At 40.3% G+C, this 57671-nt stretch carries 35 protein-coding genes (1 of these 35 running past the window's edge); 25 read left to right on the top strand and 10 right to left on the bottom strand.

What is annotated here, in order from left to right; translation table 11 throughout:
• The 4 genes from B4N43_RS18695 to B4N43_RS18680 all read left to right on the top strand — a co-directional run.
• On the top strand, positions 1-1711 hold the 3' portion of the coding sequence (locus B4N43_RS18695) for a SusC/RagA family TonB-linked outer membrane protein (RefSeq protein WP_088160521.1). It extends 1490 nt beyond the left edge of the window; only the last 1711 of its 3201 coding nucleotides appear in the window; its start codon lies beyond the left edge, outside the window; its stop codon occupies positions 1709-1711.
• An 11-nt stretch (positions 1712-1722) separates the two neighbouring features.
• Entirely contained in the window at positions 1723-3720 is a 1998-nt protein-coding gene (locus B4N43_RS18690) for a RagB/SusD family nutrient uptake outer membrane protein (protein WP_075991414.1), read from the top strand.
• Between the two features lie 157 nt (positions 3721-3877).
• Complete coding sequence (locus B4N43_RS18685; RefSeq protein ID WP_075991415.1) at positions 3878-5632, top strand: family 43 glycosylhydrolase; 1755 nt, start codon at positions 3878-3880, stop codon at positions 5630-5632.
• A gap of 87 nt (positions 5633-5719) precedes the next feature.
• Complete coding sequence (locus tag B4N43_RS18680; RefSeq protein WP_232475694.1) at positions 5720-8902, top strand: glycoside hydrolase family 2 TIM barrel-domain containing protein; 3183 nt, start codon at positions 5720-5722, stop codon at positions 8900-8902.
• Between the two features lie 73 nt (positions 8903-8975).
• Here B4N43_RS18680 and B4N43_RS18675 read toward each other — a convergent pair whose 3' ends face one another.
• On the bottom strand, positions 8976-13037 hold the full coding sequence (locus B4N43_RS18675; RefSeq protein ID WP_083663508.1) for a hybrid sensor histidine kinase/response regulator transcription factor: 4062 nt from the start codon (positions 13035-13037) through the stop codon (positions 8976-8978).
• Between the two features lie 323 nt (positions 13038-13360).
• Between B4N43_RS18675 and B4N43_RS18670 the strand changes: the two genes are divergently transcribed.
• The 4 genes from B4N43_RS18670 (at position 13361) to B4N43_RS18655 (ending at position 18032) form a co-directional block, all read left to right on the top strand.
• Positions 13361-14476: a glycoside hydrolase family 88 protein gene (locus B4N43_RS18670; RefSeq protein ID WP_075991417.1), complete on the top strand. Its 1116-nt coding sequence runs from the start codon at positions 13361-13363 to the stop codon at positions 14474-14476.
• Positions 14477-14489: 13 nt separating this feature from the next.
• The gene (locus B4N43_RS18665) at positions 14490-15731 is read left to right on the top strand and encodes a DUF2264 domain-containing protein (RefSeq protein WP_286735846.1); all 1242 of its coding nucleotides are present in this window, start codon (positions 14490-14492) and stop codon (positions 15729-15731) included.
• A 69-nt stretch (positions 15732-15800) separates the two neighbouring features.
• On the top strand, positions 15801-17123 hold the full coding sequence (locus B4N43_RS18660) for a BNR repeat-containing protein (protein WP_088160523.1): 1323 nt from the start codon (positions 15801-15803) through the stop codon (positions 17121-17123).
• A gap of 93 nt (positions 17124-17216) precedes the next feature.
• The gene (locus tag B4N43_RS18655; protein WP_088160524.1) at positions 17217-18032 is read left to right on the top strand and encodes a hypothetical protein; all 816 of its coding nucleotides are present in this window, start codon (positions 17217-17219) and stop codon (positions 18030-18032) included.
• 38 nt (positions 18033-18070) lie between these two features.
• Here the strand turns inward: B4N43_RS18655 and B4N43_RS18650 are convergent, their stop codons facing one another.
• Entirely contained in the window at positions 18071-20458 is a 2388-nt protein-coding gene (locus B4N43_RS18650) for an ABC transporter permease (RefSeq protein WP_088160525.1), read from the bottom strand.
• A gap of 336 nt (positions 20459-20794) precedes the next feature.
• Here B4N43_RS18650 and B4N43_RS18645 point away from each other — a divergent pair, with 336 nt between their 5' ends.
• A complete protein-coding gene (locus tag B4N43_RS18645) occupies positions 20795-21862 on the top strand; it encodes a S41 family peptidase (RefSeq protein WP_088160526.1) in 1068 nt (355 codons plus the stop codon).
• 46 nt (positions 21863-21908) lie between these two features.
• On the opposite strand, the gene B4N43_RS18640 is transcribed toward B4N43_RS18645, so the two are convergent.
• The 4 genes from B4N43_RS18640 to B4N43_RS25550 form a co-directional block, all read right to left on the bottom strand.
• Complete coding sequence (locus B4N43_RS18640; RefSeq protein WP_286735845.1) at positions 21909-23720, bottom strand: hypothetical protein; 1812 nt, start codon at positions 23718-23720, stop codon at positions 21909-21911.
• Between the two features lie 5 nt (positions 23721-23725).
• Positions 23726-25051, bottom strand: a complete 1326-nt coding sequence (locus B4N43_RS18635; RefSeq protein ID WP_286735980.1) for a TraB/GumN family protein — start codon at positions 25049-25051, stop codon at positions 23726-23728.
• Positions 25048-25377, bottom strand: a complete 330-nt coding sequence (locus tag B4N43_RS25555) for a TraB/GumN family protein (protein WP_376749020.1) — start codon at positions 25375-25377, stop codon at positions 25048-25050. The genes B4N43_RS18635 and B4N43_RS25555 overlap by 4 nt, the downstream gene beginning before the upstream one ends.
• Positions 25378-25847: 470 nt before the next feature.
• Positions 25848-25964 carry a zinc-finger domain-containing protein gene (locus B4N43_RS25550; protein ID WP_157698377.1) on the bottom strand — a complete coding sequence of 39 codons (117 nt, stop codon included), beginning with the start codon at positions 25962-25964 and terminating at the stop codon, positions 25848-25850.
• Positions 25965-26032: 68 nt separating this feature from the next.
• Between B4N43_RS25550 and B4N43_RS18630 the strand changes: the two genes are divergently transcribed.
• Positions 26033-26479 carry a nuclear transport factor 2 family protein gene (locus B4N43_RS18630; RefSeq protein ID WP_088160528.1) on the top strand — a complete coding sequence of 149 codons (447 nt, stop codon included), beginning with the start codon at positions 26033-26035 and terminating at the stop codon, positions 26477-26479.
• A gap of 253 nt (positions 26480-26732) precedes the next feature.
• Positions 26733-26888 carry a hypothetical protein gene (locus B4N43_RS18625; RefSeq protein ID WP_157698378.1) on the top strand — a complete coding sequence of 52 codons (156 nt, stop codon included), beginning with the start codon at positions 26733-26735 and terminating at the stop codon, positions 26886-26888.
• 63 nt (positions 26889-26951) lie between these two features.
• Here the strand turns inward: B4N43_RS18625 and B4N43_RS18620 are convergent, their stop codons facing one another.
• On the bottom strand, positions 26952-27863 hold the full coding sequence (locus tag B4N43_RS18620; protein WP_088160529.1) for a DUF6624 domain-containing protein: 912 nt from the start codon (positions 27861-27863) through the stop codon (positions 26952-26954).
• Between the two features lie 285 nt (positions 27864-28148).
• On the opposite strand from B4N43_RS18620, the gene B4N43_RS18615 reads away from it, so the two are divergent.
• From B4N43_RS18615 to B4N43_RS18555, 13 genes are all read left to right on the top strand, one after another.
• Positions 28149-28646, top strand: coding sequence for a hypothetical protein (locus B4N43_RS18615; RefSeq protein WP_157698379.1), 498 nt, complete (start codon positions 28149-28151; stop codon positions 28644-28646).
• Positions 28647-28998: 352 nt separating this feature from the next.
• Positions 28999-29448 carry a nuclear transport factor 2 family protein gene (locus B4N43_RS18610; protein WP_088160531.1) on the top strand — a complete coding sequence of 150 codons (450 nt, stop codon included), beginning with the start codon at positions 28999-29001 and terminating at the stop codon, positions 29446-29448.
• A gap of 228 nt (positions 29449-29676) precedes the next feature.
• Positions 29677-32223, top strand: coding sequence for a tetratricopeptide repeat protein (locus B4N43_RS18605; protein ID WP_088160532.1), 2547 nt, complete (start codon positions 29677-29679; stop codon positions 32221-32223).
• 644 nt (positions 32224-32867) lie between these two features.
• The gene (locus tag B4N43_RS18600; RefSeq protein WP_286735844.1) at positions 32868-34256 is read left to right on the top strand and encodes a DUF4832 domain-containing protein; all 1389 of its coding nucleotides are present in this window, start codon (positions 32868-32870) and stop codon (positions 34254-34256) included.
• 28 nt (positions 34257-34284) lie between these two features.
• A complete protein-coding gene (locus tag B4N43_RS18595) occupies positions 34285-36072 on the top strand; it encodes a glycoside hydrolase family 2 protein (RefSeq protein ID WP_088160533.1) in 1788 nt (595 codons plus the stop codon).
• A 155-nt stretch (positions 36073-36227) separates the two neighbouring features.
• Positions 36228-38924: a sugar-binding domain-containing protein gene (locus B4N43_RS18590; protein ID WP_286735843.1), complete on the top strand. Its 2697-nt coding sequence runs from the start codon at positions 36228-36230 to the stop codon at positions 38922-38924.
• A 38-nt stretch (positions 38925-38962) separates the two neighbouring features.
• Positions 38963-39712 carry a hypothetical protein gene (locus tag B4N43_RS18585; protein WP_286735842.1) on the top strand — a complete coding sequence of 250 codons (750 nt, stop codon included), beginning with the start codon at positions 38963-38965 and terminating at the stop codon, positions 39710-39712.
• 200 nt (positions 39713-39912) lie between these two features.
• A complete protein-coding gene (locus B4N43_RS18580) occupies positions 39913-43977 on the top strand; it encodes a hybrid sensor histidine kinase/response regulator transcription factor (RefSeq protein ID WP_286735841.1) in 4065 nt (1354 codons plus the stop codon).
• Between the two features lie 140 nt (positions 43978-44117).
• On the top strand, positions 44118-45284 hold the full coding sequence (locus tag B4N43_RS18575) for a glycosyl hydrolase family 28 protein (protein WP_286735840.1): 1167 nt from the start codon (positions 44118-44120) through the stop codon (positions 45282-45284).
• Between the two features lie 435 nt (positions 45285-45719).
• Positions 45720-48716, top strand: a complete 2997-nt coding sequence (locus tag B4N43_RS18570) for a SusC/RagA family TonB-linked outer membrane protein (RefSeq protein ID WP_286735839.1) — start codon at positions 45720-45722, stop codon at positions 48714-48716.
• A gap of 11 nt (positions 48717-48727) precedes the next feature.
• On the top strand, positions 48728-50374 hold the full coding sequence (locus B4N43_RS18565; protein ID WP_237242021.1) for a RagB/SusD family nutrient uptake outer membrane protein: 1647 nt from the start codon (positions 48728-48730) through the stop codon (positions 50372-50374).
• A gap of 123 nt (positions 50375-50497) precedes the next feature.
• Positions 50498-51712 (top strand): SusE domain-containing protein, encoded by a 1215-nt coding sequence (locus tag B4N43_RS18560; protein ID WP_204990806.1) that lies wholly within the window; start codon positions 50498-50500, stop codon positions 51710-51712.
• Between the two features lie 44 nt (positions 51713-51756).
• Entirely contained in the window at positions 51757-53322 is a 1566-nt protein-coding gene (locus tag B4N43_RS18555) for a DUF4832 domain-containing protein (protein WP_239468733.1), read from the top strand.
• 308 nt (positions 53323-53630) lie between these two features.
• On the opposite strand, the gene B4N43_RS18550 is transcribed toward B4N43_RS18555, so the two are convergent.
• Together B4N43_RS18550 and B4N43_RS18545 are read right to left on the bottom strand one after the other, a co-directional pair.
• Positions 53631-54449, bottom strand: coding sequence for a hypothetical protein (locus tag B4N43_RS18550; protein ID WP_112373557.1), 819 nt, complete (start codon positions 54447-54449; stop codon positions 53631-53633).
• Between the two features lie 277 nt (positions 54450-54726).
• The gene (locus B4N43_RS18545; RefSeq protein WP_112373556.1) at positions 54727-55722 is read right to left on the bottom strand and encodes a hypothetical protein; all 996 of its coding nucleotides are present in this window, start codon (positions 55720-55722) and stop codon (positions 54727-54729) included.
• 378 nt (positions 55723-56100) lie between these two features.
• Here B4N43_RS18545 and B4N43_RS18540 point away from each other — a divergent pair, with 378 nt between their 5' ends.
• On the top strand, positions 56101-56751 hold the full coding sequence (locus B4N43_RS18540) for a hypothetical protein (RefSeq protein WP_112373555.1): 651 nt from the start codon (positions 56101-56103) through the stop codon (positions 56749-56751).
• A 283-nt stretch (positions 56752-57034) separates the two neighbouring features.
• On the opposite strand, the gene B4N43_RS18535 is transcribed toward B4N43_RS18540, so the two are convergent.
• Positions 57035-57376 (bottom strand): hypothetical protein, encoded by a 342-nt coding sequence (locus B4N43_RS18535; RefSeq protein ID WP_112373554.1) that lies wholly within the window; start codon positions 57374-57376, stop codon positions 57035-57037.
• Positions 57377-57671 lie beyond the last annotated feature (295 nt).

The raw sequence follows: 57671 nt of genomic DNA, 5'->3' as shown, positions 1-57671 counted from the left end.
TCTTTACAATCATGACGTGAATGGTGATCCTTATTTGTATAAAAACTCTTCAAACGTCTACGAATTTGGTTTAAAGGAAAACTATTATAACATCAATATCTTTTCTGATTACGATAAAAGCTGGGGCGACCATCATTTTAAAGTTATGGTCGGTGGTCAGATTGAACATACGGCCTATCGCAATCTCGGTGTGCAACGTGACGGAATCATTATCCCGGATCAACCGGTATTGAATCTGACTTCCGGCACAGATATCAATGGAAAAGCAGTAGTACCTTCTGTATCTGGCGAATATCAAAAATGGGCAACAGCGGGTTTCTTCGGCCGATTGAATTACAATTATGCTGAAAAATATCTATTGGAAGCTAATCTGCGTTATGACGGTTCATCACGTTTCCGTAGCGATAGCCGCTGGGGCTGGTTTCCTTCAGTTTCTGCGGGATGGAACATCGCCAAAGAAAACTTCCTTGTAGAGTCGGCACCATTTATTAATATGCTGAAATTAAGAGCTTCCTACGGAGAGCTAGGCAATCAAAATACCGATGTCTGGTATCCGACTTATGTTACGCAACCAACGGGGACAGCCAATGGTGCTTGGCTGATCAATAATGCGCGACCAAATTCTGCATCGGCTCCAGGCCTCGTAAGTGCTTTATTGACCTGGGAATCTATCAATACGAAGAACTTAGGCGTCGATTTCGCCTTTTTAAATAGCCGCCTTTCTGGGTCTTTTGAGGTCTTCGAACGGAAAACATTTAATATGGTCGGCCCAGCTCCACAGTTACCTAATACATTAGGGACGACAGTTCCTCAAACAAACAACACCGACTTAAAAACAAGAGGATTTGAGGCTACCCTGGGCTGGAATGACCGTACTGCCAGTGGTTTTGCATATGGAGCAAAGTTCCTCTTGTCTGATTATACCACAACAGTAACACGCTATCCTAACGCAATAGGGTCATTATCAAACTATCGTGAAGGTCAAAAGCTGGGTGAAATATGGGGGTATCAAACCCTTGGTATTGCCAAGACAGAAGAGCAAATGAGCCAGCATTTGGCGAGCTTGCCCAATGGTGGACAAAATGCATTAGGAACACAATGGGGGGCAGGAGATATCATGTATGCTGATCTTAATGGAGACGGAAAAATAGATGGTGGCAGCAATACAGAGGCCGATCCAGGTGATCGTCGTGTGATTGGAAACAGCACACCGCGTTACTCCTTTGGATTGAATCTGAATGCGGACTACAAAAATTTTGACTTTAGCATTTTCATGCAAGGTGTCATGAAACGCGATTATTGGCAAGGGGGCTACTATTTTTGGGGCGCAACTTCAAAATGGTGGTCAACGGGCTTGGTCGATCATCTTGATTATTTCCGTACTGCAGATAATCCCCTGGGTGAAAATCTTGAAGCATATTACGCACGTCCTGTTTTTGGTACTGCTAAAAACCAGCAGACGCAGACGCGCTTTTTGCAGAACGCAGCCTATATCCGCATAAAAAATATTCAGCTGGGCTATACCTTGCCGAAAGAAACAACAAAACGTTTCGGTGTGGAGCGCTTGCGTGTATACGTTTCCGGAGAAAATATCTGGACCGGCTCAAGTGTAGCGGGAATGTTTGATCCCGAAACTATTGATGGCGGAAGCAACGGAACCGTTTATCCATTGACTAAAGTCTGGTCTGCAGGTTTAAGTGTTACATTTTAAGTCGATTCATTATGAAATTCAATAATACTATTTTTAGATTGATGCAATTAGGCCTTGTCGCTTTGGTAGGTCTAGCTTCCTGCAATAAATATTTGGATATTGCACCCCCTTCGTCCATTATACCTGAAGCTTATCTGGATGAGGAGTCACAACTAGCTGCTTATACCGTAAATCAATATGCGGGCCTATTTCCTTCACACGGCAACTGGTCATTTGGCACTTTCGGCATAGACGGAAATACAGACAATATGGCTATTCCAACACTCGATAACAAGTTTATTCCAGGCCAATGGCGCGTAGGATCGAATGGCGGCGACTGGGATTTTTCAAGTATTTATCAGATGAATTATTTTATAAATACGGTGGTTCCCAAATGGAAAGAAAATCGTATTCTCGGAAATTCAAGTAACATTGCACATTATATCGGTGAAGCCTATTTTTTACGGGCCTACGTTTACTTTGGGAAATTACAGGCCTTAGGTGATTTCCCAATTATTCGCAATGTGATGTCGGATAAGGACAAGAATATTTTGGTAGAAGCAAGTAAGCGTTCGCCAAGAAATGAAGTGGCTCGTTTTATTCTTTCTGACTTGGATTCGGCTATTACCTTGCTGAACCAAAGTTCGCCGGACGGCAAGAAACAGCGGATCTCAAAAAATGTCGCGCAACTGTTCAAATCCCGAGTGGCTTTGTATGAGGGTACATGGCTCAAATACTTCAGCGGAACCGCATTCGTCCCTAAAGGACCAAACTGGCCGGGTGCTGCAAAATCATACAATAGCAATTATGCATTCCCGACTGGAAGTATTACCGGAGAGATCGACTACTTTTTAACGCAGGCCATGGAATCAGCTTCTGCTGTTGCTGACAATATTCAACTGGAAAATAATACCGGAATTATAGAATCTGCCAACAACGAGAATCCTTACTTCAGCATGTTTGGCGCAGTAGATATGTCGAGTTATGGTGAAGTATTGCTGTGGCGTCAATATAATCAAAGCCTGGTGACACATAATGTGCCTGTGTATGCACAACGCGGAAATTATGCGGTTGGTTTGACACGCGGCCTTGTCGAAAGCTTTCTGATGTCCAATGGACTGCCTATTTACGCTTCGGGCAGCGGTTATGCTGGTGATAATTACATAGCAGATGTTCGGAAGAATCGCGATGGCCGTTTACAATTGTTTTTAAAAGAACCTGGCCAAAAGAATGTATTGGTCAATATTGGACAGGGTACTCACTACACGCTCATAGAGCCCACTCCGACTGTATACGATACCGATTGGGAACGACGTTACACAACAGGTTATACAATTCGTAAAGGCATTTCATACGACGGTTTACAAACGCTCAACGGTCAGGGATTTACGGGTAGCATTACCTTCCGAGCCACCGAGGCCTACCTCAATTATATGGAGGCTTGTTATGAAAAGAATCAAAATTTAGATACGAAGGCACAGGCCTATTGGCGCGCACTGCGTACACGGGCTAAAGTCGATCCTGATTTCAATGCGACCATTGCGGCAACGCAAATGGATAAAGAAAAGAAAGATTGGGGCGCGTATTCTGCAGGACAGTTTATATCACCAACATTGTACAATATACGTCGCGAACGCAGAAGTGAGCTTATGGCTGAAGGTCTACGTTGGATGGATCTTAAGCGTTGGCGGGCTATGGATCAACTGATTACAACAGCAGACCATTTTGAAGGTTTTAAACTTTGGGGACCGATGAAAGATTGGTATACACCCGAACAATTGATTTATGGTGCTACCAATGACAAATCTGTCGTTTCAGATCCCGCACGGAGTGAATACCTCAGACCATTGGAGATCCGAAGCAATGCCCTGTCTTATACCGGTGTAAAATTTGCCATGGCGCATTACCTCGCACCCATTGCCACAGAGCATTTCCAGTTGGCTTCGGATGACGGAACAGCAGAAAACTCTGTTATTTATCAAAATCCAGGATGGTCACTTATCAGTGGAACTGCCCCAACCGGACTGTAGAAAATATGAAAATAGATATGTGTCATCTCATTATTACACAAATACGAATATATCCCTCTTTTTGACTCAATATCCCCCTTGATCACGCAGAAAAAGGGGGATATTTTTGTTTACTGATCATCAAGAGCTGTTAGCTCAAAGAAACTTAAACTAAATCATGAAAAAACTTTTATCTGTCTGTCTTAGTTTGCTGTCAAGTTGTTTTGCCGCATATAGTCAAGAGCCCATCCCACCACAGTATAAATTGGTATGGTCGGATGAGTTTGATTATAATGGTGCACCCGACACGGCTAAATGGAGTTACGAAGAAGGTTTCAAACGTAACCGGGAAGAGCAATGGTATCAAAAAGAAAACGCTTCCTGTCGTAATGGCCTGTTGGTTATTGAAGCAAAAAAAGAACAACGTAATCATTCAGGTTTTATTCAGGGCAGTCATGATTGGATTGCCGGCCGTAAAAAAATAACCTATACTTCGGCTTCGATAAATACTTTGGGCAAGCAGAGCTGGAAATACGGGATTTTTGAAATCCGGGCGCGTATCCCAGTTGGTGAGGGCCTTTGGCCTGCATTCTGGACATTAGGCACCACCAAAGAATGGCCATCCAATGGTGAAATAGATATCATGGAATATTACCGTGGCAATATATTGGCTAATATCGCAACCGGTACTGACCAACGCTGGAAAGCACATTGGTTTGGTAAGACGAAAGCCGTCAAAGATCTTGGCGGAAAGGCGTGGGCAGATCAGTTCCATATTTGGCGAATGATTTGGAATGAAGACGCTATTACGCTTTATGTGGACGATATAGAAATGCTTCACGTTCCTATGGATCAATTGGTCAATCGGGATGGTACAGGATTCAATCCGTTTACCCAACCGCATTATCTCCTGTTAAATTTGGCCCTCGGCGGAATAAATGGCGGCACGATAGCTGATAAATTACTTCCTGCAAAATATGAAATTGATTATGTCCGGGTTTATCAAAAAAAGGAACATGCTGAGATGCATAGTTTTACGCCAGGGGAAATATGGAAAGACCAATCCGGTCATGTGATCAATGCGCATGGCGGTGGCGTACTTCATCAAAATGGGAAATATTATTGGTATGGTGAGAAACGTGGCGGAACTACGTCCCAGGGAGTCAATGTGTACTCATCCAATGATTTGTATAACTGGAAGTTTGAAGGATTGGCTCTCACACCTAGCACAGATTCTACAAGCGATATTGCTTGGGGCTGTATTATGGAGCGGCCAAAGGTTATCTATCAAGAACAGCTGAAGAAATATGTGATGTGGTTCCATCTTGAGTTGAAAGGGCAAGGCTATGCAGCAGCCAGGGCCGCCGTTGCTACCAGTGACTCTCCGCTTGGGCCGTTTCAGTTTGTCCATAGCTTCCGGCCAAATAACAATATGTCACGCGATATGGGTTTATTTGTAGACACTGATGGTAAGGCTTACCAAATCTATTCATCGGACGAAAACTATGCCTTACGCCTGGTTCAATTAACCGATGATTACCTGCATGTGACAGCGAAAGATTCCTTACTCTTCCGGAATCATAGGGAAGCCCCGGCTTTATTCAAGTACAAAGATAAGTATTATCTGATCACCAGTGGATGTACTGGCTGGGATCCAAATCGTGCAGAACTCCATGTTGCTACAAATCTTTTTGGCCCTTGGAAATCCCTTGGTGATCCAATGCAAGGACCGAATTCGGCTTTGACTTATGGTGGCCAATCGACATTTATCCTTCCTGTCGCAGGAAAAAAGGATTCCTTTATCTTTATGGCCGACCGCTGGAATCCCAAAGATCTTATGGATAGCAGATATATCTGGCTACCGGTTGATCTCCAGAATGAAAAAGTACAGATAAATTGGAAGGATCAGTGGGATTTAAGTGTATTTCATTAGTTCGATCATATAGCTGTATTTAACCTAGATTCAGTTAAACAAATCAATCTTTTTTGAAATGATTTATTAATCGATAAATAATAAAAAATGCAATCTCTGAATAAATTAGTGCTTATTCTACTCTATAGCTGTGTCTTCACTTTGGGGTATCCGCAATCCAGTATTACCTTGACTTATGAGCGGAATAAAATGCAACAGCAAGATACTGTTGTCCGAAAAGGGATCCCTTGGTTAGATGAAACGATTACCGAAGAAAATCGGCTGCCCATGCATACAGATTTTGTGACCTTTCCGCATACGTCTCAGATCATCAACAGCGATTGGCGTGAATCCTCTGCGTATTTAAGTTTGAATGGTTCCTGGAAATTTAAATGGGTAAATAGCCCTTCAAAACTACCTGCTAACTTTGAATCATTAACTTATGACGATCGTCATTGGGATAATTTTCAGGTGCCTGCAAACTGGGAACTCAATGGATACGGTTTCCCGATGTATACTACCTCCGGTTTTGAATTTACCTATTTAATCGGGAAACCAAATCCACCAATTGTGCCGATGGATTTCAACCCTACGGCTGTGTATCGCCGTGAGGTAGTTATTCCCGAGGATTGGCAGGGAAAGCCCGTAATTCTCCATATTGGGGCAGCCAAATCGAATCTATCTGTTTGGGTAAACGGCCAATATGTCGGGTATGGGGAGGATAGCAAATTACCATCCGAGTTTGACATAACAGCATATTTGAGAAAAGGAAAAAATCTAATTACAATGCGTGTCATGCGATGGGGAGTCGCAAATTATTTGGAGGATCAGGATATGTGGCGCCTTAGTGGAATTACGCGAGATTGTTATCTGCTGGTTCGGCAACCAGTGCATCTACGTGATATTCAATTGTCGCCGACCCTCAATGATGCCTTTGATAAAGGACAGTTAAATACTAAGCTGATCTTTAACCAGGCCAGTCATGGGGATCTAATGGCAGAGGTTACACTTCATAGAAACGGTCGGCTTGTGTCAATTGCAACTGTTAAAGTCGACGGACAGGAAGTGGATATTGAACAGACCATAGACCATCCTGAACTATGGTCGGCCGAAATGCCAAATTTATACCAGGTGACTGTTAAACTTACAGACCCTAAGGGCAAACTCAGCGAGATCGTTCCCCAGCAAGTGGGCTTCCGTAGGGTTGAGATCAAAGAAGGTCTGTTGCTCGTTAATGGACAGCCTATACTTGTCAAGGGAATAAACAGGCACGAAACAGATCCCGTTACTGGTCATGTGATCTCGAAAGAAAGTATGTTGCGCGATATACAGCTCATGAAAAAATTTAATATCAATGCTGTTCGTACCAGCCACTATCCCAATGCCGAATATTGGTTGCAGCTCTGTGACCAATATGGATTGTATGTAATTGATGAGGCTAATATCGAATCACATGGCATGGGTTATGACCTGTCCTATACGATGGCCAATAGGCCGACCTGGGAGAAAGCACATGTTGCTCGTGTTGAACGCCTTATTCAGCGCGATCGGAATCATCCTAGCGTAATTATTTGGAGTATGGGCAACGAAGCCGGAAATGGCTACAATTTCTATCGGGCCTACCTCCGGATGAAAGAGCTCGATAAAAGTCGCCCTGTACAATACGAAAGGGCAGTGAATAATTATGGGGAATTAAGATTTGACTGGAATACGGATCTGATTGTACCTATGTATGCAAGTCCATCCGCAATGAAAAATTATGCAGCGCGTAACCCAAAGCCTCAAAGACCCTTTATTCAATGTGAGTATGCACATGCCATGGGGAATTCATTGGGAAACTTTAAGGATTATTGGGACATCATTCGGGCAAACAAAGGAATATTTCAAGGCGGATATATCTGGGATTTTGTGGACCAATGTTTTGTTAAAACCAATGCTAAAGGCGATACGGTATATACCTATGGCGGAGATTATGAACCTAAAGAAGCCATAACGGACTGGAATTATGCTTCCAAAGGAATTTTTTATGCCAATAGAACACCCTATCCACATGCTTGGGAAATGAAAAAAGTATATCAAGATATCCATAGTAGCCTATTGAACGAGAAAAAGATACAGGTTTACAATGAACGTTTTTTTACTGGACTTGAAAATGTTGAACTTCAATGGGAGCTTATTGTTGACGGAAAAAAAACGCAATCTGGTTTAATCAAGCATTTGAATGTGTTGCCTCAACAATCTGCTGTACTATCGATTCCTTATAAAGCAGATATTCCGGGGGAAAAATTTCTGAATCTGACTTATCGATTGAAAAAAGCCGAGGCTTTACTTCCTATGGGGCATCTTATTGCAACTGAACAGTTACCTCTGGGGGGCTCTTTTCAGCCTAAAACAGCTATTTTGGCACAGGGCAAAATCAAGACAGCGCGAAAAGATGGAAATCTGATTGTCACGGCAAAACAGCTACTGATGGAGTTTGACCTTAAATCAGGATGGTTGGCGAAATATCATTATAAAGGACAGGATTTTTTGGATGAACATGCGCTATTTAAGACTAATTTCTGGCGTGCGCCGAATGATAACGATTTCGGTGCCAATACGCCGGAAAAACTGAAACCTTGGAAACTGGTTGCGGATTCGATTGAACTGCTTGAAATTAGATCCGAATTAATCGATAGCCTGGCCTATGTATATGCGACCTACCAGATGCCTCAGGTATATGGGCAACTAGAAATGAAATACTGCATTAATCAATTAGGTGAAATGCGTGTTTCTCAGTCATTCCTTGCCGACACCACAAAAAAGGTTGCAGTTCTGCCACGTTTCGGTATGCAATGGATTATGCCATCTGGCTTTGAGGCGATTAATTACTACGGTAGGGGACCAGAGGAGAACTACATCGATCGTAATTTTGCATCACATGTCGGAATTTATAAACAGACCGTTGATCAACAGTATTTCCCCTATGTAATGCCACAGGAGACCGGCAATAAGACCGATATCAGATGGATGGAAATAAAAAATAAACAAGGTCGGGGATTGTTCTTTACGTCTGATTCTACATTTAGTATGAGCGCTTTGCATTACTTTGACAAAGATTTGGACGATGGTCTCAAGCGACAACAACGTCATGCAGCTGACCTTGTTAAAAGAAAGCAAACGCAACTTAATATTGACCTCAGACAAATGGGTGTGGGTGGAATCAATAGTTGGGGAGCATGGCCGCTGAATGAATATACATTGCCTTATAAAAATTATACATTCTCCTTTATCATAAAACCAGTCGAATAAATATAACGCCCTGTACAGCAACAGCTGTTCGTAATTGTTGTACAGGGCTTATTTTATTTTTCGGCAATTCAGACTAAGGCCGATCGACATGGAATTCATTCTGAAACGCTTTTCGATACTTTTTGACATAGTCGGAAGGTGTATGGCCAAACAATTTGCTGAACTGCTGTCTAAAGTAGCGTTGGTCGTAGAAACCTGTTAAGTTAGCTACTTCATTAATTTTTGAATCCGTCAATATGAGCATTTCGGCTGCTTTTTTTAGTCGTACCGACCTGATAAATTCATTGATCGATTTGCCTGAAATAGTTTTAATTTTTTTATAGAGTGAAGAATGACTCATGCCTGTTTTTTCGGCAAGACTTATTACAGTCAGTTCTTCCAACAGGTTCTCTTCAATAATCTCAATGCACCGTTCTATCAATAGCTTGTCTGTGATCGGTATCTTTAGCTCATTGGACTGTAGCGTAATCGCTTTAAAGAAAAAGTCCTGAAGGTTCTTCTTGTTCTGTAGTAATGTTTTGACCCGGAGCAACAATATTTCCGAATCAAATGGCTTATGGATATAATCATCGGCACCATATTGAATTCCGGCCAATTTAGTGCTGTCAGAGGTACTTGAGGTAAGTAGGATGATTTGAATATGGTTGAGTGCAGCATTAGATTTTACGGCTTTGCAAAGTGACAATCCATCCATCCCTTCCATGATAATATCACTTATTACCAGATCAGGTTGTTTTTGCTTGATCATATCGAGTGCCTGAACACCATTATGGGCATTATAGACCGAGTATTCTACCTTAAAAATGTCGGTAAGGTAGCTGCGGATAGCATCGTCGTCGTCGACCAATAAGACACTGAATTTTTTGCTTGATATCGCTGTCGGGAATAAGGGAACGGTTTCCGTCGCCACTTGCGAATCGTATAGCATTTGAATTCCCGACTCGTTGTAAAGCGCTACATCTGCCAAAGGTTCTTCGGCTGGGGTTTGTTTTGCTAAGATAGGCAAAACGAGGTCGAATGTTGTTCCCGCTGTTGCTGAACTCGTGTAACTTATTGTTCCGGCGTGCATTTCAACAAAAGTTTTGACAAGGTACATCCCAATCCCGAATCCTGTTTGTTTTTTGGGACCATTGAGTGGATCCGAAAAATATTTGTCAAATATCCTATCGCCAAGATGTTCGGGGATACCTTTTCCCGAATCTTTGATCTGAATGCTTAATTCCCGACTTTGTTGCGATAAGGCAATATGGATAGCACCATTGGAAGGCGTAAATTTAAAGGCATTTGATATGAGATTGCATAAGATGATCTCAATTTTTTCTTTGTCAGCATTGACATAAATCGGATCGGAATTTTCCAGAAACTGGTAATCTATATTTTGCAATTTTGCCTGAGCAGCGAAATATAGAAATATTTCTTTCATAAAGCTTTGGCAGTCAAAAATACTGATTTTGAGCTGTTCGGCACCGTCCTCTGTTTTTCTAAATACAAGCAGCTGATCCACCAAGCTCAACAGTCTTTTGGCATTTCTATGCACAATCTGAAGGGAAGCGCTGTCCTTGGACTCGTTTTTGGTCTTTAGCAGATCTTTAATCGGATTAATAATTAAGGTCAGTGGTGTTCTAAATTCATGCGATATATTTGTGAAAAATGCATGCCTCTTCTCATTGAGCTCTCTTTCTTTCTGAATGGTAAATTTTGAAAGCTGTATCTCGTAATTTAAAGCGATTTGCCTTTTCCGATAGCGCAGATACCATAGTCCTATATAGGCAATAGCCAGCGTGTAAAGCAGGTAGGCCCACCAGCTTCTATACCAAGGCGGAAGAATTTGAATCTCGAGTTTAATCTGTTTATTCGTCCAGTTGCCTTCCGAGTCGGTCGATTGAATATGAAGGATATAAGTGCCTTCATGCAGACCGTTGTAATTTATTGATCGGGTAGACCCTGCATCGTTCCATCCTTTGTCCAATCCTTCCAATAGATACCTGTATTTTATCTTTTGTGGGGAATCAAACTCCAGGGCTGCAAACTCCAGCGAAAAAGTGGATTGATTGTAGGGGAGCGTCAATTTATGAATGCTATGATCTTTTCCAATATCGACCCGGTCGCTCAGGTCGGCAATCTTTTTATTGTTAATTTTAAGGCTTGTGATAGCTAAGGCAGGTTCATAAATTTTCAGTTTAATGCTATCGGCGTCAAAGATGTTAAAACCGTTGTTCCCTCCGAAAAGAAGATGGCCGTCTTTGAGCTTAAGAGCTGCCCCATAGGAAAATTCGTTGCTTTGAAGTCCGTCAGTTTCCTCGTACCGTACAAATTTTTTAGTGGAAGGATCGAACTTCGAAAGCCCATTAAAGGTGCTTAACCACAATTTTCCAGTTTTATCTTCCAAAATATTAAGTACGGCATTGTTGCTCAATCCTTCATTTGTGGAATAATTTTCGACAATCTTTTTTAAACTGATATCAAATGCCAAGAGCCCCTTTCCTTCTGTTCCCAGCCAAAGTCTGTTATTTTTTCCGAGCTGAATGGCACGAACAGGTTTTCCGATTAAATATCTGGAGATTTTTTTCGTCTGCTTGTTTAGCTGTATAATCTCATTGTAATTCCCCATCCAGATATTACCTTTCTGATCATCAGTCATACAATTGATATCATAGATGTCTTCGCTGAATACTTCAAATTGGTCGCTTGTCGGATTATATGTATATACTCTTCCCTCGGAAAATGTCGCTGCCCAGATCTTTTCATCCTGATCCTTAAAAAGTAACTGTATACTGTTATTTAGAACCCCAGTTGGCGTTCTACAAACATAATATTTAAAACCCGAGCCCTTTATGTAACGCGCAATGCCCATTTCGGTTGCGATCCACAATTCTCCATTAGTTCCAGTCAAAAGATGGTTTACCGTATTGTCTGGCAATTGCTGTGGCCCTTTTTGAAATGACTGAACCTGATTGGTCTTGTTATCCCATGCATAAAGACCATTGCCTTCGGTACCAATCCAGATCTTGTTATCATATTCAACAAAAGAACGGACAAATTTGTGCGCCAAGTTAAATCCCGCATAATGTTTCTGCTGTAAATAATTAAATTTATAGCCATTGTTATCAATCGTCTCAATGCCGCCCTTTCCGGTGCCGATCCATATTTTACGCTGGGAGTCTATGTAAACCGTATAAATGGTCTTGCTATTCAGTGAAAATTGAACGGGCTGTAGATTACTTTTGTTTTCTGCATTTCCATGAGATAGGTTAAGTATAAAAATGCCATTGTTTTGGGTGGCTATCCAAAGTTTGTTTTGTCCTTCCAACGTCAGCATATTGATCTGACTCGATTTAAGCTCCTGCGGATACAATGTCGAAAGCATGCCGTCTTTGATTTTCCAAACAAATAATCCTTCGTAATTACCAATAAAGAGTTCACCGCTGTTTGTACTAACCATAGAGGTTGCACTGGTAATAACCTTTGATACAAGATGCAACTGCTGTGTTTTTTTATCGAAAGCATATAATCCGCTTCCCTCTATAAAAACCCATACCCCGCCTGCCGCATCAATATGTGTGGCGGATACATGGTAGTATAAGCTGGATAGGTTCGATTTATAATCTTTAAAAGCGATTTGCATGGCATATGCTTCTTTATGACTTTTGTAAAATAGCCCCCAGCCGTTTGTGCCTATATAAATATTATTGTCACTATCGATTTGAATGGATTTTGTGTCAGCGTTGAGATGATATAACCGTTTCGATTTTTGGTCTCTATAATTTAAACGGGAGAAGGTATCAAAATTTCGGTCGTAGGTTCCAATCCCTTGACCGGTTCCTATCCACAATTTTTTATTGTGGTCTTCTGCTATACAATAGATATAATTATGCGGAATGCTATTTTCGTTATTTAGCTGGTTTCTATAGGTTTTTATATCGTAACCGTCGAATCTGTTAAGCCCGTCGAAGGTACCGAACCACATAAAGCCCTGACTATCCTGAAATATGGATTTCACCGAACTATTGGATAAACCTCTATTCATCTCCTTGGGAAATTGTGCTAGGCTCAGCATACTTGAGTGAACAAGGATGAGAACGAATACCAGGATTAAGGCCTGACGAGAATATGGGAGTCTGTTGAAACTAGGCATGTTAGCAGTTTTGTTCGTATGGTATTTCCGATATCAGGTAAAATTATCGATTTATCCTTATCATAGGTTATTATCTTGAAAACGACTATTTGCAATTGAAAACAGTCAAATTGAAGATTGTATGGCTAAAGATACGATTGTTTTTTAAAATAAGTGTATATTGTACGTTTATATAAAAGGGCCTGTATTACAGCTAACATTGTTGCTTTATAAAGCAAAAAAAATCGAGAAGAAAGTAATGAGTGTATCCATTAAATAGTGTACAAACCAATTTAAAGTAGCTTTTGTGCTCGTTTATCAAAAAATACTATACATCTAAATATATGCGGATCAATTTAATCTTATGTCTATTGTTTGTAGGACATTTTTCATTTGGACAGCAACTGAACAAAGAAACCGTACTTGCTCAGCTAAGTAAGGCAAATCAATACTGGCAGTCTCATCATAAGCCCGAGGTTTGGGCTTTTTGGGATCAGGCAGCTTATCATACCGGAAATATGGAATTCTATAAGATTTCAAAATCAGCGGGCGACTTAAAATATGCTGAGGATTGGGCCAGATACAATGATTGGAAAGGTGCCAAGTCTACCAATACGCAACTTTGGAAATACAACTATGGGGAAACAGACGAACACGTTCTTTTTGGTGACTGGCAAATTTGTTTTCAAACCTATATCGATCTCTATCATTTATCGCCAAGCCCTGAAAAGATTGCACGTGCTCAGGAAGTGATGGAATATCAGATCCACTCCAATAAACAGGACTATTGGTGGTGGGCCGATGGTTTGTATATGGTGATGCCCGTGATGGCTAAAATGTACAAATTGACAGGCAATTCACTTTATCTGGATAAGATGTATGCTTATTTACAATATGCCGATAGTATCATGTTTGATCGGGAAGAGAAATTGTATTACCGCGATGCAAAATATGTCTTCCCCAAACACCAGAGTTTACATGGCAAAAAGGATTTTTGGGCTCGTGGCGATGGCTGGGTGTTCGCTGCATTTGCAAAGGTTCTTCAAGATCTACCTCAGGAGGATAAACATTATACCTACTATCAGGAGCGCTTTAAGGATATGGCGGCCGCTATCATTAATTGCCAACAGCAGGAGGGATTCTGGACTCGAAGCATGTTAGATCCCGAGCATGCTCCCGGCAGGGAAACAAGCGGAACGGCTTTTTTTACTTATGGGTTGCTCTGGGGAATAAATAATGGCTTGCTAAGCGATTTTAAATTTAAAGATGCTGCGGTTAAAGGCTGGAAATATCTTAGTGAGATCGCTTTACAACCCGATGGCAGAATTGGGTATGTACAACCTATTGGTGAAAAAGCTATCCCCGGACAGGTGGTGGATACCAACTCTACAGCTCCTTTTGGTGTAGGTGCGTTTTTATTAGCCGGCTCGGAAATGTATCGTTATTTAGCTCAAAAATAGATTGGATTTGAAAATGAAAAATAAGATTTTATTGTTCTTTGTTATTCTTCTGATAGGCCATACTGTCTTTGGACAGGGCGTGAAGAAGAAACCTGCATCAACAAAAGAGACGGATAGAGCTTTTTGGCTTAAAGAAATGGATCATATGCTGCGTCCCGTTCTCCGCAGTCTGGCCCATGATAGCCTGCGGTTAACTATGCCACAAATGACTTCTATACACGTGGATAATAAGGAACAGCGCATCAAAGTACAATATGTTGAAGTCTTGGGAAGGGTATTGTCAGGCATAGCACCCTGGCTTTCCTTGGATGGCGGTTCGGCTGAAGAGATAAAGTTACGCGATCAATATAGAGCATGGACTGTTCAAGCACTTAAAAATGCTTTGGACAGCAATGCGCGTGATTTTATGCGTTTTGATCTCGGTGGCCAACAGCTTGTTGATGCCTCGTTTATCGCTTTGGGATTTATGCGTAGTCCTTGGTTGTGGGATCATATCGACAATCAGACAAAAAAGAATTTGGTAGCATCTATAAAAATTACGCGCCAATTTCGGCCGGCTTATTCAAATTGGTTACTCTTTTCAGCAATGAATGAAGTTTTTTTAGCGAAATATTCGGATGATTGGGATGTGATGCGCGTTGATTATGCGCTGCAGCAATTGGAACAGTGGTATGTTGGAGATGGAATGTATATGGATGGTCCGCATTATGCGTTTGATTACTATAATAGTTATGTTATCCATCCCTTCTTGGCCGGAATTATGGATTTCATACAGTTGAAAACTAAAAACTATGATGGGATGTTTGCAAAAATCAAGCTCCGAAATGAGCGCTATGCCATTATTCAGGAGCGGTTGATCAATGCCGACGGTAGTTTTCCTCCGACAGGAAGGTCCGTAATCTATCGCGCGGCAGCTTTCCATCATCTTGCAGATATGGCGTTCAAGAGACGACTCCCTGGGGAACTTAGCGAAGGACAGGTGAAGGCTGCCCTGTTTGCGGTATTGAAAAAATCGACCGAAAACCCAAATACGTATGAAAATGGCTGGTTGACGCTGGGTATGTATGGTAATCAGCCGGGCTTGGGTGATCCATACAATAATCAGGGGAGCCCCTATTTATGTTCAGTAATTTTTTTGCCTTTGGGATTACCCGACAGAGATTCTTTTTGGACAAGTGAAGCGAGCGACTGGAGTGCACGGCGTATCTGGTCAGGACAGGACTGGCATAAAGATCAGGGTAAAGCCATTCAATAACCCCAAATTCCGGGAATAAGTCTCCTTTCAAAAGGATCTGGTGGGCTCAACAAGTGTATAAAAAATTCAATGAAACAATATCTAAATCAACTAGTAAGAGTGGGGATGCTCACTTGCGCGTGTCTCTTGTTTATTTACAATGCACAAGGGCAGAAAATTAAGAATACGCTTGTCGGAAATGGCTGGGCAAAGAACACAGTCAACACAACCGTATTTCGTAAAAATTCATTAACCAGCAATGGTAAATACCAATATATCGCTTATTATGATGAAGCTGGATATGTAGTTTTAGGCCAGCGATTACTTTCTGGCAAGGTATGGAAGTTGCGACGTACCGGCTATACCGGGCATGTGAAGGATGCTCATAATGTGATTAGTATTATGGTGGATAAGGCTGGATATCTCCACGTTTGTTGGGATCAGCATGACAGCAAGTTGAGATACGCACGTACCCTTCACCCCAATAGTCTTGTGCTGGGTTATGAGCAAGCCATGCTAGGAAAAAATGAATCAAAGGTAACCTACCCCGAATTCTTAAAGTTACCCAGTGGCGAGTTATTGTTTTTATATCGTGACGGCGGATCCGGCCACGGTAATCTTGTGGTCAATAAGTACGATAGTAAGCAGCAAAAATGGGAGCGGATGCATAGCAATCTGATTGATGGCGAGGAACAGAGAAATGCCTATTGGCAAAGTTATGTGGATCGTCGGGGGACGATACATCTTTCTTGGGTCTGGCGGGAGAGTCCCAACGTGGAAAGCAATCATGATATGGCTTATGCATGTTCAAAAGATGGCGGATTAACCTGGCAAAAGAGTAATGGAATGCGGTACGATTTGCCCATGAGAGAATCTACGGTCGAGTATGCGGCCCATATACCCCAGCAGCACGAATTGATTAATCAAACCTCTATCGCTGCGGATGAAAAAGGGAATCCTTTTATCGCTAGTTACTGGCGTGATGCAGGAACACAGATCCCGCAATATAAGGTAATCTATTTACAAGAGGGGGAATGGAAGATCCGGTCTTTTGATTTTAGAAAAACACCTTTTAGTTTGAGTGGTGGTGGAACAAAGGATATTCCAATCGCCAGGCCCCAGGTGTTGGTTCGCGGAAAAGATAATAAAATAATGTTGACGCTGGTCTTTCGGGATCAAGAGCGCGGTTACCGACCTTCGATACTGAGGTTGAATGGCATGCATCAAGAGGCAAATGACATTGTTGATCTTTGTGAGCAGTCGGTAGGGGCTTGGGAACCTACATATGATACCCAGTTGTGGCAAAAGAAACGTAAAGTTGCTTTATTTTTGCAGTCTACAGTGCAAAAGGATGCTGAGGGACTCGCTGATGCTCCCGCGACAGCAATACGGGTAGTAGAATGGCGTGATTGAGAAAGAGATTGCTGTGTTTTTTTTATATTAGAGAATACTATTAATACCCTAGCGCTAAAATATTAAAAAATCATAAAAAGTAAACCGTACGTTATGAAACATTCAACCGTATTTGTCTTGTTATTTCTAATCTTTACACATGTGTTTGGACAAAAAAGTAAAACAGTCCTATATGTAATCGGAAATATTCACGATAGTGTTCCAAATTATAATGCTCAAATTTTGGTTGGAATTCTTAACCATATTAAGCCTGATATTATTCTTCATGAAGTAGACCGTGAAGGGATGAAGGAATATGAAACTGCTCAGTATAGCCCCGAGGGAAATGAAATAAAAGCAAGCAATCTTTATTTGATGAAGAATCCACAAACCCTGAGATTTCCATTTGATTTTGAAGGAAGAAACAAATACCGTAAAGAAAAAGGCATGGTACCTACTGATAACTTAACCGTTAAATTGATCGACAGTTTGTACCGTGCTCAAAAATTGACCGGCGGGCAAGCCAATATTTACCAAGAATTTCAACGTATCACGGGAGATTTAATAAAAATTGCCACGTTATCTCCCGAAAATTTCAATAATCATACTACGGATAGCATTGCTGAAAAAAGACAATATTATCAATATCAAGAATTACTGAAAATTACAGATGCAAGGTCTGAGTTTTCAGAAAGGTTTGTCACAAAACCCGATGGAGACAAGATCAGTTATAAAGATGGATTCAGATTAATGTCAGACTTCTGGGATTTAAGAAATCAAACAATGGCATCCAACATCTATGAGATAGCTCGAATATATCCAGGTAAAAAGATTGTCGTCTTAACAGGTTTTCTACACCGCTATTATTTGATAAGAGCGCTAAATAAGCTCAATAAAAACGAATTTGTACGCAAGGAATTTTATCAATAACAATCATAATTACGCGAAAGTATAGTGGATACAAATTCTTACTCCACTTTTAAACTGTCGACCGGATTAGCTTTTGCAGCGGCTATTGCTCTGGTACATAGGGTTAGAATGGCAATTACCAGTGCGATGATCCCGGCACCTACAAGTATCCACCAGCTGACCGAAATGCGATAAGCGAACTCTTGCAGCCACTGATTCATCAATAACCATCCGATCGGCAGTGCAATTAACAGGGCTATACCGACCAGTTTAACCATATCAGAGCACAGTAGATAAACCAGGTTGCTGAGTGTTGCACCTAATGTTTTGCGTATACCGATTTCTTTTATTCGCAATTGGATAGCGAATGTGATTACACCAAATAGCCCTAAACAGGCAATAACGATAGACAATAAGGCAAAAATTAAGAGAATTTGACCCTGTTTTATTTCCGAATTGTATTGCTGTTCAAAGGTTTTATCTAAAAATGTGTATTCTAAAGGATAATCGGGGACATATTTACTGTAAACTTTGTTTATATGCGAAATTGTATGGTCTACATTTGTCGATTTCATGCGAATATAAATATTATCCATTTCCATTTTATTAGCTGGAAGTTCTAGGATAAGAGGCTCTATTTTGTGCTGAAGCGAATAAATATGAAAGTCGCTGACGACCCCGATAACAGATTTCAGGATAGATTTTCCAGTTGTGTCTCTTCCAAATTCGATCCTTTTGCCTATCGCGTTTGTCCAGCCTTGTTTTTTTGCAAATGCTGCGTTTATAATGACAGAGGCGCTATCTGTTGGCATGGTACTGTCGAAATTTCTTCCCTTAACCAGTTGAATATGCATTGCTGGGATAAAATTAGGGTCAATTTTTAAGGTATTGGCGAGTGTAAAGTTGGGATCAATTTTTCCATTATTTTCAACATTGAAAGTTCCCACGCCAATGTCGTTTTTCCCAATTGGATTGCTGGCGAACGCTACTTCTGTGATATGGCTATCTTCAAGTAAGCTATTTCTGAACTCGTCGCCTTTATTGCGAGTGGATTCATTGTCCAGATGGAAAACCATGACCTGATTTTTGTCGAAACCCAGGTTTTTTGTAGTCATAAAATTCAATTGTAGAAAAATCACCATGGTGGATACAATAAGCAATACTGCGATTACAAATTGAAAAACCACAAGTGATTTTCTCAGTAGATGTTGGAAGCCATGTGTTCCGATCTGATTTTTTAGCGAAGGAATAGTCTTTAGTCCTGCAAGTATTAAAGCTGGATAAATACCGGTAGTGAATACTAAAAATACGATAAATGGAAGTACAAACAGTAAGGTTTTCCCTATTCCAAAATGCCATAAATCCAATTGCTTACCGATCATTTGGTTTAGCCATGGAAGAAAAGTTGAGGCCAGCAATATGCTTAACAATGCTGCACAAAAGATGATTAAAGACGTTTCAACAAGAAACTGCTTGGTTAGATTTAAAGTGCTGGATCCGATTACTTTCCGGACGGCAATTTCTCTCATCCTTATTGAAGCCTGCGCCGTCGTGATATTAATATAATTTACGATCGCAATTAAGAGTACTAATGCACCGACAATGGAAAAGATGTAAACATATTTGATATTGCTATTATTGCCGAGCTCATAACTTAGATTAGAATGCAGATGGATATCCGTAATTGGTTGTAATTCGATTTTATAATCAAAATCGAGATTCCGTCCATGAATATATTTTTTTACGATGTAAGGAAGTTTTTTTTGAAGTTGGGGCAAGTATGACTGATCTTTTAATAGTACGTAAGTATAAAGGTAAAGTCGATTCCAATCAGGATTAAAGTCTTTTGAAAAGGAACGGATAGCTCTGAAGCTGAAATGTGTATTTTGAGGTACATTTTGTATAACAGCCGTGACAAGGCTGGGTTCAGATTTATTGAAATAAAGCGTTTTATTGACTGCTGTTTCTACGGATCCAAACAATTGTACGGCTAAGTCTTCTGTCAGTACAATAGATTGGGGATTAGCCAATGCCCTTGCAGGATTGCCAGCAAGAAAATTATAGTCAAATAGATTGAAGAAATTCTTGTCTGCGAGGAAGATTTCGTTGACTTTTGTTTGTTGATTATCAATGGTAATTATGCCTCCGCCCTCGATATCGAATCGGGTGGCTTCTTTTACGCCGGGAAATTCATCTTTAATAACATTTGCAAGGGGACCTGCAGTTCCTGTTATATCAAAGGAACCGCCATCCCATTTTCCGTGAGAAACAACGCGATATATACGGTCTGCCTGCGTAAAATAACGATCATAACTCAATTCATCATTCACAAATAAGAGGATAATCCAACATGCGGCTAGGCCCAACGATAATCCTAGTATATTGATTAAGGAGAAGATTTTGTTTCTGAACAATTTCCGCCAACCGACTTTTAAGTAATTATACATGATTTCCTAATTTTAATCTTAAAAATTCATTGCATTTCATGTCATTTTTATCTCATGCAACATGCTTGAGATCAATTGGTTTTAAACGCATCAATAGTTTTGCCTAAACTTTAAGTTTTTGATGTTCAGTGTTTTGTTTGTTTTTGTAACCGTATTAAATTGTTCGATTGTGAACAATACTGTTCGCTTGCGAACGGAGAATGGAAAATTAGATTACTTCTAGAAGATACGCTGAAATACATATTATAGGTCAAGAAAATAACGAAATAATTTCTACAATTGACCAAATGTTTTTACAGTTTTTTTTAGTTTTGATAAATTATTAATCGTTAGTTTATGTGTAAAATTATCTTTTTTATTGTATGTTTTTCTGTATTCAATATCTGTCGTGCCCAAAACAAGGAAGTAACCAAATTAGTCGATCAATTCATCGATACACTAGAGGCTCATTCTTTTATGCGTAGTAGAGTCGATTTCGATAAAATGCGTCAAGAAACAAAGTTGAACGTCAGGAATATTAATTCGACTGATTCATTAATGCCAACTTTTAAAAAGATAGTTGCAGGTTTAAATGATCATCATTCGAGTGTACATAGAGTTAAAGGTACCACAGATGAATTGGCGTTAATTAAAAAGTATGCTTCCACAACCTACGCACAACTAGGGATGCCTGGGCCAAATTTTCAGCATCGATTGATCGAAGATAAATATGCATACATTAACGTTCCTGGTGTTGATCTGGAACATCGCATGTATATTGACACTTTACAAAAGCAGTTGCTTGAACTAGATGGAAAACAACCTAAGGCTTGGATTATTGATTTAACGGAGAATGAAGGTGGTAGTTGTGCTCCGATGATCATTCCCTTTCATGCTCTCATAGATACCACACAAACCTTTTGTTATTTTGATGGAACATTGGACAAAGACGGAAAGGAGGTTTTGGTAGATAAATTTCAGATTCCCCAAAATGGTTTATATATAGACAATGATGTGGAAGCAAAGTATTTTAAATTTGATACTGTTCAAGTCTTACCGCTTGTAAATAATAAGATACCAGTAATTATTTTGATTTCGGGAATAACGGGAAGCTCAGGAGAGATTGCTGCATGTCATTTTTTAGGACAAAAGAATGTGACCGTCATCGGAACAAAGTCAGCTGGTTTAACATCAGGTAATGAACTTTATTATGTAGATAAAGGATATTCCATTAATTTAATGACTGCCTTGTTGCACAATAGAAAAGGAAAATCGTATGATGTTGGAGAACGAATAAATCCAGATATAACGATTACGTATCCGGAGAATATTCAAAGCCGTAAAGAACAACATCAATATATATTAGAAAATAAATCAATATTTATCAATAAGGCACTTGAGTTTTTAACCTCTGGAGGTATTTAACTTCTATTAGAACATTTTTTCGGTTTTTCGCTATCAGCTTATTGTTTTAATCTTCAATACGCATTTGTTGGATCAATTTGAGAGCTTGTTCTTTCCAGTCTCCGATAAAGGGCTCAAGATCTGAATAACAGTTTTCATAAGTATAAGACCATTCTTTATTTTGGTCATCTGGTAAATAAATTGAGAGATAGCTTTGCTCATCGTTCTCAGTTTTAAATGCATAAACTAAATACTTTTTATTATTCTCGGTCAATTGTCCCAGATAATCAATTTGTTGCGACTGCATATCCCATTCGGATTCCATGTAATCGTTTACAACAATTTTTCCAATTTCAATTTGCTCCTTATACCTGGGGGCTATCAAATCTTCGCGTTTTTTCTCTTTAAGCCCCCTCATCAATACTCCTCTTTGCGATATATTAACATTGATGCTATCCATTAATTTTTGATTCAATGGCAGACCGAGAACCAAAAATTCAGTTGCGGTGGAGGCTCGCAGATAACCTATTTGTGTATTAGCGAGCAACTGATGTTGATATTTTAGTAGTGAATCTTTTTGATCATATAAACCCAGTATTTTCACATAATCGCTTATCCAATAAGGATCGAAACTATCCTCTGATTCCTGTTCGGAAGCAAATTTGGACAGGTCTTTGGCTAGATATTTCATTACATTCGGCAGATAAACCTTTACCATTTCACGGCTATTGCGCACAGTGCTGTCCTTAGCGATTTCTAAACAAATATTTAATAGTGTAGGTCTGTAATTATCGATAGCAAATAATGGAATGACCTGTTCTAAATTCTCAGCTACGTATTTATGGGAAGTGCGTAAAGGCTGTAGTAATTGCCATACTTGGTAATCAACATCGGGTCGATGATGATTTAATGCCTGGAGATACCATTCAAGCTGTGTTGAATCTATTTCATAGATGGTCGGGAAGATTGCGATTTTGATCAGGTCTGGTGTTGTCGGATCCTTAAGTATATTTTTTAAAAGAGGTATGCTCCGTTCATCATGATTCTTTACCAAACTATAGATCAGGTTTCTTCGAAGCCCACTGTTCTGCTCGTCATCGACCTGTTTTCGGACCAATGTTTTATAAATTAGTGCTAGGTCATTTTTATCAAATTTGTAACTGAGCTCTAATGTGTTTTTTGCGTTTTGGCTAACGAGAGAATCAGCGCTATAGATATCTTCAAAAAGAGTTGCTGCTTTTGAGCTATATACGTCAAAGTTCGCTGTAGTACCTGTATAACGGACGGATTTGATAATCCTGTTTATATCTATTTTTTCAACTGTTTCTTGTGTGCCGATAGCATCAAATCCATAGGATATATTGCCTCTGATCCAGATCGCTTTTTTATGATAGTTAGCTGTTAATGAATCGCTACTTGTGTAGATTGCAGCGGTTATATTGTCGGATCGTAGTGTGTCGTAATGGACCATTTTCTCAGATTTCTTTTTTGCAGTAGCCTGTATTTCGGCATATAAACTGTCGGTTTTTTCCAGCCGATAATATTTAGGCAGTTTAGTGATTTCCAAGAGAAAGGATGTGCTTGAATTGCTGTCGGCTGCGGCATAAATATGAGATTCGCTATCAAGTTGCTCAGCTACATCCTCATTTTTTATCTTTATCAACGATGTAGCAGGAAGTTTTAGCTTCATACTGTTTACGGTGAAATCTTTCCAGTCGGCTTCCTTAAAAGGAACCATACGGAAGGAATTAAAAAAAGCGCTATCCATTTCTTTATTATTCTTATCTAGGTTTTCCTGAAGTACCTGATAAATTCGGTTCCCGCGGACCCATGTTTCTGCGAATAGGTTTGATTTGTTCAATTGGGCTTTTATTGCCATGCCCGTTATATTCTCCTTCTCCCTTGGCTCAACAGAGGTAACGGTAAGCGCTGGATTTTTTTAAGGCTGTTTTTGAGCGTTTTCAGCATCAAGGATCTGTCAGTCATGATATAGCCAATCGGATAATCGTGATACTGAACCATATAATTTATTTTTCGATCCCTATCCATTGAAAAATAATTATGTATGCCATATTGGAGCTGTTTATCTCCAAGCTGCTCTGAACCTGTCTGGTAAAGGTATTGAATTTGCGTCGGCATTTTTATTGCAAAAGCACCAATGTCATTGACAGATTCATCTATTTCAGCGGGGCGGTCGAGAGGAAGGATTGTGAAGCCATTTAAAAAGCGGTCCGACAAATACCTGTCTAATGGACTTTTGCTGGTAAAGGCCGATAAGCTATATAATGTATTGTTCTTTAGCCAGAATTCCCATTTAACCTCCATGCCATTATTTGCGGTCATCAACTGCATACCTTGGGCACCATCTTTTTCAAGAAATTGCTGAGATACAATAGGGAACTTGCTTTTGGCAGTTTTTCTTTCGTATTCTTGTTTTAAAATTTCTTTCGCAGTAAGTCCATTCAGATCACCAACAAATTGAGCCGACACCATCAGTTCTGTTTCTGTGCTCAGATCACCATAGATGATGTTTGTTGCACCCAATGTATTTATCCTGTAGATATAACTTTTTGGTAATTGGACAGTATATCCAAAGATAGAGTCCTTTTGGGGCATCCATTCCATCGTACTGAAGTCTATTTTATATTTAGAAGCCAGATCTGTTTTTTTTGTCTTAACGGGGCGGAGCTTATAGCCTTCATTTTGTAAAAGGTGGATGAGTCCTAGGTCACCTGCAAGATGAGCGGCCCCCACGACCGCGCAGAGCGTACCTTTATCGAGCTGCAAAATTATATTTTTTAGCATCGTGTTATTCCTTCTTTGCATTTCTTCAAGATCAATATGGGGTGAAATCGCGTTCCAAACACCAGCCAGGTCTCCAGAGCTATACAGTTGCATCATATCCTCCAGATACTTATAGTATTTTGTACTATCACTTTTGTTCGCGAGATGAACCAATTCGTTACTACCATCAACATCCAGTTGATTTTCTATTGGCTCGAGGCCAACAATATATTTTCGTTGCGATTTGGCTAGGCCATAGAGATAAGCATCCAGTACGGCGGTAATATCGTCCGGTTTATCGTTGCTGGGATTCATGAGATATTTAACAATAAGCGGAGAAGCCATTTGTTGGGAATCCGGCATCACACCATACTCCTTTTGATAGCGTTTTACAAACTCTTTTTTTTGTACTTCGGTAAGCGCTATCTTTTTAAGTGTTGATTTTTTGCTGTATCGAAAATCCCATATCTGTTTATACAGCGTATGGGGTGTACTTCCAAAGCCAGTGCATCTGTATTAGCAATAGCCACAAATATAGAATCATTGCTATTGATCAGACGCCGGTCTTTTAAATGTACAGAGCCTAACAGGTAAGAAGGTTTAGTTAGCCCCTTTCCGGTAATCTCCCATAAAAAGCTTGTGTATTTTGTTTCTTGAGCATTAGCGTTGCTTATAAACGAAGTGAGACAGGAAAAAATAAACACCCATAAAAGGAGTTGCGTGTATTTTGTGGCGCTGACAGATTTATACATTTGGTTGATAGATCAATATTATGGTTCTAAGAAATGAAGCTAAAGCTATTTACTTGGTAGCATATCTTACTATGGCTGAAAATTGAATTGATCATATAAGATTCAAAATCAAAATAATCTATTAAAAATAAATAAATTTCAGTAGATGCGCAACAGAACCTCCTTTAAAATCTTTTGTTCACAATTGTTGAATCCTGGTTTTCAGTTTTAATTAAATGAGCGTAATTCAGGAAGTATAATTCATCTTTTAGCCAGCATTTAATAGGGTGTACGCATGTGAACAATATCGCTATAAACTGTTCGCATCCGTACAGCTACTTTTTCTGAAAAAGATATGGAATATGCTTTAAGAGGCTATAGAAGCCGTTATTGAACGCACAGGACAACTGGTATAGTATTTGGCACGAAGCTAATAAAATTGATCTTATGTTCTTTATGCATTTTGAAGTTCACCTTTTCATTTCAGTCATTCACCGAGTTTTACCCGTTGTTGATCTAAAGTCTGTGAGCAAGAAGCATCTAGAGCAGTAATTTTGAATCAACAAATAAGAACAAAAAACATCATGAGCATCGATGGAAATGCTCATGATAGCTTCATCACAATTGAAGAACAAATTATTTAGATGAAAAACTTACACGATAAAATAAAGATATTATGAAAAAGCTAGTAAAAACAGTCGTAGCAGCAGCCTTAATCGCAATTTCAACATGTGCAATGGCAGCTGAAGGTCCCGGATCAAAATCAGCAAAAACAAACGTTAACCTATCAACAGCAGACTTTGCTTTAGAGCACTATGTTGCTGTAATGACTGAAGGTGAATCGGCTGGTGTAGAACAATTGTTTGCTGAGGATTTTAATCAAAAGGTCCAAACGGCAAACCTGAAGTCAAATAGCCGTAGTGAAGTGGTTAAGTCCTTGAAAAAACAAAAAGGCGAGAAGCTAAACTGTACAGTGAATACAGACGTTCTTGAAGAATCAGCAGATTATATGGTGGCCAGGGTTACCTTGAAATTTGAGGATTTCACCAAGACCGATCTAGTGACTTTTGTCCGTGAAGGAAATGACTGGAAAGTGTCCAAATCGATCAATTCGTATAAATAGGAGTCATTTTAATTCAATATATAAGTTGTAGGGCCACATCAGGAGATGTGGCTTTTTTTATTTTATTGCGGACATTTCGTTTTTCTAACTCTAACTTACGAAACGTGGGCTAACATTCAGCATCGTTATACGTGAATTTGCTAATCATCATTTGCTTCTTTCGGGACAAATGCTCACTTATGGCAGGAACCAAGTTATCTTATAGATACGTATCCCTTTGCTGTTTCTTTGCTTTTTTACCAATGAAACACCAATGAAACACCGAAGAAACACCAAAGAAATAGCAGACGAAGCCCAAGCCAATCCCAAAGAAGACCCGAACAAAGAGCAAAGAAATACCAAAGAAAGACCAAGTAAGAAGCAACGAATATGTGCATATGATTTGCCTTGGGAGCTCAGTATTCGTTGATAGATCAATACAAGCATTTGCACCGTATTGTTCGGTCTTTTTTGTTTGAACCGAAATGATCTATTAGTTTTTATAATCCACAGGTAATTCATACCCTCTTTGGTTCCTTAAAAGACTTAGCGGTGGTAATCCAATTTCTTTTCTTCGTGCATCTACCTCATCAATGTTCTCAATCGGCGTAACAATTCTTTTGTTTTGTTTACCCATTTCCCAATACGATCCATAAATCTGTTTTTGACGGATTATGGCTCGGTGTCTATCGATAACTAAGGCCATGTTAAAAGGTGGATACTTGAGGTCTAATACCGCTTTTTTCATTAGTGGCGTCAAAATTTCAATATTTTTGGCATCCTCAATCCCATTATTCAAAGTATGTAATAATAATATAAAGATAGCGTTTACGCCATCCATGCCAACAGTTTCAAGATTCGGGAAACCTGTTCTCGAAATAATTTCCTTGATTACCCTCATATTAGCCGTGTCACTAGCAAAAATAAGAGAATCGGCTTTTTTGTATTCAATAACTCCCAATAAGGAACGCAATGCCTGATCCTTTTCCAACATATTGAGTAAAGTTGTACGGTCCTCCAAATGAGCTATTTTGCTTAGATGTTTTTGACGAAGAGAATCGTAGGTTTTTCTCCAATTGGTATGCTGTTTTAAAAAACTATTCACATTACTGTCAACCTCTAGCATTCCTAAAGAAGCACCGTTTAAAATAGATTGCTTTAAATATTTTTCTACTGTTTTATTGTCTTTTACTTTTAGTGATAATTTTACCAATTCTATATCAATAAACGGATCTATATCACTAATCTTGACCATTTTTCGATATAACAAATAAGCTTCAGGTGTCTTCTTTTCAAAAATTAAACTATCTGCGGTATTCTTTAAATAAAAATAGGAACTGCTTTTTTGAGCTTTCACATGACAGGAAATAAAAATTAAGAAGAAGATAAAAAATGGCTTAAGCATATGTTATATTTATATACCTAAATATAATATATTGTCATTAATAATAAGAATGTGTTTTTTATTCATCTGGTTGGAAAAGATAAAATGTATTGAAAAATAACGATCCTATTAAAAATTCTCTTTTTTAACTAAATCTTGATCAATAGTGGTGTATCAGATTATTGTTATTTTTATTTATTATTGCTATCCGTCACATTGAAAAGCTATGCTCAAGAAGCATTTGAAGGGAAAATTATTTATCAAAATAGCTTTCAAAGTAAGAATTCAAGCGTCACTATTGAACAAATGAAGATTCTTCTAGGTGATAAGCAAGAATATTTTATTAAATCGGGGAATTATAAATCGTGCACAAATGGTGTCGGTATAACAATGCAGTTATATATTGGTGAAACCAATAGACATTACAATAAGACGAGCAGATCCGACACACTTTATTGGTTTGATGCCGATGTGAAATCAGATGCAGATATAAGTTATGAGCTCGTTAAGAATAAAGAGAAGATATTGGGGGAAGATTGTGATGCCTTGATTTTAAAGACGCAAGGTGGGCAGACAACCTATTTCTACACATCAAAGTACCCTGTTGATTTTACGAAGTATCAGATGCATAGTTATGGAAACTGGAACTACTATTTATCAAAAGCCAAGTCTGTTCCATTGAAAATTGTGGTCGATAATGAGCAATTCAAAATGGAATCGGTAGCTCAAAAGATAGAAGCGAGGGAACTTCCTGACGATTTTTTTGCAATATCAGTCGATACACCGATAAAGAAAACGAAATAAATCAACTTGGTCAGCAGACAGTAATCATTAATCTTTTGCTAGGCTTTTTATGCGGTGTGCGTATGCGAACAATCTATTTTGAAACTGTTCGTATGCGCACATTTTCTTTTTCGTAAAGAATCTTGAAAATGCCTTTAGATGTGCTAAGAGGCACAAATGTTCTTATTGTAGCCACTGGTATAGTATTTGGCATGCAGCAGCTAAGATGGTTGTTATATTCACCTTTACATTTCCGCCATTCACCGATATTCAAATATCGTTGGTCTAAAGTCCATAGGCCAGAGATATATTGAACTTTAGTTTTGGATCAACAAGTAAGGTATATAGACTAACAATAGAACAAAAAGATAGTATGAAAGCATTCGTAAAAACATTCACGGCAGCAGCTTTAATCTGCTTATCGTCAGTTGCCATGGCAGCTGAAAAACCAGCATCAAAACCAGAAAAAATTAGCATTAATCTTTCCACAGCAGACTTCGCTTTGCAGCATTATGTTGCTGTAACGACGGCTGGAGAATCTGTGGGTTTAGATCAATTATTTGCGGAAGATTTCAGCCAAAGGATCCAGGCTTCCAATATACAGACCTCCTACGGACGCCAGGCTTTGATTAAATCTTTAAAAAAACAGCAGGGAGAAATTCTGAACTGTAAAACGCATATCAAGATTGTCGAAAAATCCACAGATTATATGATTGCAAAAATTGTATTGAAATTTGACAGCTTTAGCATGACTGACCTAGTGACTTTAGTTTATGAGAATGGCAGTTGGCAGGTATCCAAGTCAGTCCATTCCTATCAGTAAGAACCACTCTTTTATTTTTTCTTCTTGGCTCCATTATTGTATAAATTCAGTTGCCGATAGAGCAATGGAATAGCGTGTTTTGTTCTAAATCGTTGAAACGAAGCAACTATGAGGTGTAAATTACCGAATGTGCTTGAAATTCTTTAGTTTTGAATACACTAGTTAGGGATAACCCTATGTCTCCTCGGCAAAGGAACGTTTGGAACAATTCAGAAATACGGACGAACAATGATATTGAAAGAAAGAATCGGTCACAATTACCTGAAATACCTGTTTACTGGTACGCTTTCGGCTTTGCTGGTTACAGGTTATGCGCAGGAAGTGGGGAAACAACAGAAAGAAAAGAAAGAGAAACAACAGCAACATAGTGTGCAAAGTGGCGGCGGGGAGGTTCAAACCATGGATTCCATTGATGTCGTACGCGATTACCGGCCTATGCTGGCCGATGCGGTCAAGGTGCGCCGCAGTCCGGATATGACGCATATCAACCGCGATGCTATCGAGACGGAGCTACGCCAGATTGCCACAGCCACCTATTTAGCACAGCAAAAATATAAACAGGCCTATTATCACGAATTGATGAAACGGCACCCAGACGCTTCGCAAAGTAATATCGATAATTATCGTATCAGCTATCTGGCTTACGGCGCTGGCGAATATAAAAGAGCGAGCGGTATGCTGGAGGCCATAAAACCTTCGGATGCCTTTTATCAGGGGGCGATCATGACATTGGGCCATATCGCTCTGGAGACTGGCGACAAGCAAGCTGCACGAAATGCTTTTGTCAAAGTGACAAAACTGGATTTAGACCAGCAAGTGAAAGCCGATGCGCTATTTAACTATGCTAAAATCTTGTTTGCAATGGACTCCACCCAAGCGGCACAAAAAGTCCTCGAGAAATATATCGCCCAAGAAGTGCAACCTGTCGATCCGGGTTCAAAAAGAAAGGAAAGTGCCGAAACACTATCCGCTGAAATCCTACGTGGGACCACCAACTTCCATGCTGGTGTTAGTATGCTGGAATCGTTAAAAGAGCGCGGTCGGGAAGTCAATGCGATCTATCAAAAGGTCACCTATTACCGCGGACTTGAGTTTTATAACGAGCGTGCTTTCGAAAATAGCATATCCATGTTTATGCGATCTGAAAAGTTTCCGGTCAATGCTGAAATGGCCGCTCTTGCGACCTATTGGAAAGCAGAGGCCATGTATGAAGTGCGCAAATTTGGTGAAGCCGTAGAAAACTTCTCCCAGTTTCTGAGCCTGCCCGTCGCTCGGAATAGCGACCTGTATAATTATGCAAATTATGGGCTGGCCTATGCGGCCTACCGAAACAACCGTTTTGAGTTGGCAGCCAATTATTTTGAACGCTTTCTGACTGCTGGAGGAAATGCGGTGGATCAAAATATACGCTATGATGTCATTGCACGTCTGGGCGATTCCTACCTGTGTCTGCGCGACTACAGCCGGGCCAACAAATACTACGATCAGCTGATCAACAGCAAAGCGCCCAATCAGGATTATGCCTTATTCCAGCGCGGTGTTTTATTTGGTCTGCAAGGCGACAATGAAACCAAGCTCAGTACGCTGCGGTCGGTGTTGAAACAATTTCCATCTTCGAACTATGCAGATGATGCGGCCTTTGAAATTCCCTATACTTATTTCACGATGGGTGATTATAGCCGTGCGATCGAAGGGTTACAGGCAATGGTCGAAAAGTACCCTCGTAGTAGTTATATTCCCCGCGCCTTAATGACCATAGGACTCGTGCAGTACAACAATGATGAGCCCGAAGCGGCGAAAGCGACTTTCCAGAAGGTGGTGGAGAAATATACCCGAACTGCTGAAGCCGAGCAGGCCATGCGTTTCATTGAAAACATCTACCTCGATCAAGGGGATGCTTCGAGCTATATTCGTTACGCTGTCGGTACCAATGTCAGTAATCTGAGTCCTGCAGAGCTAGATAACATGGCTTTCCAGGCGGCGCAGTCGCTATTCGCCAGGGGAGAATATGGGGCGGCTGTAGAAGCGATCAATGCCTATTTTGATAAATTTCCAAAACCCAGACAAGAAAAATTCGCCCGTTATATCCGTGGAGTGAGTTCGTACCGCACCGGGCATCCACAGGAAGCACTGCATGATCTGAATATCATCCTGAACGACTGGACGAGTAAATATTCAGAGAATACCTTGCTGACGGTTGCTGCGCTATATTTGGATCTTAAAGAATACAACGAGGCCATTGTACACCTCAAAAAATTGGAGCTCAACGAAGAATATAAAAAGAACTATGGCTATGCGGTAACGAACCTGATGGTGTGTTACTTCGAACTCGGCGATATGGAGCAAATGGCTAAGTATGTGAGTCTGGTCAAAAATTACAACGGGGCAACCGAGGAGGAAATAGCGAAAGCGCATTTGTACAGTGGAAAAGCTTTGTTGAAAGAGAAAAATGTAGCGTCTGCCATGAAAGAATTCAACCTGGCTGCGCTGAAGAGTCAATCGGCTATCGGCGCAGAAGCACGGTATCGCGTAGCGCTTTTGCAGTACGATAACAAGGAATATGATAAGGCGCTGGAAACAGCCTTTGATGTGATTAACAATAGGGAAGCGCAAGAATACTGGGTTGCCAAGAGCTTCCTGGTACTTGCTGATGCCTATGCGCGCAAAGGCAATGCTTTCCAGGCGAAGAGTACCTTGAAAAGTGTGATTGACAATTATGACAAAAACGATGATATCGTGCCTGCAGCGAAAGAACGCTTACAGAAGTTGAAGTAATACTTCTGAAAATTTGGCATACGCCAGATGTGATAGAATTTTTCATGTCTTTCGAATGAAGAGGATCGTATGGAACATGAACCTAAAAAGCCCGAGAACAATCGGGCTTTTTACATTAAGTAGACTGCTATAAATCTGATAAGAAACCTCCCTAATAATTATAAACGGTATAAAATCCAAGAAGAAGAGCTGTTTCTTTATCACTTAGTCTCCATAAGTGAATGATTTTATTCACATCGTCCTTCATAGCGGATTAAATCCTAATTTTTGTACAAAAACGAACCATTTCTGAACAAATCAATACCATAGCGGTAGCCTGTCGTGGCTAATTTTGTACCGTATCCCAATAAATCAGTTTTGTTGAATCAGCACACTAAATGATAAACTATAGAAGTCGCTGGCACAACAGGAATAAAATAACCAATAGACTTGAAAATATGTTCAAAAACGAAATGATAAACAAACAGCTATTCTCAAATTGGATAATAAATTTTTTTTTAACGCTTTTATTGTGCACTTCTGGATTGCTTGGTTTTTCTCAAAAAAATAAAGGGAAAAGCGGTTCGGGCAACACCGGGTATATTTTATTAAAGCCAAAATACGATGGTCATTCAGTCTTGCGCAATCCTTTAAATGGTTGGGTAATGTATGCTCCCCGTAATGCCGATGATACGTATTGGGATATCGAATATTTTGTGCCAGCATTGGGTAAAAAGGTAAAGGTCATTGATTATGCTTCGGCATGTTATGTACGCACGAGCTGGTCTTCGCTGAATCCCAGTGACGGTGTTTATGCCTGGGATGATCCAAACTCTAAAATAGGAAAGCTCCTTAAAGGCGCACAAACGAGAGGGTTGCCCATAGCGCTCCGTATTGTGGTAGATGGTCGCGACCAAGGTCAAAATACACCCAAATTTGTGTTCGACCTCGGAGCCAAATATTATTTGGAAAATGAAAATCATCCCGATAGGCAAACACCTTATCCTCAGGATGCGGTATTTAGAAAATACTATACCAAATTTATCACAGCTTTGGCCAAGGAATTTAATGATCCTGAAAAGACCTCTTTTATTGATGCCTATGGCTTGGGGAAATGGGGCGAAGCACATTATGTTGTTTATGAAGACCCCAAAATGGCGACACCCGAAAGTACTGAAAAAATAAAGGAAGAAACCCTGGACTGGGTGACCAGCTTATATGCTAACACATTTACAAAAGTTCCTTTGGTTATCAACTACCATCGTCTGGTCGGTCATCCCGAAAGTTGGGGCGCAGTCAACCCGAATAGTGAACGCTTATTGGATAAAGCTATTGATAAGGGGTATAGCCTTCGCCAAGATGCTTTTGGCATGACTGGCTATTACCAGAATTGGGAAAAGGATTTTGCCAAGAAATGGAATTTTAAGCGTCCTATCATTATGGAAGGAGGCTGGATTATTGCCCCAGGTAAGCACCGTTATTGGACAGACCCCAGTGGAAAATATAGAGAAGGTCATGATGAGGATGTGAGGAAAGGTGAGTTCGACCTGTCGGCCGAAGCCCATGTCAATATGATGGACTTTAGAGCTGGGGGAGAAACTGAATCCTGGTTTAAGTCCTTTGATTTGGTTCAACGGTTTATTACAGAAGGTGGCTACCGTGTATATCCAGACCAAATCAACCTCCCTCAAGATATCAAGTCGGGAAAGATAGCGCAAATCGCCCATCGTTGGCAGAATATGGGCTGGGGCTATTTACCTAATAATATTCCACAATGGAACTACAAATATAAAGTTGCTTTTGCACTGTTAGATGCCAATGGGAATGTTAAAAAGATTTTTGTAGATCGTCAGAGTGAACCGTCTGCTTGGTTGAAAGGTACTGCTGCGAGTTATAAATTAAATGCAAAAGTAGATCTACCTTCAGGGATATATAGCTGGGCAGTCGCCATTGTTGATACGACCAAGGAAAATAAGCCGGCAATTCAACTTGCCCTTGATGGAGATTTGACGGCTCAGGGTTGGACAAAGCTTTCGGCATTGCAGGTAAAATAGAAAATTTTATTAACAACTAACACCTATTATGATAAAGCTGATCAATCTATCTTTGATATTGTCCCTTTTTTTTAGCCTGATAACCTCCAACCTTGTTGCACAGCAAAATATGGCCAATGTGTATGGTAGGCGAGCTCAATCCTTAAATGGAAAGTGGGACGCTATTGTAGACTTATACGACCAGGGAAGAAAAAACCAAATCTATCTGAATAAAAAAGCCGAAAACAAGACTGATTTTTATGAATACGCTTTCGAGAATGGGCTCCGTTTAAATGTACCTTCAGATTGGAACAGTCAAATGCCTGAACTTAAATATTACGAAGGTACCATCTGGTATGGGCGTAAGTTCGATGTAGTGAAAGAAAATAACAAAAGGTTGTTCTTGTATTTTGCTGCGGTAAGTTACCGTTGTCACATATATCTCAATGGACAAGAGATTGCACAACATGAAGGTGGTTTTACCCCCTTTCAGATTGAAATAACGGATGCAGCTAAAGAAAACGATAATTTTTTGGCAGTTGAGGTAAATAATAGCCGGCAGGTTGATGCCATTCCGGCAATGGCCTTTGATTGGTGGAACTATGGCGGTATTACCCGAGATGTCTTTTTGGTCAGCACGCCAAAAGTTTTTATCGATGATTATTTTGTTCAATTGGACAAAACCAAAGCCGATAAAATCAATGCGAAGGTCAAACTTTCGGAAACGATGGCCAATTCCTCAGTAACTATTGAAATACCGGAACTACAACTAAAACAAACGCTTAAAACAGATGCTCAGGGGGAAGTAAAAACTTCATTCCTATCGAGAAAAATCAAACGTTGGTCGCCTACTGCACCTAAACTGTATAACGTGAAGATTTCAACGCGCGACGATCAAATAGAGGAGGAAATAGGTTTTCGCAATATTTGGGTAAAAGGGGAAGATATCTTCCTGAATGGCGAAGCTATTTTTCTCAAGTCCATTTCATTTCATGAGGAAATACCTCAGCGCAAAGGTCGTGCTTTTTCACAGGCCGATGCAGTGATGCTGCTTTCAGAAGCAAAAGCTTTGGGCTGTAATATGATTCGTTTGGCACATTATCCACAAAATGAACATATCGTGAGAATGGCCGAAAAAATGGGTTTCTTGTTGTGGGAAGAAATTCCCATTTGGCAAGGCATCGATTTTGAAAATGAATCGACCAAAGAGAAAGCCGGTAAAATGATGCGGGAAATGGTTGCTCGAGACAAAAATCGTTGCGCACTAGCTTTTTGGGGAGTAGCCAATGAAACCCAACCATCCGAGCCTAGAAATGCTTTTATCAGGCATTTGATTGCTACATGCAGAGGCATTGACACGACCAGGCTTATAACCGCTGCTTTTGATCTTGTTCGTTTCAATAAGGAGAAGGAAACCTTTGTTATGGATGATCCTTTTACGAAAGAATTGGACGTCGTAGCTGTCAACAAATATTTAGGCTGGTACCACTCCTGGCCAGTTTCTCCTGATAAAGCAGTATGGGATGTGGCAAGAGGCCAGCCTTTAATTATTTCTGAATTTGGAGGCGAGGCGCTGTATGGCAAAACGGGCGAAAAGGATGTCGTCAGTTCCTGGAGTGAAGATTACCAAGCGACTTTGTACAAAAACAACCTCGAAATGTTTAAGCATATTCCAAACCTGCGCGGAACTTCACCTTGGCTGCTATTTGATTTCCGTTCGCCGTTCCGTTTTCATCCGACCAACCAAGATGGCTGGAACCGCAAAGGATTGATCTCAGACCAAGGCTACCGAAAGAAAGCCTGGTTTCTGATGAAACATTATTATGATAATAAATAAGACTTCAATTACGAAACCGAGCTTAAAGAGGAGTACCACAGTGACACAATTTTTTCGATGCCTACAAAAATAATATACTGAAAAGAATGAAAGCACCTAAACTATCGAAACACAAAATGGATAAATACAGGATAAGCATTTATAAATACTTTAAAATGATGTGCCTAATGGGGCTTTTCCTGCAGGTAGCCTTGTTAAAGGCTCAAGATGCTATCGATTTATCAGGCACTTGGGGGTTCCAGACGGATGTGATGGATTTCCGTAGAGGCTCGCTGTCCCCCCGCTATAATCATCTTTTGCAAGAAACAATTAAGCTTCCCGGTATTACCGATGATTATCAGATAGGATATAAAAATCCCTATAAATATATCGACCGTTTGACCCGAAAATACGAATACATGGGACCGGCATGGTACCAACGTGATATTGAAATCCCTGCCGAATGGAAAGGGAAAAAAATATTCCTATACTTTGAGCGTACCCACTGGTTGAGTTCAGTTTTTATAGATACCAAGGAAGTCAGCAGTATCGATTATGTAAGTGTACCCCACAACCACGATCTGAGCTCATTTGTAAAGCCCGGAAAAAAGCATCGCATGACCATTTGTATCGATAACCGGTTTCAGTATAACACACACAAATGGAACCATGCGCATACTGAATTTACACAGATTAACTGGAACGGTATTCTAGGAGAAATAAAGCTGCTGGCCATAGACCCAGTTTATCTGGAAGATCTTCAGGTATATCCAAATATAGCCGATCAGTCCATAAAAGTAAAATTACGGGTAAATAATGCGACCAAAAAACAGGTAAAGGGCAAAGTGTCTTTCGTCATCGAGGGAACAAATTACAGCCTTAAGGATGAAGTTGCATTGGTAAGTACCGATTCGGTGACCTTCGTAGAGACCACTATTCCATTAGGTAAGCATATCAAATTGTGGGATGAGTTTAACCCAAACCTCTATCGTATAAATTGTCAACTGAATACCTCTGACGGCAAAAACAGCTATCGGCATGAAAAGGCTACCACCTTTGGTATGCGTGAAGTAAAACAAGGAAAAAACCATGTACTGCTCAATAATCGTCCCATCCATTTAAGAGGCAATGTAGAAAATGCAGTGTTTCCAAAAACAGGCCATGCTCCGCTCGACGATGCCTCTTGGGAACGAATCATGGTGCTGATGAAGACGTATGGCATGAACCATTTACGATTCCATTCATGGTGCCCGCCGGCGGCGGCCTTTCGCATGGCAGACAAACATGGAATATATTTTGAAGTGGAAATGCCTATGTGGGGCAAAGATGCCGAACCCGACGAGTCCAGATATAACTTCTTCCGTAGGGAAATTAAAGCTATTTTAAAAGAATATGGCAACCATCCTTCTTTTGTTCTGTACTGCAACGGAAATGAAATTACCGGGAATTTCGACTTTATCGAGGAGCTGACTGCCGAAGGCAGAAAAGCTGATCCCCGCCATCTTTACAGCGGTTCTACGGCAAGAACACGGGTTAAATCAGATCAATATTACGTTTCCCAGCAAACCAATAAAGGGCCGGTGAAGGTGTACGAAGGTCTGCCCGGTACCGATTGGGACAAGAATTTGGAATCTGATGTCGATGTGCCCGTCATTTCACACGAGTCAGGGCAACGTTGTATTTATCCAAATTTTGATGAAATAAAGAAATATGCCAACAGTCCCGTAGAGGCCCGCAATTTTGAAGTATTTAGCGATCTATTACAAAAAAATGGCATGTTGGACCAAGCAAAGGATTTCTTCAGAGCATCTGGTGCGTTGACCGTGCTGGAGTACAAAGCCGTGATCGAAGCCCTGTTGCGATCAGGTAAATCGGCCGGTTTTCAGCTTTTGTCGATGAATGACTTTCCGGGACAAGGGTATGCGCCCGTGGGGATCTTCGATCCTTTCTGGGATTCGAAAGGATTGGTAACAGCAGAAAAATTCAGCGAGTTTTGTGCGCCAACGGTCGCTCTACTGCGCTACGATAAAAGCAGTTTTTTCAACACAGAAACATTTCGGGGTAAAGCCGAGGTATATAACTTTAGCAATTCTGCACTTGAAAATGCGAAAATTAAATGGTGGTTGACCGATACCGCTGGCAGCGTATTGAAAAAGGGAACGCTGAAAAGGCAAACCATTGCCAACGAAAATGTATCGCCGGTAGGTGAATTTGAGATTTCCCTAAAAAATATCAGCACCCAAAAAGTTACGGTTCATCTTGCGGTAAACGATAGCATTAAGAATAGCTGGGACATTTGGGTATATCCAAAGCATCAACATCTGATGCAGTCTACAGCTAATGTATTGTACACCGATGTCTACGATGATGCTGCAAAAAGGCAGTTGGTACAGGGTAAAACCGTGGTTCTTTATCCTTCTCCAGACCAGGTGAAAGGTCGAAAGTCACTGTTTCACAATCATTTTTGGAACCCCATTATGTTTGCATGGGCACCGATGACCATCGGCAACCTGGTTCATCATAAGCAGGCCATGTTTAATGATTTTCTTACTTCATACCATAGCGATTGGCAGTGGTGGGATATCCTGAACCATGCAAAAGTAATTGAAATGCAACATGCACCACAACAACTGCGTCCCTTTATACAGGTCATCGACAGCTACGACAACAACCAGAAATTGGGTATTGGTTTTGAAGCCAAACTGCACGGCGGGAAATTGCTGGTACTGGCATTGGATACCAAAAATGATATGGATAACCGTCCCGCTACCCAACAATTGTTGTACAGTATCGATAATTATGTAAAAAGTGAGAAATTCTCGCCGCAAGTGGCTGTGGACGAAACTTTTATTCAATCATTTTTAGAGAAATAAGAAAGATTTACACAATGGTAAGAACAATGATATTATCTATGATGACTGTTTTTTTTGGTCAGCCCCTCATGGCACAGGAAATTAGGTTGGAAGAGAAAGCGTCTGTAAACCAGGTTTATAATAAGGCTATCGAGGCGGAAAATGTATTATCCTTTAATGATTTGGACATCGAATCGGGCTATGTACTTTATCAGACCGAGATAAACACTGATGCGGAAAGCGAAGAGCTGGAATTGGAAAACGTACGCGATTATGCCGTGGTCTATGTCGATGGTAAGGTACAGGGTAGCCTGACAGATAAGAGTAAAAAACTAGCCATCAAAGCAAATCCAGGCAAACACTTGCTTCAATTTTATGTCGAGAATATTGGTCGGATCACTTACGGACCAGAAATTACAGATAATTCAAAAGGGCTATTTGGCACCATTACTTTAGACGGAAACGACCTTCAAGACTGGAAAATGATCCCCTTAACGGTGCGTAATTATCCACTGAAGGATTTGGTTTTTGAACAAAGATCAGCAGCTAATGACAGCCCAGGTTTTTACAAAGGTCAGTTCGAACACAATCTGTCCGGAAACAAGTATCTTAATATGACAGGATGGGGAATGGGCGAGGTCTGGTTAAATCAAAAATATTTGGGATCTTACTGGGAGGAAGAAAAACAGCAGTCGATATTAATTCCTTCGGAGGATTTAATACCAGGAAAAAATGAACTTGTAATCTTCGAACTCAAAAATAATCAGCAAAAGAAGATAAGTTTGTCCCCAACGCCTGTTTTTAAGTAAATTGGTACTGTTGGCTTCGCATGGATCTGAACAGCTGAAAAAGCGCTAAGGCCAGAATTTCGACGAAGCTCATTGCCTAATAGTATGATAATCGAAGTTTATAGAACCACTGATCAACAATTAGTAGCAGGATATTTTGATTGTAACTGGCCCACGTAAATCTTGGATTGAAATTTAAACAGTTTTAGTAGCATCGGTAAATGAATAAATACAGTCTGATAATTTGTTTCGTCGTTTTTTGGGGGCAATGTGTTCTCGGTATCGATCTTTCGAGGTATAGGTTTCATCTGATGCCCGAAACTTCCTACTATGGCGGTATACAAAGTATCGCAAAAGACAGTTTAGGGCGTATTTGGTACACGGGGCCCGATGCGCTCTTCATGTACGATGGCAATAGTTTTTATCAGTTAAATGATATCGTCTCTGCGATCAAACCAACGCAAAAATGGGGTTATGGTTCTTTAATTCGGGATAAAAAGGGAAATCTATTTCTAGCTTCTGGGCAAGGCTTATTAAAATTCGATTACGAACGGTTTTCTTTTCATGTCGTGGTTCCCGGAATGATCCGTTCGCTTTGTGTACATAGCGATGGTCAGGTTTACATGCTGTCAGACAATAGCATACTACGCTATAATCCGCAAAATAAACAGACAGAAAGCTTTTTATTGCCCAAAAACAAGTCTTTCCAAAATATATTGAGTGCTAAAGATCAGGTGTTTCTAAGCCAAGGCGCTGTCGTGTATCAAGTTGAAATGACGAAAAAACGCCTAGTCCAGTTTGCGGATTTTGGTAGTACGACAAATCAGGTGAACGATGCGGTCGCATACGGGGGGGAATATTACTTTTTAACACAACGAGGGGGAATCCATGTAACTGATTTAACAGGTACCTTAAAACAGAAGATCCCAGTAAGTATAATGGGAAATTCAGCCGTGTTAACCAAAAAATTATATTTGGACCAAACCGGGGTGATCTGGGTGGCTACGCAAGCTGGATTGTATCTTTATGATCCATCCAATAAAAGCAGCAGCACCTTGCAAATGAACTTGAACGATGCTTATTCATTACCGAATAACTCGATATGGACAATTTATCCGGATCCGGACCAAGGGGCCTGGATAGGTACTTACGGTGGTAAAATAGCTTATTGCTCGCTTTACGATTCCCGAGTACGTTACTTCAAGCCCAGCCCAGGGGGACTCAATCACCCCATAGTCAGTAGTTTTCAGGAAGATCATCTGGGAAATATATGGATCGGTACCGAGGGGGGGAGCCTGAATTACTGGAATAGAAAAAAGGATCAGTTTAACCCTCCAGAAAAATCGCAGGGTAGTTCGTCGAGTCCCCATATGATTAAACGCCTGAAATTTGACCGAACGAGTAAAAAACTGTTGATTTCAGCCTATAACGGCGGTATTGGCAGTTATGATGTGGACAGTCAGCATTTCAGCAGTTTCAATTTCCGCTCTCCGGAGAGCCAGCAACCACTCACCGTTTATGATTTTGTAAACGATAAGGAAGGCACTTGGTGGATGACAGATCCCGATAAATTATTTTTATATCGAAAGAAGCCGCTAGATCCTATAGAGATGGTAAGCGTCCTTGATGCGCAGGGCAAAAAAATGAAACTCGAAGTCGAAGCATTATATGTGAATAACCAAGATCAGCTCTGTTTAATTAGCCATCAAGGATTTTTTGTTGTAAATCCCCATACGTTAAAGGTATTGAAACACTACGCGCTCAAAGATGCTTCCTATTCAGCAAATTACCTGTGTAGTTATACAGTGACTTCAAATGGCGAAGTATGGTTGGGGACATTGGGTAAAGGCGTAAATGTACTCAAAAGAGATGGGACATATGTCAACTATAGTGTAAGTAACGGATTCCCGGCGAAAATGGTATTTGGCATATTAGAAGATGTTGCCACGAAAAATATCTGGTTAAGTACCAGTGATGGTCTTTTTTGTTTCAATTGGAAATACAGTAAATTTGAGAAAGCCAGATTTTATCAGGAAAATAACATTGGTTCATTTTATATTCATGCCGCTTACAAAACTTCTAGGGGTGAAATGCTGTTTGGTGGTACCAATGGATTTCTACTTTTCGATCCGGCGTACCTCAATAAAAATCTGCAAAAACCCAAAGTTTTTTTTACAGGATTTCTGGTCAACAATAAACTCGTGAAACCAGCGGATGGCTCATCAGTTTTAACGAAAGACATTGGCAGTCTTTCCAATCAAAAAGAAGACAAGATAAGGCTCTCCAGTAACCAGTCCAATGTAGAAATTAAGTTTTCGGCAAATAGTTATCTATCCGCAGAGAAGAACCAGTTCGCTTACCGGATGCTGGGGCTAGGTGAAGACTGGCAAATCAGTCATGCCAACCAGAAATCTGTACAGTTTCTCAACCTTCCGGGCGGAGATTATATCTTTGAAATCAAGGCTTCCAACAATGATGGGCTATGGGGCGATCAAATATCACGATTATATATCCATGTCGATCCACCATTTTTCTTGTCCTGGTGGGCATATTGCTGCTATGCCGCACTTGTTTTTGCTCTGCTCTTTTTCATAATGAGATATTACAGCAATAAAAGAGTGTTTAAAGAGCGATTAGCACTCGAGCGTTTAAAAGAACAGAATATGCAAGAGCTGAACCAGGCGCGTACCGACTTCTTTACCAATATCTCACACGATTTAAAAACACCGCTAACCTTGGTTTTACAGCCGCTTAAACAACTCAAAGACACTATTGTGGCCAATGATACCGCTTTGGTATACATGGATTTAATAGAGAAAAATGTATCCAGAATACAGCGGATGATTAGCCAATTGCTGCGCTTTCGCGAAATAGAAAGCCAAAAAATTACGCTCAATCCGCAGGTTGGTGATTTTATCAATTTTGTAAGGGATCTATTTAGCTTATTTGAGCTCTATGCCAATAAAAAAGGTGTTGAAACCAATATTTCCTCGTACAAGGACAATTTATATGTTGCCTTTGATTACGATGTTATCGAAAAAATATTGACTAATCTGTTCTCCAATGCCCTAAAATATACACCAGATAATGGGTATGTGGGCGTACGTATCTATAGTGCAACAGCAGAAGAAAAAGAACGGTTTCCTTCGTTAGATCCGAAGGAAGTCGAATACATCTCCATTGAAGTTATAAATACCGGTGATTGTTTTTCTGAAGAACAGATCGCGATGCTTTACACTTCTTTCAACCGCTTATCTTCTCATCGGCCAACTTTTGAAGAAAGTTCAGGACTTGGACTTGCCATTGTGAAAGAACTGGTAGATGTGCTGGAGGGTAAAATATGGATGGTCAATAAGACCGATAAAATTTCATTTACCATTTTACTACCGTTAAGGAAACAGGCCGGGGCAGGCGACATGCAGCCTAATGTGTATGATTACACCGTTTCTGAAATCGACGATATTATTACGCAGGATACTGCAGCCCCAGAAACAGGATCGATCCCTATAAAAAAGACAGATAATATCCTGCTCATTGAAGATGACCAACAGCTGCGTGTTTATCTGGAGCAGCGTCTGGCCGAAAAATATAATGTATATACAGCAAGTGACGGCGAAGAAGGCTTAATTAAAGCCGAAAAAATTTATCCGCAACTTATTATTACCGATCTGATCATGCCAAATCGCAATGGCTTGGAAGTATGCCGTAGCCTTAGGCAAAATTTTAAGACGAGCCATATTCCTATTATTATGATTTCGGGTACGGGAGATGACAACCAGCATAAAATAAAAGCATTGGAATATGGCGCCAATGTGTTTATTGATAAACCGTTTCATGTCGACTATCTGTTGCAACAGACGGAAACCATTCTAAGAAATCAGCGGGAACTAAAAGAAAAATACAGCAAACACGTTCAGGTAGATCCCTCCAATGTAACCGTTACCTCCATGGACGAGGAACTGCTGATTAAGGCTATTCAGGTCATTGAAGAAAATATTGACAATGCCAGTTATTCCGTAGAAGATTTTGTGGCTGATATGAACGTAGGCAGAACCATTCTTTATCAAAAAATACATGATATTGTGGGAATGTCCATCAAAGAATTTATTTTGAATATGCGACTGAAAAGAAGTGCTTATCTATTAGAAAAATCGGATTTGACGATAGCGGAGGTTGCTTACCAAACCGGGTTTAACAATGCCAAATACTTTAGCGTCTGTTTTAAAAAACAGTTTGAACTGAGCCCTTCGGAGTTTAAGAAAAAGGTTTCCAGTGGAAAGAAATAAAAATACAGCCAATAGTTGACCGACGCCCCTTTCAGATGGGTGAAAGGCCATTCTATATTTTTGAAATCCTAACGATCATGAAAATGACAATTTTTAGAAAAACGCTTCTGCTTACATGTTGCATTTGCTTGTGCAACGTAATGTATCTGGCAACGGCCGCCGCCCAAAAAGTAGATGAAACTTACATCAGCCCCAATAAATACAAGAGTGGTTCCCAGTCAGAACGTATACAAAAAGCCATAAATGAAGCAAAAAAGTCGACTGGGAAAGTAGTGATCCCTAAATACGATGCGGTAACGAAAAAAAGTGTCTGGCTCATCGATCAGGCCATTTTGCTTCCGGGCGATTTTGAACTTGAATTGAATAACTGTACCATTAAACTATCGGATAAATGCCGGGATAATTTTATCCGTTCGGCAAATGCAGGGCTGGCAATTAAAGATATAGCACCCGCAAAGAATATCCGGATTATTGGAAAAGGAAATGTTCTTTTAGAAGGAGCTGATCATCCCAGAGCTACCGGTGACCACAATAAAATCTTGTCCTTAAATCCCAGCGGATTTGGACAATCTTATGGTACGGATGCAGGTAAGCCCGGAGAGAACCAAAAAGGTGGATGGCGGAACCACGCCATTATATTGGCGCACACCGATGTATTTGAGGTTAGCGGCATTACATTAAAGGATTATCATGGGCATGGACTGGTATTGGAACGCTGTACAAACGGTAAGGTAAGCGATATTACTTTTAATGTGAGGCAGGCAGTAACTGTTGATGGAGCAGATAAACAGATTTTGAACCAAGACGGCATGGGCATACGTTTTGGCTGTAAAAATATTATTATTGCGAATTGCAAAGGTAAAAGCGGTGACGACTTTATTAATATAGGGTTGACAGATACCGGAGTGGGAGCAGGTGAAGAAAATGTAAATGTGGTAAGTGGTTCGATTTATAGGGGCGAAATTGACAACATTTCAACTATTTATCTCCAGAACTGGCAGGACTTCTATTCAATTTCACACCGATCCATACGGATTATGCCTGTGGGTAAACTTCGTATAAGTCATGTTTTTATCGAGAATATGGTCATCAGTCCGCTAGCACAACAAGGTTTGGTGGTCGAGTATGGCGAGCATGTCCAGGGCTTATTTGTACGAAATTTAATCAGTCATCAACCGATAAAAGCCAAAGGTATCTCGCAGGCCAGTTTCCGCGATATCATTTATAAAGGTCGGGGTGAAGCTATCGATGTGCAACCAAGCGATACGGTTATCCTAGATCATCTAATGTGTATAAAAAAAGAATAATAAAGCGCTTCTAACCCCCATTTTACAGCGAAAAACACATGTTTTTGCCTTTTGTACAAAATCAAACCATTTTCGTACAAAAACGAACCCTACGAATTGGTGATGATTATAGTTTTGTCTTAACCAATTTTAAAAAAGCAAAATATGTGTATGAAAATTCTTCCCGACCACGTGATTAGGCTCACGCAGGGTAATCCGAACTCTACAAAAATCAATAGCAACGCGCAACGGAATTTTAGGTTTCGTCAATAAGGACGAAAACGAAGTCTTGCCGTCTGCATTGCGCATGCATTTGCAGCAATGAGATAGTATGTATCACAAAATTTAAATTAAAAATCCAAGCCTATTGAAGCAGACCTATTTTAAACTCATATTCTTTACGAGAAAGGGAAAGTAAAGGACGCAAGTAAATTTTTAACTAACCATTATAAATCAATGATACAAAAGATACATATCTGGCTCAGGAGCTGGATAATGAGTGCTACCCTATCGGTGGTGGCGACTAATTATGCTTATTCGCAAGCAACAGATCAAATAAATGTCAAAGGTCAGGTCACCAATGATGCAGGAGAAGGACTTAAGGGTGTTTCGGTCATGATTAAAGGAGCGAAAACCGGTGTTCAGACAGATGCAAATGGCCGTTATACCATTCTGGCGCCACGCACGGCTACGCTACTTTTTACCTACATTGGTTTTAATAACCAGGAATTAAAGGTCAATCCATCAGGAATCATCAATGTGAAGATGTCAGGAAATAATGTCCTGGATCAGGTTGTGGTCGTAGGGTATGGTACAGCCAAGAAGAAAGATTTAACAGGAGGTTTGGCCGTGGTTGGAAAAGAGCAGCTCAGCATGGTATCTACCTCAAACCTGATGGATCGCTTGGTGGGGCAGGTGGCCGGTTTTTCCATTACGACCGGAGAAGCTGCGCCGGGAGCATCACAGACCCTGTTGATACGGGGTGAAAATTCGATATCGGCCAACAATAGTCCATTGATTATTTTAGATGGTATTCCCTACAGCGGATCCCTGGCAGATATCGATCCCAACAACGTCGAAAACCTTTCGATCTTAAAAGATGCCTCGGCTTCGGCTATCTACGGTTCGCGTGCGGCCAATGGGGTTATTCTGATACAAACCAAAAGGGGGGCGCTGGGTAGAGCTCAGGTAAACTATAAAGGTTTGATCGGCATGGCCGAGCCTATGCAACGCATCAATGTTATGGGGCCAAATGAATATATCCGCTTTCAACAAGATATTGCCCGAATTAGGCAAGGCTATACTGGAGCGCTTTTAGATCCTATCGCCGGGGATATTATTAGCGTAACAGAGCGCGGTAATTATGCGAAAGGCATTACTAACAATTGGCAGGATTACGTCTTTCGAAAAGCCATGACCATGGATCATCAGCTGAGCATTTCCGGTGGAACAGAGAATACAAAATATATGGCTGCCCTTGCAGCTTTGGATCAAGAAGGCGTGGTATACAATTCTAAGTTGTCCCGTTTAAATATTACCACAAATGTGGATCAGACTTTTAATAAATGGTTAACCACTGGTGTTGGCCTGCAATATACCCGGAAAAGCGACGGTGGTATTACGCCAAATTTGGAACATGCCATAAAACAAAGTCCTTATGGGAGCTATAAAGACGAATCGGGGAAGTATGTGCCCGAACCCATGGAGTATTCATTGATCGTCAATCCGATGCGCAACGTCAATGCGATTCAGGATAGGTATAATAACAACTTCTTTCTTTCTGGCTATGCCAATATTTTGCTGCCGGTGGAGGGTCTTTCCTTACGATCAAATTTTGGTTATAATTATCGGAACGGATTTACCGGAACCTATTACGGGCGCAATACCTTTGAAGGTAGGGATCAGGGTACGCAGGCCGGAGGTAGTGCTTCCATTAACAATTCCAACTATAACGATTATACCTGGGAGAACCTGCTCAAATACGAGCGGCAGATCGGCGATCATCGTTTTGATGTGACGGGTTTATTCAGTATGCAAAAAACGAAAAGCTGGTCAACAGCCCAGAGCGGTGCAGGTTTTGTAACCGATGATACCGAATACTTTATGATCGGTTCGGCCAGCCGTCTTGTTTCCAACAGCGCTTCCTTATCGGAATCTGCGATGCTGTCATACATGGGCCGGATAAATTATGCCTACAAAGGCAAGTATCTATTGACCCTGACAGGACGTACAGATGGAGCCTCTGTATTTGGTATTAACAATAAATATGCATTTTTCCCTGTCGCGGCGGCGGCATGGCAAATCGGAGAAGAACGTTTTCTGAAAGATAACGCCAAATGGCTGGACATGCTGAAAATCCGCCTTTCTTATGGTGCCAACGGTAACCAGGCGATTACACCATACCGCACTTTAGACCGCTTATACTCCAATGTAAAATATATCTGGGGCGATGATGGTACTGCCGTTACGACAGCCTATTTGGCCGGTGATGGTGTGGGCAACCCTAATCTGAAATGGGAAACCACCTATTCGACCAACCTGGGGCTGGACTTTCAGTTATTTAATAACAGATTGGGAGGAACTATCGATGCCTATCTTTCTAAAACGAAAGATTTACTGATGACCCGCACCGTACCTATCATGAACGGGTATAATCGCATTTGGGACAATATCGGCGCCACCCAAAATAAAGGTATTGAAGTCACCTTAAACTCGACGAACGTGAAAGGGGAAAATTTTCAATGGAATACGACCGCTGTGTTTTCCTTAAACCGAGACAAAATTGTCGAGTTGAGGGGGGACGGTATCGATGATATTGCCAACAACTGGTTTATTGGTAAGCCATTACGAGTATTCTACGATTATAAAATGATCGGTGTATGGCAAAATGGAGAAACCATTACTGTGGATGGGGCAGCACCCGGAGCTGCCAAGCTGTACGACCGCGACGGTAACGGCAAGATAGAAGCGAGTGACAGGGTGGTCATCGGATCTAAAAATCCACGCTATACAGCATCTTTAGCCAATCGGTTTTCTTACAAAAATTTTTATGCATCTGCGTTGGTAACCGGGGTTTTTGATGTATGGCGCGATGATCACATGGCCAATCTAGGGGCCTGGACTTTCGGGATTACCAACTACGTCCACGATGCTAATTATTGGACACCGGAGAATCCCAATGCGACGATCGTTTCACCCGGCTATCTCAATCCATTGGGGCACGGGTACTATAAAAAGGTGAGCTACGTACAGGTGAAGAACATCACCTTTGGTTATAAATTGCCACACAAAATTGCTAAAAAGGTAGGTGTAAATGGTATTGATATAAACGCCAGCGTCAACAATCTGAATACGATTTCTAATATCAGAGAGGTCCTCAATTACGACAACACCTGGATGGCCTCCTATCCGACGGCACGTTCGTATATGTTTGGCTTAAATGTAAACTTCTAATCGATTAGGACATGAAAATGAAAAATATTATCACAACAAGTTTAGGGCTTATCGTATTGTTCACCTTAGGAGGCTGTAAAAAGTTTCTGGAAGAAGAGCTAAAAACCGAACTGGCCCCCTCCAATACCTATACCAGCACCTACGGTTTCGAGGTGGGGAGTGCTGGTTTGTATACACTCACACGTTCAGAATACAATACCTATGGCGAAGGTGGCGCCTTCATCCATAATGGTGCCTGCCCATATGAAGCTTTACAGGTATCTACAGATATCGCCGATGCCATTAATAGCGATGGCTCACTGACGGCTTTTGCAAACCTTACACTTACTGCCTCAGAACGGTTTGTGGGTACTTACTGGAATTGGGCTTACAACCTCATTTCATCGGCAAACCTGATGCTGGTTTATTCCGAAAAAAATACCAATTGGGATACGCCCCAAGATAAAGCACGTTTTCAGGCTGAAGCCCGCTTCTTTCGGGCATATGCTTACCGTACCTTGGTTTATCTCTATGGCGATGTACCCTATGTAGAAACTATCCTGTATGATTTTCAGCTTAATTTTACCCGTACACCAAAGGCCGAAGTCATCGGCCACATGGTAGACGACCTGAAGTTTGCGGTGGATAACCTGCCTACAAATCCGGACGACGTAAAAGAAGGAAAGCTGACCAAATGGGCCGCAAGTCATTTGCTGAGCGAAATCTACCTATTGCAGGGCAATCATGCCGAAGCAGAAAAGGCCGCATTGGCGGTCATCAATAGTGGGTATTATAACCTTATGAAAAACAGATATGGCGTAAATGGCAGCAAACCAGGCGATGTATTTAGCGATTTATTTCTGGAAAATAACCAAAATAGAAAAAGTGGCAATAAAGAAAGTATCTGGGTATTGCAGTTCCAGTTTAACACGATCGGTGGTGGTACCAATTCGGATGACTGGACGCGTAGGGCTTGGATACCAAATTACTCGACGATTACAGGATTTGTTTTGGCTGACACATTGGGCGGCCGTGGTATTGCACAATTAGTGCCAATGAAGTGGTGGGTAGGCACCACAGGTACCAATGCTACAGGCAATGTCGCTGGTATTTTCGAAGCAAATGATATCCGTAATTCAGGTTATAACATTAAACGCAACTGGTATTACAACAACGCGAATGAGACCTCGCTATATGGTAAAAAAGCCAATATTACCGAACAGACCTGGTTTACGACAAAAAGCTTATTTCCAGCGATTACAAAATTCTTTTACGGACGTACTGAAAATTTAAGTTTGACCGGTAGTTATAAAGATCGTATGAAATTCCGTTTGGCTGAAACCTATCTGTTGCTTGCTGAAGCCTATTTGGGGCAAAATATGCCGGATAAAGCTGCCCAAGCCGTCAATGAAGTGCGGAAAAGAGCTGGAGCGTCCGAAATTACCGGCGCTCAGATGAATATGGATTTCCTGCTCGATGAGCGTATCCGTGAATTAGTTGGTGAAGAAAGCAGAAGATTTACCCTGGTGCGTACCAATACTTTGGTGGAGCGGGTCAAAAAATATAATAATGCGATCAAGGATAAAATTACGGACAACAATATCTTATGGCCTATTCCACAGGTGATCAGGGATGCCAATACAGGGGCGCCGTTCCCACAGAATCCGGGTTATAATTAATGGTTATGGGAGGCTGTCCGAATCCTAATCGTATTTTCGGCAGCTTTCCCATCTGATGACAAAAAAGCAGTTGCGCTAGTCAAGCGCATGATTCTATCCAAACGTTAGCAAAAATATAAATCAATGAAAATCATCAATTATTTATACAAAACCTTATTTTTCTTAAGCATGGTACTTTGCCAGTTATCCTGCAAACAGGAAATTCAGGATATACCTAAAGTCAATGAAACGATGGACCTTCAGCCTTCGTCGGAAAACATTACGCTGGACGAGGTCAATCTGACCAAAGATATCGTCACATTTAACTGGAAGCCCGCTAGGGTACAATCAGATGATCATTTGGTCAGCTACAGTACGATGTTAGATGTGGTGGGGAACAATTTTGGTACCGGTACAGCCATATTTAACTATGAAGACGATAACGTATTGAGCAGAAGCTTTACTTCCGAACAATTACAAAATTGGGCAAATGAAAAGTGGGGCATACCAGCAAATAAGAGCTTTACGCTGGAGTTTAGAGTCGTTGCACAATGGGAGGGCGGTGCTACTTTTGAGGCACCCGAAGTACGTACCGTAAGAATTACAGTAAATCCGATCAAGACGGTTGTTTTTGATGCCGATAAAGTGTTCTTGAGCGGAAGTGCCGTTGGCGGGAGCAAAGTGGAGATGCCAAAAACATTGGAAAATCTGGATCAGTATGCTTATGTATTGAATTTGCAGCCTGGCGAACTGGAAATTCCGGTCGAATTTAACGGTGAAACCAATTATGTTGTTACCTCCGATGGAAGCGCTGAACTAAACGATGGAAATGCCGTTGGCATCAAAATGAGAGAAAACGTATTCTCCTGGAAAATAGCAACTGCGGGCGAGTATCGCGTTGTGGTCAATATGCAAAAAGCGACAGCAACCATTTATTCTCCAGCGAAAGCACTTGCTCCTAAAATAGTGACATGGACAGGGGACCAGCCTTATACGACCACGGTGACGGATTTGTGGATGCACGGAAGTATCAATGGCTGGGGAACTCCGGTAAAAATGGATTGTCAGGTAAGTTTGGCGGATCCGCAGGTTTTGGTCTATACCGGGGGTAAAGTCGGGACCACCAAGTTTATCGTGACCGGAGACAACAGTAATAACAAAAACCTGGCTTATGCTTTTAGTGCTCCGCCTACGAGTGAAGGTGTGGCTCAGACCCTGACGCTTACTTTAGGAAAAGTAGCAGAATTGGGCGGAGGTACCGTTGGCGCCAACCGCAATTCTTATTTTACCATTCCTGCCACGACCAATGTGCTGATTTTTGATCTAAGGAACATGACAATTCTGGGGCTAAAACGGTAAGCAATTGTATCAAAGCATTTAAATTAACTTTAACATTTCTGGAAGTGAAAAACAATATAAACTATAAAAAAGCCTGCCTCAGCGCATTTGCTATCATGCTTTGCTTTCTAGCGGTTTCATGCAAGAAAGATAGTGCTGATAACGAAAAAGATATAGCAGGGACCTTGGTGAAACCCAGCTACAACCGCAGTTCCATGTTTCGTAACCCTTTAAACGGCTGGGTCATGTATGCTTCAGCTTCGGGGACTCCTTCCTATTGGGACACCCAATTCTATGTACCTGACTTAGGTAAAACGGTCAAAGCAATTGACTATGCATCTGCCTGTTATATCCGTACCAGCTGGCGAACTTTTAATCCTGTAGATGGCGTATATGCCTGGAGGGATCCCAGCACGGCAATCTATAAAATGATCAAAGGGGCACAAGATAAAGGATTGCCAATCGCCTTTCGTATCGTCGTCGACGGTCGCGATCAAGGAGCAAATACGCCGCAGTTTGTTTTCGATGCAGGCGCCAAGTATTATGTTGCCAATGCTTCTTTTCCGGATAGAAAAACACCCGTGCTGCAAGATCCTGTTTTTCGGAAATATTATAGCAAGCTGATCGAAGAGTTGGCGAAGGATTTTAATGATTTAAATAAAACCTCCTTTGTCGATGCCTATGGACTCGGTTTGTGGGGGGAGGGACATAGCGTCATTTACGAAGATCCTAATAATCCTTCCGGCCAAAATATTGAGGTAATCAAAGAAGAAGTTGTTGATTGGATTTCAGATGTGTATTCCAAGAACTTTACAAAAGTGCCCTTGCTGATCAATTATCACCGCTTAGTTGGCGACCCTGCGGGCAATGGAGCTCCCAATCCTAATTCGGAGAAGCTATTGAATAAGATGATCAATAAAGGGTACAGCCTGCGTCAGGATGCCTTTGGAATGACCGATTATTATCAAAGCTGGGAGAAGAATTTTGCCAAGGTCTGGAATTTTAAACGCCCGATTATTATGGAAGGTGGTTGGATTACGACTGGTACACACCGTTACTGGACTGATCCAAGCGGTAAATACAGGCAAGACCATCCCGAAGATGTTCGGCAGGGCGAATTTGACAGCTCCTTGGAAGCTGCTGTAAACATGATGGATTTCCGTATCGGTGAAATTGAAAGCTGGTTCACCAAATCTTTTACCTTATGCCAGCGTTTTATTTCTGAAGGTGGCTATCGTTTATATCCCGATCGTATTTATTTACCGGAGAAAGTCAATTCGGGTACTGAAACGACAATTAACCACCGCTGGCGGAATATGGGCTGGGGGTATTTCCCGAATAATATTCCTCAATGGAATTATAAATATAAAGTAGCTTTTGCACTCCTGGACGAAGAAAACAGGGTGAAAAAAGTTTTTGTTGATGATAAAGGAGAACCTTCCGCCTGGCTTAAGAATAATCCAGTCGCATACGAGTTGAAAGCTAATGTCGATGTAGCTGCTGGAAACTATACCTGGGCCGTCGCTATTGTAGATACAACAAATGAAAATCAGCCGGGAATAAGGCTTGCCGTAAATGGCGATATAACTGATTCCGGATGGTTAAAACTATTGGAGGTGCAGGTACAGTGAGATCATTCGCATAAGTTTTAAAAGCCAAAATTAGCGAAAGTTTTTTAGTCAAAAGGGCCTGATATTGATCAGGCCTTTTATTTTAGCGTGTACTTGTACAGTAATTTTTATGATCCTTTTGCGCCCTTTTTTAGTTTTATTATCCAATTTTTATATGCTAAGTCGCGAGTTATGGGCCTATATGTAACTGAATTTTGAGGCAACAAGTTATGGTTTCCGTAATGTATTCTTTTTATACCTTCAATAGATTTGATAAAAAAACAATAGCGATTAAACTTTGATCTAGTTTGCAATATGATTTAGACCGCCTATCGTATCAGTGAAGAGGCGGTTGTGATATCAGAGTTATTTGACGAAATTATACAGGACATGACATATCCATCCTGTTTGACTTTGAGGTACAGATTAGCGCTTGTTACTTTTTTGCTTACGTAAGTGTGTTTGATATTAAATTCGACTTTTCCTGAACCATTGCTGTTGGGTAGGACTTCGATCTGCTCATTTGGACTTTTTAATTGAAATGTTTGCGTAGCATCTAAATAGCCAGTCCCATTTTCAATTTTTTGTAGGGTGTATTTGGTTTTTACCAAAAATTCCTGTTGATCTGCTCCTAAGACTGGAAATGCCACTGTTTCTGTTTTTTCAACTGAATCACCAACTTTCATTGGTTTATTTGGCGTTTTATCTTCAAACTGATTCTGTTCCATTTCGGTTTTTAAATGTTGTTTTTCCAGGGAATCTAGCGTGTTGTTTACTATTGAATCAATCTTTGTTTTGCCATTTTCATCGTAATAGCCATATATCGTAGAGCCACTTAGCGGAGCCTTTAATGGAGTTATTTGCTCGTTAAATTTCATGCTAGTCTCTACAAAAAGTATTTCTGTCTTATAGGGAATTATCTGCTTGACTTCTGCGCCTGTAGAGGTGGTCGATTGGACCTTATTATTTCCTTCCAGATTCATTGTAAAGGGGAATAGTCCCTCCAATTTGCCTGCTGCTTTGGTTTGATATATACCCGTTGTCTCGTACTTTAATTGTGGTTGAGGAAGGTATTTAAAGACAAAGGATTCCTGTGCGTTAACGTACTGCAAAGCAACTAAAAATAATAATGTAAAATAGTAATTCATTTTTGAATTTGTTAATATTCACTAAAGTTAATCAATGGCAATAGTATTTTTATTGCTTAGTACTGTGTTTTTTTTAACGCTCGTTTTCGCTATTTTTCGAGTTTTCCCTATCATGGCTTAAGCGCTGGTTGCTTTTTTAGAGACTATTGAATTTTCACCGTACGATTCCAATTTTTATGTTGATTCTTTCTTTTTGAAATGTAGCTAGTAGCCGTTTTGAACTATTAATGCCACGTCGAGCGATGTGACTTTTTCGGGTTTATGTTCTTTTGTTTCGTTATTTAAAATTTCGATAAGGTAATCCAATGTTTAATCGGGTTAAAAAGTATGCACTCACTGGATTTTTATCTTTGTTCAGAGCTGGAATAAAAAATGAATAATTGTTGACAAGATCAATCTTTAAAGTTTCTACAAAGGATTTTAATGCCGAATCTTCTACTCGAACAGATTGTTTTTCCGGAATTGAATATTCCATATAAGCCTCTAGATGATTAACTTTTCCATTCTTATCGATTACCATTGAAATGGATAAATCAATATCTTCGGGATTAATATCCTTTTTTTGAGCAGCAGCTTTAAGTGAATTTTTTAAGCGCACTACCTTTTCATAAAATTCATTTTTTGGATTGGGTTCTTTTAAAAGGTTCCAGTCGTTGTTAAAATAAACTCTACTGGAACCGTATTTTAATTCCAAGCTATCAACAGCAACTTCATCTAATAATTGGTAGTTATTGACTTGTCTGTCATCGATTTTTTCAACGAGACTATGACTATGGCCGTTAAATTTGATGGGAAACAAGCTGGGGTTTTCAAAAGCAGTATTTGCATTTACGCCTACATAAATTTGATGGTTTTGCATAAAACCAACCATTGGATGCTGATAGAACTGATGATAGTTTTTCGTCAAATCAAGGTTAGCGTTATAATTGTATTTTTCGAATAAAATTGCTGGATAATCTGTGTTGACCTTTAAAATGGTATAGTTTTTAGGGTCGAAAAAATATCTTACCCCTGAAAATGAGTTGTTTTCATATTCTTCCTTCGTATTTACTTTCTTATTCTCAAGAATTACTTTTTTTAATAATCCTATTTCCTTGGAAACAGGACTTCCAAGCGTTATTCTTTTAGGGAATACCTGAAATTTATCAGAATTCTTGTCTGTATTTCTAATTGAATCAATAGCAGTCTCTTTTTGATTCGGCTGACCCGAACAACTGACATGGATTGTCAACAGTATCTTGGCAAAAAATAGTAAGGAAAGGCTCCTTCCCATATGGCTTAAATTTTAGTGTATATCCAATAATACCATTTTATATTCGGATTTATAGTCTAAAAATAATTACGACATCAATCTTTCAATAGAAGGTGTTTTTTGATTTTGATATTGTCTGATGGAGTCTGGGGACAAGCTTTGAGGACAGAAATAAGAAAGGTAATCTAAGTCAGTATGATACTTACTTTATAATACCAGTTTTTAGGTGACTTAAAGTAGTTTAATAGATTGTTTTTTGATAAATTCATCATAAAAATAGGCCTGATCTTAATGTCTAGAATATTTTGAGGGTAGTCTTGTTGGGTTGACTGCTGCTGGAATTGATGAGTAGGAATAATTATTTTACAAAAAATTGAAAATACGCAGGGGATAGAAAAAATGAAATTAATAAAGGGGTTAGGTAAAAAGATTGTAAATCTGTACAACGATTTAAGCGATGCTGATTCGAGCTGGACAAATAGACGCTATGACTTTTATCTTATTTTTGGATCTACAGACGAGCTTAAAGCACCTTGGATACAGACCAATTGGAAACGGGACTTTCAGCCCTACTTTGACTTGCTATTGAAGCAGGTGAATAATTCAAATGAAACGGGGATAAGAGTAGACAAATTCAATTTGGAAAGAAGGATATCTAAAAATAATAATGAGACGTTTATATATCATGCCCCCATTAAAGTTGGACGACTAAAATGGGATGAAAAATCACATGAAAAATGGACTATTTCCGATAACTCAGAAAATTACTTTCAACGGTTTGAACTTTGGTCGCCAATTTGGACAATATGTGAAAGAAGAGATGTGCCTCCAGAAATTTATATAACAATAACTAATCAACGTAGTTTTCAAAATGGATATAAAATTGAGTTTGGCTATTTTATGGTGATTGCAGTTGCGAAAAACTTAAATATTGATTCAAAATCAATACTTAAAGAACTTTCTGAAAAAATAGACTCAAAAGCTACCATTTTCAAGACTCGAAGATGGGGAAAGCCCGAAAAGTTTGGCGACTGGAAATTCCTAAACTAGATTCAGGATACCTATATGGTTTTATACAAGGAAGAAAGTTTGCATACTTTCGACTTCAATAGTTTGGAGTTTCAGCCTCATTGGGAAGTGTTATATAAACATACCTAAATGCCCGATTGCCAGGCTTACGAAGTTTTTTTCAATACGTTTAAAAGTATTCTTTTTTCAGACAAAAGTTAAATATGTTTTATTTCTGACCTAGCCTTTTAAATCAATGCAAAGCGGGGCCTTGGCCCCGCTTATTTTTCAGTACTTATAATTCGAATGAAATATAAGTTGCAGACTATATTCCTAATTCACCATGGGCAAGCATATGTCTGTAAATCGTTCTGCAGTTGTCGAAGAATCCTGAACAGGAATTTTCAACATAGGTTTGCGAAGTAAAGGTGTCAATCACTTGGCCACTAGTATTGTAGACCGTTAGCGTGTAAACACACTTTTTTAGAAATTTTGCATTGCTTTCTTTTGTTGACTCGGTAACTTCAACTTTGTTTGTGGTTTCGGATGCTGTCGAAGTACTTGTTTTTACTTCTGCATTTTCTTTGGGTGCTTTTGTGTCCGTGCCTGCAAAAGCCGCTGTCGATAGCGCAGCTAGGGCTACCAAACTCATCAATAACTTTTTCATTGTTTTTAAGTTTTATTTGTTAAATAATGTATGCCTTTTGGGCATGTTTTAATTATCTGAGAATAAAAGTAATCACAAGAAATTGGACTAGGCTGAGCGATTCGTATTCGTGAGAGTTGATCTCATATTCGCTCTTACTTAGTTGATATTTAGTTTGCCCAGTAAACTGAAAGCCGCTCAAAAATTAGACTGAATATCCGTACAAATTTTCACCTCCCCATTCCTGCCATTCACCGAGTTTTCCCGAACGTTGATCTAAAGACCGTAGTCCAGGGGCGTATTGTGTCGTAGTTTT

Source organism: Sphingobacterium sp. UBA1897 (assembly GCF_002337775.1).
GTDB classification, from domain to species: domain Bacteria; phylum Bacteroidota; class Bacteroidia; order Sphingobacteriales; family Sphingobacteriaceae; genus Sphingobacterium; species Sphingobacterium siyangense.
The sequence above is the reverse complement of the archived record's forward strand: the minus strand, read 5'-3'. Positions and strand labels throughout refer to the sequence as shown.

What these genes read in the sequence shown, in the direction of transcription:
- B4N43_RS18690 (WP_075991414.1), top strand. Translation starts at nt 1,723, where the DNA reads ATGAAATTCAATAATACTATTTTTAGATTGATGCAATTAGGCCTTGTC.
- B4N43_RS18685 (WP_075991415.1), top strand. Translation starts at nt 3,878, where the DNA reads ATGAAAAAACTTTTATCTGTCTGTCTTAGTTTGCTGTCAAGTTGTTTT.
- B4N43_RS18680 (WP_232475694.1), top strand. Translation starts at nt 5,720, where the DNA reads ATGCAATCTCTGAATAAATTAGTGCTTATTCTACTCTATAGCTGTGTC.
- B4N43_RS18675 (WP_083663508.1), bottom strand. Translation starts at nt 13,037, where the DNA reads ATGCCTAGTTTCAACAGACTCCCATATTCTCGTCAGGCCTTAATCCTG.
- B4N43_RS18670 (WP_075991417.1), top strand. Translation starts at nt 13,361, where the DNA reads ATGCGGATCAATTTAATCTTATGTCTATTGTTTGTAGGACATTTTTCA.
- B4N43_RS18665 (WP_286735846.1), top strand. Translation starts at nt 14,490, where the DNA reads ATGAAAAATAAGATTTTATTGTTCTTTGTTATTCTTCTGATAGGCCAT.
- B4N43_RS18660 (WP_088160523.1), top strand. Translation starts at nt 15,801, where the DNA reads ATGAAACAATATCTAAATCAACTAGTAAGAGTGGGGATGCTCACTTGC.
- B4N43_RS18655 (WP_088160524.1), top strand. Translation starts at nt 17,217, where the DNA reads ATGAAACATTCAACCGTATTTGTCTTGTTATTTCTAATCTTTACACAT.
- B4N43_RS18650 (WP_088160525.1), bottom strand. Translation starts at nt 20,458, where the DNA reads ATGTATAATTACTTAAAAGTCGGTTGGCGGAAATTGTTCAGAAACAAA.
- B4N43_RS18645 (WP_088160526.1), top strand. Translation starts at nt 20,795, where the DNA reads ATGTGTAAAATTATCTTTTTTATTGTATGTTTTTCTGTATTCAATATC.
- B4N43_RS18640 (WP_286735845.1), bottom strand. Translation starts at nt 23,720, where the DNA reads ATGGCAATAAAAGCCCAATTGAACAAATCAAACCTATTCGCAGAAACA.
- B4N43_RS25555 (WP_376749020.1), bottom strand. Translation starts at nt 25,377, where the DNA reads ATGTATAAATCTGTCAGCGCCACAAAATACACGCAACTCCTTTTATGG.
- B4N43_RS25550 (WP_157698377.1), bottom strand. Translation starts at nt 25,964, where the DNA reads ATGAGCATTTCCATCGATGCTCATGATGTTTTTTGTTCTTATTTGTTG.
- B4N43_RS18630 (WP_088160528.1), top strand. Translation starts at nt 26,033, where the DNA reads ATGAAAAAGCTAGTAAAAACAGTCGTAGCAGCAGCCTTAATCGCAATT.
- B4N43_RS18625 (WP_157698378.1), top strand. Translation starts at nt 26,733, where the DNA reads ATGAAACACCGAAGAAACACCAAAGAAATAGCAGACGAAGCCCAAGCC.
- B4N43_RS18620 (WP_088160529.1), bottom strand. Translation starts at nt 27,863, where the DNA reads ATGCTTAAGCCATTTTTTATCTTCTTCTTAATTTTTATTTCCTGTCAT.
- B4N43_RS18615 (WP_157698379.1), top strand. Translation starts at nt 28,149, where the DNA reads ATGAAGATTCTTCTAGGTGATAAGCAAGAATATTTTATTAAATCGGGG.
- B4N43_RS18610 (WP_088160531.1), top strand. Translation starts at nt 28,999, where the DNA reads ATGAAAGCATTCGTAAAAACATTCACGGCAGCAGCTTTAATCTGCTTA.
- B4N43_RS18605 (WP_088160532.1), top strand. Translation starts at nt 29,677, where the DNA reads ATGATATTGAAAGAAAGAATCGGTCACAATTACCTGAAATACCTGTTT.
- B4N43_RS18600 (WP_286735844.1), top strand. Translation starts at nt 32,868, where the DNA reads ATGTATGCTCCCCGTAATGCCGATGATACGTATTGGGATATCGAATAT.
- B4N43_RS18595 (WP_088160533.1), top strand. Translation starts at nt 34,285, where the DNA reads ATGATAAAGCTGATCAATCTATCTTTGATATTGTCCCTTTTTTTTAGC.
- B4N43_RS18590 (WP_286735843.1), top strand. Translation starts at nt 36,228, where the DNA reads ATGATGTGCCTAATGGGGCTTTTCCTGCAGGTAGCCTTGTTAAAGGCT.
- B4N43_RS18585 (WP_286735842.1), top strand. Translation starts at nt 38,963, where the DNA reads ATGATGACTGTTTTTTTTGGTCAGCCCCTCATGGCACAGGAAATTAGG.
- B4N43_RS18580 (WP_286735841.1), top strand. Translation starts at nt 39,913, where the DNA reads ATGAATAAATACAGTCTGATAATTTGTTTCGTCGTTTTTTGGGGGCAA.
- B4N43_RS18575 (WP_286735840.1), top strand. Translation starts at nt 44,118, where the DNA reads ATGTATCTGGCAACGGCCGCCGCCCAAAAAGTAGATGAAACTTACATC.
- B4N43_RS18570 (WP_286735839.1), top strand. Translation starts at nt 45,720, where the DNA reads ATGATACAAAAGATACATATCTGGCTCAGGAGCTGGATAATGAGTGCT.
- B4N43_RS18565 (WP_237242021.1), top strand. Translation starts at nt 48,728, where the DNA reads ATGAAAATGAAAAATATTATCACAACAAGTTTAGGGCTTATCGTATTG.
- B4N43_RS18560 (WP_204990806.1), top strand. Translation starts at nt 50,498, where the DNA reads ATGAAAATCATCAATTATTTATACAAAACCTTATTTTTCTTAAGCATG.
- B4N43_RS18550 (WP_112373557.1), bottom strand. Translation starts at nt 54,449, where the DNA reads ATGAATTACTATTTTACATTATTATTTTTAGTTGCTTTGCAGTACGTT.
- B4N43_RS18545 (WP_112373556.1), bottom strand. Translation starts at nt 55,722, where the DNA reads ATGGGAAGGAGCCTTTCCTTACTATTTTTTGCCAAGATACTGTTGACA.
- B4N43_RS18540 (WP_112373555.1), top strand. Translation starts at nt 56,101, where the DNA reads ATGAAATTAATAAAGGGGTTAGGTAAAAAGATTGTAAATCTGTACAAC.
- B4N43_RS18535 (WP_112373554.1), bottom strand. Translation starts at nt 57,376, where the DNA reads ATGAAAAAGTTATTGATGAGTTTGGTAGCCCTAGCTGCGCTATCGACA.